This is a genomic window from Ancylobacter sp. VNQ12 (assembly GCF_049445835.1).
Taxonomy (GTDB): Bacteria; Pseudomonadota; Alphaproteobacteria; order Rhizobiales; family Xanthobacteraceae; genus Ancylobacter.
Genome location: NZ_JBMSDU010000016.1, coordinates 55046 through 109522, shown reverse-complemented (window position 1 = coordinate 109522; position 54477 = coordinate 55046). Strand labels below are relative to the sequence as shown.

The 54477-nt window shown below is 67.3% G+C and carries 57 protein-coding genes and 1 pseudogene (1 of these 58 running past the window's edge); 30 read left to right on the top strand and 28 right to left on the bottom strand.

All coding sequences use genetic code 11. The annotated features are described in order from the left end of the window. From ACO2RV_RS19000 to putA, 7 genes are all read right to left on the bottom strand, one after another. On the bottom strand, positions 1-758 hold the 5' portion of the coding sequence (locus ACO2RV_RS19000; RefSeq protein WP_423295804.1) for a sensor histidine kinase. Its footprint begins 598 nt before the window's first position; only the first 758 of its 1356 coding nucleotides appear in the window; the start codon lies at positions 756-758; its stop codon lies beyond the left edge, outside the window. Beyond that, on the bottom strand, positions 755-1429 hold the full coding sequence (locus tag ACO2RV_RS18995; protein WP_423295802.1) for a response regulator: 675 nt from the start codon (positions 1427-1429) through the stop codon (positions 755-757). The genes ACO2RV_RS19000 and ACO2RV_RS18995 overlap by 4 nt, the downstream gene beginning before the upstream one ends. Next, positions 1404-3041: an ArnT family glycosyltransferase gene (locus tag ACO2RV_RS18990; protein WP_423295800.1), complete on the bottom strand. Its 1638-nt coding sequence runs from the start codon at positions 3039-3041 to the stop codon at positions 1404-1406. Before ACO2RV_RS18990 ends, ACO2RV_RS18995 begins: the two co-directional genes overlap by 26 nt. Continuing rightward, a complete protein-coding gene (locus tag ACO2RV_RS18985) occupies positions 3038-3319 on the bottom strand; it encodes a lipid-A-disaccharide synthase N-terminal domain-containing protein (RefSeq protein WP_423295799.1) in 282 nt (93 codons plus the stop codon). Before ACO2RV_RS18985 ends, ACO2RV_RS18990 begins: the two co-directional genes overlap by 4 nt. Then, a complete protein-coding gene (locus ACO2RV_RS18980; RefSeq protein ID WP_423295798.1) occupies positions 3316-4089 on the bottom strand; it encodes a glycosyltransferase family 2 protein in 774 nt (257 codons plus the stop codon). The genes ACO2RV_RS18985 and ACO2RV_RS18980 overlap by 4 nt, the downstream gene beginning before the upstream one ends. Before the next feature lie 67 nt (positions 4090-4156). Further along, positions 4157-4630, bottom strand: a complete 474-nt coding sequence (locus tag ACO2RV_RS18975; RefSeq protein WP_423295796.1) for a MarR family winged helix-turn-helix transcriptional regulator — start codon at positions 4628-4630, stop codon at positions 4157-4159. 134 nt (positions 4631-4764) lie between these two features. Continuing rightward, complete coding sequence (gene putA, locus ACO2RV_RS18970; protein WP_423295794.1) at positions 4765-8598, bottom strand: trifunctional transcriptional regulator/proline dehydrogenase/L-glutamate gamma-semialdehyde dehydrogenase; 3834 nt, start codon at positions 8596-8598, stop codon at positions 4765-4767. A gap of 354 nt (positions 8599-8952) precedes the next feature. On the opposite strand from putA, the gene ACO2RV_RS18965 reads away from it, so the two are divergent. Continuing rightward, positions 8953-9981 (top strand): LLM class flavin-dependent oxidoreductase, encoded by a 1029-nt coding sequence (locus ACO2RV_RS18965; protein WP_423295825.1) that lies wholly within the window; start codon positions 8953-8955, stop codon positions 9979-9981. Here ACO2RV_RS18965 and ACO2RV_RS18960 read toward each other — a convergent pair. From ACO2RV_RS18960 to ACO2RV_RS18950, 3 genes are all read right to left on the bottom strand, one after another. Further along, positions 9978-10949, bottom strand: coding sequence for a DMT family transporter (locus ACO2RV_RS18960; RefSeq protein WP_423295792.1), 972 nt, complete (start codon positions 10947-10949; stop codon positions 9978-9980). The genes ACO2RV_RS18965 and ACO2RV_RS18960 overlap by 4 nt on opposite strands. A 159-nt stretch (positions 10950-11108) precedes the next feature. Further along, positions 11109-12302 carry an FAD-dependent monooxygenase gene (locus tag ACO2RV_RS18955; protein WP_423295791.1) on the bottom strand — a complete coding sequence of 398 codons (1194 nt, stop codon included), beginning with the start codon at positions 12300-12302 and terminating at the stop codon, positions 11109-11111. A gap of 22 nt (positions 12303-12324) precedes the next feature. Further along, positions 12325-12573, bottom strand: coding sequence for a zinc-finger domain-containing protein (locus ACO2RV_RS18950; RefSeq protein WP_423295790.1), 249 nt, complete (start codon positions 12571-12573; stop codon positions 12325-12327). A 154-nt stretch (positions 12574-12727) separates the two neighbouring features. Between ACO2RV_RS18950 and ACO2RV_RS18945 the strand changes: the two genes are divergently transcribed. From ACO2RV_RS18945 to ACO2RV_RS18915, 7 genes are all read left to right on the top strand, one after another. Further along, positions 12728-13234, top strand: a complete 507-nt coding sequence (locus tag ACO2RV_RS18945) for a hypothetical protein (protein ID WP_423295788.1) — start codon at positions 12728-12730, stop codon at positions 13232-13234. Positions 13235-13296: 62 nt separating this feature from the next. Next, complete coding sequence (locus ACO2RV_RS18940) at positions 13297-14271, top strand: hypothetical protein (protein WP_423295787.1); 975 nt, start codon at positions 13297-13299, stop codon at positions 14269-14271. 65 nt (positions 14272-14336) lie between these two features. Next, positions 14337-14711, top strand: a complete 375-nt coding sequence (locus ACO2RV_RS18935) for a DUF4087 domain-containing protein (RefSeq protein WP_423295786.1) — start codon at positions 14337-14339, stop codon at positions 14709-14711. An 85-nt stretch (positions 14712-14796) separates the two neighbouring features. Beyond that, entirely contained in the window at positions 14797-15549 is a 753-nt protein-coding gene (locus tag ACO2RV_RS18930) for an alpha/beta fold hydrolase (protein WP_423295785.1), read from the top strand. A 277-nt stretch (positions 15550-15826) separates the two neighbouring features. Further along, complete coding sequence (gene cysE, locus ACO2RV_RS18925) at positions 15827-16678, top strand: serine O-acetyltransferase (protein WP_423295784.1); 852 nt, start codon at positions 15827-15829, stop codon at positions 16676-16678. 116 nt (positions 16679-16794) lie between these two features. Continuing rightward, positions 16795-17007 carry a DUF3126 family protein gene (locus tag ACO2RV_RS18920; protein WP_423295782.1) on the top strand — a complete coding sequence of 71 codons (213 nt, stop codon included), beginning with the start codon at positions 16795-16797 and terminating at the stop codon, positions 17005-17007. Positions 17008-17011: 4 nt separating this feature from the next. Beyond that, a complete protein-coding gene (locus ACO2RV_RS18915; protein ID WP_423295780.1) occupies positions 17012-17542 on the top strand; it encodes a gamma carbonic anhydrase family protein in 531 nt (176 codons plus the stop codon). Between the two features lie 71 nt (positions 17543-17613). On the opposite strand, the gene ACO2RV_RS18910 is transcribed toward ACO2RV_RS18915, so the two are convergent. Beyond that, positions 17614-18267 carry a transglutaminase-like cysteine peptidase gene (locus ACO2RV_RS18910; protein WP_423295779.1) on the bottom strand — a complete coding sequence of 218 codons (654 nt, stop codon included), beginning with the start codon at positions 18265-18267 and terminating at the stop codon, positions 17614-17616. Positions 18268-18542: 275 nt separating this feature from the next. On the opposite strand from ACO2RV_RS18910, the gene ACO2RV_RS18905 reads away from it, so the two are divergent. Next, on the top strand, positions 18543-19316 hold the full coding sequence (locus ACO2RV_RS18905) for a rhomboid family intramembrane serine protease (RefSeq protein WP_423295778.1): 774 nt from the start codon (positions 18543-18545) through the stop codon (positions 19314-19316). 161 nt (positions 19317-19477) lie between these two features. Continuing rightward, positions 19478-19909: a CBS domain-containing protein gene (locus ACO2RV_RS18900; protein WP_423295777.1), complete on the top strand. Its 432-nt coding sequence runs from the start codon at positions 19478-19480 to the stop codon at positions 19907-19909. A gap of 16 nt (positions 19910-19925) precedes the next feature. On the opposite strand, the gene hisI is transcribed toward ACO2RV_RS18900, so the two are convergent. After that, complete coding sequence (gene hisI / locus ACO2RV_RS18895) at positions 19926-20411, bottom strand: phosphoribosyl-AMP cyclohydrolase (protein WP_423295776.1); 486 nt, start codon at positions 20409-20411, stop codon at positions 19926-19928. Positions 20412-20445: 34 nt separating this feature from the next. Continuing rightward, on the bottom strand, positions 20446-21090 hold the full coding sequence (folE, locus tag ACO2RV_RS18890) for a GTP cyclohydrolase I FolE (protein ID WP_423295774.1): 645 nt from the start codon (positions 21088-21090) through the stop codon (positions 20446-20448). A gap of 236 nt (positions 21091-21326) precedes the next feature. On the opposite strand from folE, the gene ACO2RV_RS18885 reads away from it, so the two are divergent. Further along, positions 21327-21794 (top strand): iron-sulfur cluster assembly scaffold protein, encoded by a 468-nt coding sequence (locus tag ACO2RV_RS18885; protein ID WP_423295773.1) that lies wholly within the window; start codon positions 21327-21329, stop codon positions 21792-21794. Positions 21795-21800: 6 nt separating this feature from the next. Here the strand turns inward: ACO2RV_RS18885 and ACO2RV_RS18880 are convergent, their stop codons facing one another. Beyond that, positions 21801-22238 (bottom strand): hypothetical protein, encoded by a 438-nt coding sequence (locus ACO2RV_RS18880; protein ID WP_423295772.1) that lies wholly within the window; start codon positions 22236-22238, stop codon positions 21801-21803. A 71-nt stretch (positions 22239-22309) separates the two neighbouring features. Here ACO2RV_RS18880 and yidD point away from each other — a divergent pair, with 71 nt between their 5' ends. Both yidD and thrS read left to right on the top strand, forming a co-directional pair. Next, positions 22310-22636, top strand: a complete 327-nt coding sequence (gene yidD, locus ACO2RV_RS18875; protein WP_423295770.1) for a membrane protein insertion efficiency factor YidD — start codon at positions 22310-22312, stop codon at positions 22634-22636. A gap of 54 nt (positions 22637-22690) precedes the next feature. After that, positions 22691-24652 carry a threonine--tRNA ligase gene (thrS, locus tag ACO2RV_RS18870; protein ID WP_423295769.1) on the top strand — a complete coding sequence of 654 codons (1962 nt, stop codon included), beginning with the start codon at positions 22691-22693 and terminating at the stop codon, positions 24650-24652. 30 nt (positions 24653-24682) lie between these two features. Here thrS and ACO2RV_RS18865 read toward each other — a convergent pair whose 3' ends face one another. Beyond that, a complete protein-coding gene (locus ACO2RV_RS18865) occupies positions 24683-25006 on the bottom strand; it encodes a hypothetical protein (RefSeq protein WP_423295768.1) in 324 nt (107 codons plus the stop codon). A 220-nt stretch (positions 25007-25226) separates the two neighbouring features. Here ACO2RV_RS18865 and ACO2RV_RS18860 point away from each other — a divergent pair, with 220 nt between their 5' ends. The 4 genes from ACO2RV_RS18860 (at position 25227) to ACO2RV_RS18845 (ending at position 30965) form a co-directional block, all read left to right on the top strand. Further along, on the top strand, positions 25227-26411 hold the full coding sequence (locus ACO2RV_RS18860; protein ID WP_423295767.1) for a PP2C family protein-serine/threonine phosphatase: 1185 nt from the start codon (positions 25227-25229) through the stop codon (positions 26409-26411). Between the two features lie 16 nt (positions 26412-26427). Continuing rightward, the gene (locus ACO2RV_RS18855) at positions 26428-28779 is read left to right on the top strand and encodes a response regulator (RefSeq protein ID WP_423295766.1); all 2352 of its coding nucleotides are present in this window, start codon (positions 26428-26430) and stop codon (positions 28777-28779) included. 10 nt (positions 28780-28789) lie between these two features. Further along, positions 28790-29161, top strand: a complete 372-nt coding sequence (locus tag ACO2RV_RS18850) for a response regulator (protein WP_423295765.1) — start codon at positions 28790-28792, stop codon at positions 29159-29161. 208 nt (positions 29162-29369) lie between these two features. Next, positions 29370-30965 (top strand): Na+/Picotransporter, encoded by a 1596-nt coding sequence (locus ACO2RV_RS18845; protein ID WP_423295764.1) that lies wholly within the window; start codon positions 29370-29372, stop codon positions 30963-30965. Between the two features lie 16 nt (positions 30966-30981). On the opposite strand, the gene ACO2RV_RS18840 is transcribed toward ACO2RV_RS18845, so the two are convergent. The 3 genes from ACO2RV_RS18840 to ACO2RV_RS18830 form a co-directional block, all read right to left on the bottom strand. Next, entirely contained in the window at positions 30982-31416 is a 435-nt protein-coding gene (locus ACO2RV_RS18840; RefSeq protein ID WP_423295763.1) for an ATP-binding protein, read from the bottom strand. A gap of 31 nt (positions 31417-31447) precedes the next feature. Continuing rightward, positions 31448-31849: an STAS domain-containing protein gene (locus tag ACO2RV_RS18835; protein WP_423295762.1), complete on the bottom strand. Its 402-nt coding sequence runs from the start codon at positions 31847-31849 to the stop codon at positions 31448-31450. 82 nt (positions 31850-31931) lie between these two features. Beyond that, a complete protein-coding gene (locus ACO2RV_RS18830) occupies positions 31932-33635 on the bottom strand; it encodes a uracil-xanthine permease family protein (protein ID WP_423295761.1) in 1704 nt (567 codons plus the stop codon). 376 nt (positions 33636-34011) lie between these two features. Between ACO2RV_RS18830 and ACO2RV_RS18825 the strand changes: the two genes are divergently transcribed. The 6 genes from ACO2RV_RS18825 (at position 34012) to ACO2RV_RS18800 (ending at position 40051) form a co-directional block, all read left to right on the top strand. Further along, a complete protein-coding gene (locus ACO2RV_RS18825; protein WP_423295760.1) occupies positions 34012-35064 on the top strand; it encodes a LysR family transcriptional regulator in 1053 nt (350 codons plus the stop codon). 98 nt (positions 35065-35162) lie between these two features. Continuing rightward, the gene (locus ACO2RV_RS18820) at positions 35163-36395 is read left to right on the top strand and encodes a CaiB/BaiF CoA transferase family protein (RefSeq protein ID WP_423295759.1); all 1233 of its coding nucleotides are present in this window, start codon (positions 35163-35165) and stop codon (positions 36393-36395) included. Continuing rightward, positions 36392-37339 (top strand): hydroxymethylglutaryl-CoA lyase, encoded by a 948-nt coding sequence (locus ACO2RV_RS18815; protein WP_423295758.1) that lies wholly within the window; start codon positions 36392-36394, stop codon positions 37337-37339. The genes ACO2RV_RS18820 and ACO2RV_RS18815 overlap by 4 nt, the downstream gene beginning before the upstream one ends. Positions 37340-37362: 23 nt before the next feature. Next, on the top strand, positions 37363-38214 hold the full coding sequence (locus tag ACO2RV_RS18810; protein WP_423295757.1) for an ABC transporter ATP-binding protein: 852 nt from the start codon (positions 37363-37365) through the stop codon (positions 38212-38214). A gap of 2 nt (positions 38215-38216) precedes the next feature. Next, positions 38217-39005, top strand: coding sequence for an ABC transporter permease (locus ACO2RV_RS18805; protein WP_423295824.1), 789 nt, complete (start codon positions 38217-38219; stop codon positions 39003-39005). 32 nt (positions 39006-39037) lie between these two features. After that, complete coding sequence (locus tag ACO2RV_RS18800) at positions 39038-40051, top strand: ABC transporter substrate-binding protein (RefSeq protein ID WP_423295756.1); 1014 nt, start codon at positions 39038-39040, stop codon at positions 40049-40051. Between the two features lie 105 nt (positions 40052-40156). Here ACO2RV_RS18800 and ACO2RV_RS18795 read toward each other — a convergent pair whose 3' ends face one another. From ACO2RV_RS18795 to ACO2RV_RS18755, 9 genes are all read right to left on the bottom strand, one after another. Continuing rightward, the gene (locus ACO2RV_RS18795; protein WP_423295755.1) at positions 40157-40444 is read right to left on the bottom strand and encodes a hypothetical protein; all 288 of its coding nucleotides are present in this window, start codon (positions 40442-40444) and stop codon (positions 40157-40159) included. A 131-nt stretch (positions 40445-40575) separates the two neighbouring features. After that, positions 40576-41601: a c-type cytochrome gene (locus ACO2RV_RS18790; protein WP_423295754.1), complete on the bottom strand. Its 1026-nt coding sequence runs from the start codon at positions 41599-41601 to the stop codon at positions 40576-40578. Positions 41602-41655: 54 nt separating this feature from the next. Continuing rightward, positions 41656-41925 (bottom strand): hypothetical protein, encoded by a 270-nt coding sequence (locus tag ACO2RV_RS18785; RefSeq protein WP_423295753.1) that lies wholly within the window; start codon positions 41923-41925, stop codon positions 41656-41658. A 104-nt stretch (positions 41926-42029) separates the two neighbouring features. After that, positions 42030-42272, bottom strand: coding sequence for a BrnA antitoxin family protein (locus ACO2RV_RS18780; RefSeq protein ID WP_423295752.1), 243 nt, complete (start codon positions 42270-42272; stop codon positions 42030-42032). Between the two features lie 425 nt (positions 42273-42697). Then, a complete protein-coding gene (alr, locus tag ACO2RV_RS18775) occupies positions 42698-43819 on the bottom strand; it encodes an alanine racemase (protein ID WP_423295751.1) in 1122 nt (373 codons plus the stop codon). 32 nt (positions 43820-43851) lie between these two features. Beyond that, entirely contained in the window at positions 43852-44658 is an 807-nt protein-coding gene (locus ACO2RV_RS18770; protein WP_423295750.1) for an amino acid ABC transporter ATP-binding protein, read from the bottom strand. Then, positions 44651-45286 (bottom strand): amino acid ABC transporter permease, encoded by a 636-nt coding sequence (locus ACO2RV_RS18765; protein WP_423295749.1) that lies wholly within the window; start codon positions 45284-45286, stop codon positions 44651-44653. The genes ACO2RV_RS18770 and ACO2RV_RS18765 overlap by 8 nt, the downstream gene beginning before the upstream one ends. 11 nt (positions 45287-45297) lie before the next feature. After that, positions 45298-45951 carry an amino acid ABC transporter permease gene (locus tag ACO2RV_RS18760; protein ID WP_423295748.1) on the bottom strand — a complete coding sequence of 218 codons (654 nt, stop codon included), beginning with the start codon at positions 45949-45951 and terminating at the stop codon, positions 45298-45300. Positions 45952-45972: 21 nt separating this feature from the next. Next, complete coding sequence (locus tag ACO2RV_RS18755) at positions 45973-46806, bottom strand: transporter substrate-binding domain-containing protein (RefSeq protein ID WP_423295747.1); 834 nt, start codon at positions 46804-46806, stop codon at positions 45973-45975. A gap of 126 nt (positions 46807-46932) precedes the next feature. Between ACO2RV_RS18755 and ACO2RV_RS18750 the strand changes: the two genes are divergently transcribed. Continuing rightward, positions 46933-47811 (top strand): LysR family transcriptional regulator, encoded by an 879-nt coding sequence (locus tag ACO2RV_RS18750; protein WP_423295746.1) that lies wholly within the window; start codon positions 46933-46935, stop codon positions 47809-47811. A 33-nt stretch (positions 47812-47844) separates the two neighbouring features. On the opposite strand, the pseudogene ACO2RV_RS18745 reads toward ACO2RV_RS18750, so the two are convergent. Continuing rightward, positions 47845-48726: pseudogene (locus ACO2RV_RS18745) on the bottom strand (LysR family transcriptional regulator); the annotation flags it as partial. Positions 48727-49017: 291 nt separating this feature from the next. Between ACO2RV_RS18745 and ACO2RV_RS18740 the strand changes: the two are divergent. From ACO2RV_RS18740 to ACO2RV_RS18715, 6 genes are all read left to right on the top strand, one after another. Then, positions 49018-49839, top strand: coding sequence for an ATP-binding cassette domain-containing protein (locus ACO2RV_RS18740; protein ID WP_423295745.1), 822 nt, complete (start codon positions 49018-49020; stop codon positions 49837-49839). 13 nt (positions 49840-49852) lie between these two features. Beyond that, positions 49853-50512 (top strand): ABC transporter permease, encoded by a 660-nt coding sequence (locus ACO2RV_RS18735; protein WP_423295744.1) that lies wholly within the window; start codon positions 49853-49855, stop codon positions 50510-50512. Between the two features lie 10 nt (positions 50513-50522). Further along, positions 50523-51248, top strand: coding sequence for an ABC transporter permease (locus ACO2RV_RS18730; protein WP_423295742.1), 726 nt, complete (start codon positions 50523-50525; stop codon positions 51246-51248). A gap of 91 nt (positions 51249-51339) precedes the next feature. Further along, on the top strand, positions 51340-52179 hold the full coding sequence (locus tag ACO2RV_RS18725) for a transporter substrate-binding domain-containing protein (protein ID WP_423295741.1): 840 nt from the start codon (positions 51340-51342) through the stop codon (positions 52177-52179). Between the two features lie 81 nt (positions 52180-52260). Further along, positions 52261-53508 (top strand): CapA family protein, encoded by a 1248-nt coding sequence (locus ACO2RV_RS18720; RefSeq protein ID WP_423295740.1) that lies wholly within the window; start codon positions 52261-52263, stop codon positions 53506-53508. A gap of 335 nt (positions 53509-53843) precedes the next feature. Then, the gene (locus tag ACO2RV_RS18715; protein ID WP_423295739.1) at positions 53844-54299 is read left to right on the top strand and encodes a carboxymuconolactone decarboxylase family protein; all 456 of its coding nucleotides are present in this window, start codon (positions 53844-53846) and stop codon (positions 54297-54299) included. Positions 54300-54477 lie beyond the last annotated feature (178 nt).

Below are 54477 nucleotides of genomic sequence, written 5' to 3'. Positions count from 1 at the left end.
TCGTGGGCGGCGTCCGTGGTGAAACGCCGTTCGACGTCATAGGCGCGGCTGAGCCGGGCAAGGGCGTCGTTCACCGCTTCGACCAGCGGGCGGATCTCATTGGGCAGGCCGCTGGAGGACAGGCGCGCATCGGCGCCGCCCGGCGTGATGGAGCGCGCATCGGCGGCGACGCGATCAATGTCCCGGAAGGCACGGCTGAGCGTCCATATCGCCACCAGCACGGTGACGGCGAGCAGCGGGAGGGCGGTGAGCAAGCTGAAGTTCAACAGATCGCGGATGACGCTGTCGGTCATCGCATCCTCGTGCAGGCTACCCTGGGCGACGGCGATGCGATACGGCCCGGCCTGCGAGGAGTAGGCGTACCAGGGCGAACCGCCATCCGGCCGCGGAACGAGGAAGAAGGTTCCGGCAGGTCCCTGCATGGCTTCCGCCGCGAGCGCCGCCGCCGCGGGCGAGGACGACGCTACGATCTTCTCGGCCGCATCCACGACGGCGTAGAGATAAGAGTTGCCGGATGTCTCATAGGCGGTGACCAGCCGCTCCGGCAGCCGCAGCACCGGCGGGGCAACGCTCAGATCGAGGTTGCGAACGATGTCGGCGGCCTGGTCCTGCAGCGCCCGGTCGTCCATCGAATCGATGGCCCACATGGCGGCGATGACCATGACGGTGGAGGGGCCGAGCACGCCGAGCGTGAGCACGACGAGCAGGCGGATGGCGAGGCGCCGCTTCAGCGACCAGGGTTCGACCGTGGTGCTCACGGCGCGTCGTCCATGAGATAGCCGATGCCACGCAGCGTGTGGATCGCCGGCGTCGCCCCGGCCCCGGCGAGCTTGCGGCGCAGCCGGTGCAAAAGCACCTCAACGGCGTTGGACTCCAGTTCCTCGTTGAAGCCATAGAGCGCCCGCTCGATGGTCTCCTTGGTCAGCACGCGCCCGGCACGGCGCATGAACAGCTCAAGCAGGCCGAGTTCCCGCCGCGACAGAGGCAGGGGCACGTCGTCCACCGTCACCACGAGGTTCATCGTGTTAAGCGCGAGATTGCCGATGACGACGTCGATGCCGAGTGCCTGGTTGGGCCGGCGCAGCAGGGCGCGCAGCCGTGCCACCACCTCGTCGATGTGGAACGGCTTCAGCACATAGTCGTCGCCGCCCTGCTCAAGCCCCTTCACCCGGTCGGACAGGCTGTCGCGCGCGGTGAGGATGAGCACGGGGATGGCGAGGCCGGCGGCGCGACGCCGGCGCAGCAGGTCGAGCCCGTCACCGTCGGGCAGGCGCAGGTCGAGCACGGCGATGTCGTAACTTTCCGCCGCGAGTGCCGCCTCGGCGTCCGCGATGCTCGCTACATGGTCGACCGTGAAGCCGGCGGCTTTCAGCCCGGCCTTGAGCAGGCCGGCCAGTTCGCGCTCATCTTCCACCAGCAGCAGGCGCATCGCCCTTGGTATCTCCCGTTGCCGCCAGAGGCGGCCATAAACCGATGCGGCGGTTACTATAGCGCTCCAACCATGGCCTCCCGTCGCCGAAATGAGGGATGTCGCCGCGGAATATGGCGACCAGCTGGCCCTCCGGGTGAGTCTTGCGCCAGGAGGCTCCTTCCTGCGGCGTGACGACATCGACCCGCCCGGCAAGGCGTGCAGCAAAACCGACCTCGCCCTGGTAACCGCCGACGAAGGCGAGCGGGCGTGCCGGATCGATCCGGCTGGCCAGCGGGCGCAGGTCGAAGCCGGCGAGCGCGCCCATGCCGGCCTCAAGCGAGAGGGCAACGGCGAGAACCGCCGCGAAGGCCGGCACCACCTGCCACGGCGCATGTCGCAGCCGCCACAGCGGCAGCGCTGCCGCGAGCAGGAGCAGGGCGGGGGCGACGTGGATAGGCGGCAGAGCGTCCGGCAGCCGCGGCGCCAGTCCGGCAACGACGAGCAGGGCCGCGCCGAACAGCACGGCCATCAGCGCGAAGGCGCGTTCCTCGCCCTGGCGCCCTTCGCCGGCGCGTTCGCCACGCGAGAGCATGCGGGCGACGAGGAGCGAGATGGCCGGCAGCATCGGCAGTAAATAATGGATCTGCTTGCCGGAGACGAGCGACAGCGTCAGGAAGCTGCCTGCCGCCATGATCGCCGGCAGGCGCCATGTCCTGTTCTGCCACAGGCCGCTTACGGCCTGCCGTGTCCACAGGCGGGTGGCGAACGCCCACGGGAACAGCAGCACCGGGAGCAGCAGGACATAGAACCAGAACGGTCGCCGATGGGCGAAGGCGTTCACCATGCGGCCCGAGGTCTGGCCCCATAGCAGTTCATTGGCGAAGTCGCTCCCGCCGGCCAGCGCCGAGGGGATCGCCCAGGCCAGCGCGATGGCTGCGCCGCCCGTCACGGCCGCCAGCAGCGAGATGTACCAGCGCCACCACACCTGCTGGCGTTCGATCCAGAGCGGGGCCAGCAACGCCGCCGGCAGGACATGCAGCAGCACCACCGGGCCCTTGGCGAGGATGCCGAAGCCGATCGACAGGGCGACGATCATCCAGCCGCTCAACGCCTGCCCTCGCGCGGCGCGCAGCAGCCCGATCAGCGCCATGACGACGGCGCTGGTCAGCATCGCGTCGAACATGGTCGAGGCGCCCATGAAGGCGAAGATCGAGGTGCTGGCGAGTACCAGCGCGCCGCGTCCGGCGATACGGCGATCGCCCAGTGAGAGGCCGAGCCGGAAGGTGAGGAACACGCTCAGCGGCAGGAACAGCGCCGGCACCAGCCGGGCCGACCATTCCTGCGGGCCGGTGACCAGCCAGGCCGCGTTGATCAGCCAGAACAGCATGGGCGGCTTGTGCGCGTAGGGCGCGCCGTTGAGGTGCAGTACCAGCGGATCGCCGGAGCGCCACATCTCCCAGGCCACGGTGAGGTAGCGCGTCTCGTCCACCGGAATGGGCGCGCGCAGGAACAGCGTGAGGCCGATGATGAGAAGGCAGAGGGCGAGGGCGAGGCTCAGCGGGGACAGGCTCGCGAGCGCCTCCCCGGCGGTCCAGCCACCGGCCGAGGCGCGGCGTTCGGCATGGCTCATGCCGAAGCTCCGCCGGAGGCCCGGCGCTCGTTGCGGATGAGCTTGAGGTTGCGGAGATAGATGAGCATGCCGGCCGACTGGCCGATGATGAACACGGGGTCGCGGACATAGAGCGCATAGGCCAGCAGGCTGCCCGAGCCGAGAATGCTCAGGTACCAGAACCCGTTCGGCACGACGCTGCGCCCCAACCTCTCGCTGGTCCACCACTGCAACAGGAAGCGGCCGGAAAAAAGGGCCTGGCCGATCAGGCCGACGGCCATCCAGATGGAAGCGGTCATTCGATGATTTCCGGACGATTGAAGCGGGTGCGCAGCCAGTAGACGCCGGCGAGATCGACGATGCCGACCCAGAGCCGGTTCCAGGTGCCGTATTTGGAGACGCCGGTCTGGCGCGGGCGGTGGTTCACCGGATGCGTCAGGACGCGGTAGCCCTCGCGCTGCATCAGTGCCGGCAGGAAACGGTGCATGTGGTCGAAATAGGGAAGGCGCATGAAGGCGTCGCGGTCGAACAGCTTCAGGCCGCAGCCAGTATCGGCGATGCCGTCGCCGAGCATGGCGCCGCGAACCCGGTTGGCGATGCGTGAGGAGAGTCGCTTGACGACGCTGTCGCGCCGGCGCGTGCGCTGGCCGGCTATCATCTGTACCGGGGAGTTCAGCGCGCTGGTCCGATAGGCGGTGAGCAGGCTCGGAATGTCGGCCGGATCGTTCTGGCCGTCGCCATCGAGGGTCACGATCAGTGTTCCGAGCGATGCCTGCACGCCGGTGCGGACCGCCGCGCTCTGCCCGCAGGAGCGGACATGGCTGAGCAAGGCCAGATGCCGGCGGGAGCGGGCAAGGGCGCGCACGATCTCGGCGGTAGAGTCGCTCGAGCCGTCATTGATGACGACGATCTCGAAACGCTCGCCGGCAAGGGCGGCTTCGATCTCCTCGATCAGTCCCGCAATGGCACCGGCCTCGTCCTTCGCCGCGATGACCACGGAGATGTCCGGCAGCGTATGGCGCGGGATTATAATGCCCACCGGCGAGGAATCGAACGTTTCGCGGCGCATGCGGGGCCTCCGGCGCGGCACTCGGGGGCCGCGCCGGGACAATTCCGCCCATCAGCTTACATCAACCTTACGGGGGTGACGGGTTGTGGGTGGACACAGTGGTGCTGGCGTCCAGCGTATCCCGCAACCCGTTGATTTCACGACGGAGCCGATGCAGTTCCTGCACGTCGCGGCCGGAGGCTTTTCCAAGGCGCAAGGGCATGGCCGAGGCCCTGCCGTGTAGGGCGCGGCCGCGCTCCGTGAGGTGCAACCGCACCTGGCGCTCATCCGCCTTGTCGCGGGTGCGCGTGAGCAGCCCGGAGGCTTCGAGGCGCTTCAGCAGCGGCGTCAGCGTGCTCGATTCCAGACGTAGCCGCGCGCCGAGTTCGCCCACGGTGCACCCATCCTGCTCCCATAGCAGCACCATGACGAGATATTGCGGGTAGGTGAGGCCGAGTTCGTCGAGTACCGGCTTGTACACCCGGTTGACCGCGTGCGAGGCCGAATAGATCGCGAAGCAGATGAAATCGTCGAGCTTCAGGCTGTCCGCATCACTGTCCATCGCACCCTCCCGGCGCGGCCTCCCCCAAGACCCCGCCTCCAATTTGATCGCAAACGATATAATCGCCATGTGCTCCCCGGCAAGGCCGTGAGAGATAAATTAATCGCGTGCGATGCGATCGGTTCCCGGCGGCCTCAGCCGATGCTCATCAGGCTGGCATTGCCACCGGCGGCGGCGGTGTTGGTGCTGGTCGAGCGCTCCAGCATCAGCAGGTCGAGCGGGTACAACTCGCCGCGCGCCAGATCGTCCGGCGAGAGGCCGTGCACCAGCACGATCGGCCCTTCGCGGCCGGCGATCTCGCCATTGAGCCGACGCAGCGTGTCGCTGTCGCCCTCGAACAGCACGGCGTCGAAAGTGGCACCGTCCAGACTGTCGGTGAGTGACACCATTTCCTCCAGTCCGGCGGGAAGGGCCGGCAGGGTAGCACCTTGCAGCAACACCCGGTTCCCGGTTGCCAGGGCGGCGGCGATCTGGACGGCGAGGCCGCGTTCCGTGGTGGCGAGGCACAGGACGGTGCCGCGCGGGGAGAGGGCGTAGAGGTTGCGCTCGCCGACCGGACCGGCGAGTTCCGCCTGATGACCATAGGGTGCGGCCCCGACCGCACGGCCGCACAGGTCGCGCGTCTCGGCATCGGACTGGAAGTCGACCCATAGCCGCGCCGCATCGGTGGCGCCGGTCCCCGGCAGGCTGGTCGCCGGCCGCTTGGAGAGCAAGCGGCCCAGATAGAGCGGCCCGCCCGCCTTCGGCCCGGTGCCAGACAGGCCGTGCCCGCCGAAGGGCTGCACCCCGACCACGGCGCCGATGATGTTGCGATTCACATAGACATTGCCGACCTCGATGCGCGCGCCGACATGGGCGATGGTCTCGTCGATGCGGGTGTGCAGGCCGAAGGTGAGGCCGTAGCCGGTGGCGTTGATGGCGTCGATCAGCGCGTCCAGCGCCTCGCGCCGGTAGCGCACGACGTGCAGCACCGGGCCAAACACCTCGCGCGTCAGGTCGGCGATGTCGTCGATCTCGATCAGCGTCGGCGGCACGAAGGTGCCGTGCCGCGCCTCGTCGTCGAGACCGACCTGCTCGATGCGGCGGCCTGCCTTGCGCAGGCGCTCGACATGCGCCTCGATCATGGACTTCGCTTCGGCGGTGATGACGGGGCCGATATCGGTCGACAGCTGCACCGGGTTGCCGACGACGAGCTCCTTCAGGGCGCCGCGCAGCATTTCCAGAATGCGGTCGGCGACATCCTCCTGCAGGCAGAGGATGCGAAGCGCCGAGCAGCGCTGGCCGGCGGAATCGAAGGCGGAGGCGAGCACGTCCGCCACCACCTGCTCGGCCAGCGCCGAGGAATCCACGATCATCGCGTTCTGCCCGCCGGTTTCGGCGATCAGCGGGATCACGCTGCCGTCGGGGTTGAGCCTGGTGGCGAGCTGGCGCTGGATGATGCGGGCGACCTCGGTGGAGCCGGTGAACATGACTCCGCGCGTGCGGGCGTCACCCACCAGAGCCGCGCCGACATCGCCGGCGCCGGGCAGGAGTTGCACCGCGCCGGGCGGCACGCCGGCCTCGTGCAGCAGGCTCACCGCCGCAAAGGCAATGAGCGGGGTTTCCTCGGCCGGCTTGGCCAGCACGGCATTGCCGGCCGCCAGCGCGGCGGCGACCTGGCCGGTGAAGATGGCGAGCGGGAAGTTCCACGGGCTGATGCACACCACTGGCCCGAGCGGGCGATGGGTGTCGATGGAGAAGCCATCACGCGCCTGCGCCGCGTAGTAGCGCAGGAAATCGACCGCCTCGCGCACCTCGCCAATGGCGTTGGCGAAGGATTTTCCGGCCTCGCGCACGATGATGCCGAGAAGCTGCGGCAGGCGTTCCTCCATCAGGTCCGCCGCGCGCAGCAGGCAGGCGGCGCGTTCCTCGGGCGGGGTCGACTGCCAGATCGGCGCCGCATTGTGCGCGATCTCCAGCGCGCGGGCGACGATCTCGGGCGTGGCTTCATCCACCGTGCCGACCTGGTCGCGACGGTCCGCCGGGTTGAGCACCGGGCGGGCGATGCCGGCAACGGGGCCATCGCCGAGCAGCGGCCTGGCCGCGAGCGGGGTGGCGCTGCCGGCGAGCAGGGCGGCGGCGAGCGAACCGAGGCGCTGTTCGTTGGAGAGGTCGAGGCCGGCGGAATTCTTCCGCGCCTCGCCGAACAGGTCGGCCGGGGCGGCGATGCGCGGATGCGGCGCGCCCACCGGCTCGATGCGCGAGGCGACCTCGACCGGGCTCTCGATCAACTCGTCGACCGGCACCGCGGCATCGGCGATGCGGTTGACGAAGGAGGAGTTGGCGCCGTTCTCCAGCAGGCGGCGGACGAGATAGGCGAGCAGCGTCTCATGCGTGCCGACGGGAGCGTAGACGCGGCAGGGCCGGCCCATCTTCTCACGGCCCACAACCTCCTCGTAAAGAGGTTCGCCCATGCCATGAAGACACTGAAATTCATACTGTCCAGCATAGTAGTTGGCGCCAGCAGCTTCGATAATGGTTGAGAGGGTTTGCGCGTTGTGAGTGGCGAATTGCGGGAAGATCGCATCCGGCGCGGCGAGCAGCTTGCGGGCGCAGGCGAGATAGGAAACGTCGGTGTGGACCTTGCGCGTGTAGACCGGAAAGCCTTCCAGTCCGTCGATCTGCGCGCGCTTGATCTCGCTGTCCCAATAGGCGCCCTTCACCAGCCGGATCATCAGGCGATGGTTCGAGCGGCGCGCGAGGTCGATAAGGTAATCGATCACATAAGGGCAGCGCTTCTGATAGGCCTGAATGACGAAACCGATTCCGTTCCAGCCACTTAGGCCTTCATCGAAACAAAGTGATTCCAGCAGATCGAGTGAAATCTCAAGACGGTCGGCTTCCTCGGCGTCGATGTTGAGGCCGATGTCATAGTGCCGAGCGAGCTTCGCAAGCGCTGTAACTCGCGGCATTAATTCATTGATAATACGAGAATATTGTGCGCGGCTGTAGCGTGGGTGCAGCGCCGACAGCTTGATCGAGATGCCAGGCCCCTCATAGATGCCGCGTCCGGCCGAAGCCTTGCCGATGGCGTGGATGGCCTGCTCGTAATCGGCGTAGTAGCGCTGCGCATCGGCCTCGGTGGTGGCGGCCTCGCCGAGCATGTCGAAGGAGTAGCGGAAGCCCTTCGCCTCCATTTTGCGGGAGTTCGCCAGTGCCTCGGAGATGGTCTGGCCGGTGACGAACTGCTCGCCCATCATCCGCATGGCGACGTCGACGCCCTTGCGGATCACCGGTTCGCCGCCGCGACCGATGAGCCGGGTGAGCGCGCCGGTGAGGCCGGCTTCGCTGGAGGTGGTGGTGAGCTTGCCGGTGAGCACGAGGCCCCAGGTCGCGGCGTTGACGAACAGCGAGGGGCTGTGGCCGACATGGGCCTGCCAGTCGCCATGGCCGATCTTGTCGCGGATCAGCGCGTCGCGGGTGGCGCGGTCCGGGATGCGCAGCAGCGCTTCGGCGAGGCACATGAGGGCGACGCCCTCCTGGCTGGAGAGCGAATATTCATGGATGAGCCGCTCGACCGGACCCTTCTGGCCCTTGGCGCGTAACGTCTCCACCAGATGGCGGGCACGCTCGCGCGTCGCCTCGGCCTTGGCCGGCGGCAGCGTCGCGGGGCCGAGCAGCATGGACACGGCTTCGGTTTCCGGCATGCGATAGGCCGAGGTGATGCGCGCGCGCAGCACGCTTTGCGGGCGAACGCTGCGGGCGAAGGGCAGGAACGGACCCTCGCTCGGGAGGCTGCCGCCATCGGTAGCAAAGGGCGCTGCGATATCGGCGGCAACCGCCGGCATGCCGTGCTCGCTGCGCTCGAGTGCGGCGATGAGCGCCTGCTTGACCAGCGCATGCGGGGAGCGACCCTCGCGCTCGGCGGCGACCTTGAGGCGCGCGCGGATTTCCTCGTCGATCTTCACGCCCATGGTGCTGCTCGACATGCCGTTCCCCATCTTCCGGAAATGCGCCTGCGGGCGCGATGAATTTCGGTGTTGGTGTAACTGTTGTCGATTATCGGTGCAACCACATCGAATAGGGTTGCACCAAAGTGTCCGAGAGGCGCCTGTGCGACTCCGTCGACCGGACTTTGTAGTGCTACTCCGGGGGGGCGTGATGAGGGGCGATGGCCGGCCTTTTCATGGGAACGTCCTTGGGGACGTCCGTGGGAGCATTTGGTGACAATGAAGGGGCATGGCGGGGTATGGGCGCGCGGGGCCGTGGCATGGCGGTGACAGGGACGCGACATGAGCCAGGCGCGCCTTGCGGCGGCGCGCCACCCCTCCCACCTAGGGCCAATGACCCGTCTCGCGAACACCCCCCTTTCCGTCCTCGACCTGTCCTTCGTCGTGTCCGGCGGCTCCGGCCCGCAGGCGCTGCGCGAGACCATCGAGCTGGCCCGGCATGTCGACGCGCTCGGCTATGAGCGCTTCTGGGTTGCCGAACATCATAACCTGCCCTCGGTCGCTTCCGGCGCGCCGGACGTCATGTCCGGGCAGATCCTTGCCGCCACGCAGCGCATCCGCGTCGGCTCGGGCGGGGTCATGCTGCCCAACCACGCGCCGCTGATGGTGGCGGAGCGCTTCAAGGTGCTTGAGGCGCTCTATCCCGGCCGGGTCGATCTCGGCCTCGGTCGCGCGCCGGGCACGGACGGGCTGACCTCGCACGCGCTGCGGCGCCGGCAGGATGTCGATCCGGGCGACGATTTCCTCGACCGGCTGAAGGAACTGATGCTGTGGGATACTGGCCGCTGGCCGGCGGATCATCCCTATCGCAACATCAAGGTCATGCCGGTCGACGTGAAGCTGCCGCCGCTCTGGCTGCTCGGCTCGTCGGGCTACAGCGCGCGGCTCTCCGCGCAGCTCGGCGTCGGCTTCGCCTTCGCGCATCATTTCGCCCAGCACGACGTGCTCGACGCCATGCTGAGCTACCGGCAGGGCTTCCAGCCCTCCGAACGGATGGAGGCGCCGCACGCCATTCTTGCGCTGGCCGTGGTCTGCGCGCCGAGCGACGAGGAGGCGGAATGGCTGGCCGGCAGCGTCGACCTTTCCCGGCTGAAGCGCGACCGAGGCGACTATGGCCCGATCCCCTCGCCGGAGGAGGCGGCCGCCTATCCCTATAGCGAGGCCGACCGGGCGCATATCCGCCGCGGCCGCGAGAAGGTGCTGGTCGGCGGGCCGGAGAAGGTCGCGGCCGGGCTGGAGCGCTTCCTCGACGCGACGCTGGCGGACGAGCTGATGATCACCACGCCGCTTTACGATTTCGCGGCGAAGCGGCGCAGCTTCGAGCTGCTGAAGGCGTTGCAGGCGGCGCCGGTGGACGCCTAGGCCGCCCGCTTCGGCCGCGTCACCAGCCAGATGCCGAGCGCGATCGGCACGATGCCGACGATGTCGAGCGGCGGCACCGCCTCGCCCAGCAGCAGCCAGCCGAAGAACAGGCCGAGCGGCGGCATGAGGAAGTGCAGGCTGGAGGCCGCCGTCGCCGAGGAGCGGGTGAGCAGATAGAACCACAGCCCGTAGCCGCCGATCGACACCGCCACCACGAGATAGGCGAGGCCGGCGATCAGCTCGGGGGTGATCTGCACCTGCCCGACATCCTCGCGCATCAGCACCACCGGAATAAGCGCGATGCCGCCGGCGAGGCACTGGACGGCCGTGCCGCTCCACACCCCGCCGCGCGGCGCGAAATATTTGAAGCCCAGCGTGCCGGCCGCCAGCGCCAGCGTGCCGCCGGCGACGAGCAGCGTGCCCTCCACGCTCTCATGCGCGCCGGCAAGGCGCGAGCGCAGCACGATCACCACGCCGACGAGGCCGAGCCCGATCCCTGCCCATTTCACCAGCGACAGCCGCTCGCCCAGCAGCGGGCCGGCGAACAGCGCCACCACCAGCGGCAGGCAACTGGTGAGCACAGCCGTATAGGCCGAGGAGGTGAAGGTGAGCGCCGTCCAGTTGAAGCCGAGATAGACGGCATTGTTGAGGATGCCGATGAAGATGAGAGCGGCGACGTCGCGCCGGCGCATGCGCGGGCGTCCGTCCACCACCCAGGCCAGCGCCAGCATGATGGTCCCGGCGATCAGCAGGCGCAGCGTCAGCAGCGTCAGCGGCGGGCAGGCGGTGAGCGCCAACTTCGCCCCGGCAAAGGCGGACGACCACAGCACGCAGAACAGCGCGACCAGCAGCGGCAGCGGCAGGAAGGTGCGGGGCGCCGCCAGTGGCGCGGAGAGGGTCGGCGGGCTCGCGGGCGCGCAATGTCGGGTGCTCGCGGATGTCGCGCTCACGGGCGATGCGGTCGGCATCGGTCGTCTCCGGGTCGGTTGATGGCGCGAAAGCTAGCCGAATTGCGACACATCGGAAAACGAGATGTTTTTATAGGGGGCATGAGGAAAGATGATGGCTGATGCGGCTCCAGGGATGAACGCAAGGACGCGCCGGCCCTCAGCCGGGAAACGCGCTTCTCACGCCCGCCAGCCATAGATCCAGCGATAGCGTTCCAGCATCGCGTCACCGGAGCGTGTGCGCATGACGAGGTCGCGGGCGAGGCGCGCGGGGCCGGAGAGGTGGTAGAGGCGGTCCATGCCGCGCGCGGCCGTCTGCACGCGGGCGGTACGCGGCTGGCGCAGCGCCTCGTAGCGACGGAGCGCGGCGGGAATGTCGGTCGCGCCCTTCAGGCAATCCGCCAGCACCACGGCATCCTCGATGGCCTGCGCCGCACCCTGCGCCAGGAAGGGTGGCATGGCGTGGGCGGCATCGCCGAGCAGCGTCACCGGGCCGGCGCCCCAGGCGGGCAGCGGATCGAGATCGAACAGCGCCCAGCGCAGCCAGCTATCGGGCGCGTGCAGCAAGGCGCGCGCGTCGTCGCTCCAGCCGGCGTAATGCGCCAGCAATTCCTCCGGCGCGGCGGCCAGCCCCCAGCCATGCAACTGCCGCTCGTCCGGCGTGACCGCGACGAGGTTGATCGCCGTGCCGGCCTTGACCGGATAGGAAACGAGGTGCGCGCCGGGCCCCAGCCACAACCGGGTGACGGGATCGGCAAGGCGGGCGGGCAGGGCGGCGATGGGGATGGTGGCGCGCCAGGCGGCGCGATGGCGGAAGGACGGCCTGACGGCGGGATGCAGCACGCCGCGCACGGCGGAACGCAACCCGTCGGCGCCAACCAGCGCGAGCGCGTGGATGGATTCGCTGTCCTCGCCTGACGCCGCGTCGTGCCTCTCGGCCTGCACGGCGATGCCGCTCGACAGCGCCGTGAAGCCGTCCACCGTCCGCCCGAGCCTGATGTCGATGGCGGGGATCTCGCGCGCGGCAGTGGCCAGTGCGGATTGCAGATCGGCGCGGTGGATGACGAGGAAGGGGGCGCCGAAGCGCGTCTCGGCTGCGGCGCCCATGGGGGCGCTGGTGATGACCGTGCCGCGCCGACCGTCCATCACCGCGAAGCCGGCGGGGACGACGGCATTGGCGCGCACGCGCTCATAGACGTCGAGCGCCTGGAGGCAGCGTGTCGCATTGGCGGCGAGCTGGACGCCGGCGCCGACCTCCTCGATCGCCCCGGCGCGTTCCAGCACGGTGACACGGAAGCCCGCCTTTGCGAGGGCGAGTGCCGCTGTCAGACCACCTATGCCGGCGCCGGCGACGACGATGTTCTGCTGTGCCACGACATGCGCCAATCTGGCCGCGTCAGGCGGCGGCCGGAATCTCGTAGATCGCGCCCGGCGGCACCGATTCGGTGCCGTGCAGCTTTGCGTCGAACTTGTAGTGGGTCGAGCAATAGGGGCAGATGATCTCGTCTTCCGCGCCCATGTCGAGGAAGACATGCGGGTGGTCGTAGGGCGGCGTGGCGCCGACGCACATGAATTCCTTGGCGGCGATGGAGATGCTCGGCACCCCCGCCGAATTCTGGAAATGGGGAACGACGTGGCCCGCCATGATGTCCGCCTGTCCGCGCTTGAGTTATAGTCGCGCGGAACATAGCCGCTGCGGCGGCGGGGGAAAAGGCGGTTAAGCACGGATGAGCGGTCGCGGCGGTGGACAGCGATGGTAGGATGCTCGTCGGTTCGTCACAGCAGTACGGGGGCTGGCAATGGATGGATGGATTAAGAGCGAACTTCCCGCTGATGTAGTGTCCTCGGCGGTGACTTCTGAGGATGACGTCGGCGTATTTCTCCGCTCCCACCATTTGGTGGAGCAGGCGGCTGAAAAGGCGGCGGAGAAATTGTATGAACAGTATAGCGCTCTTGGTCATGACACCCTTAGCAAGCACCTAAATGCACTCTTCGCCCGTGGCGCCGCCGGCGAAGTTTTCCAGGCTGCGAAAGTTGTCGCGAAGCATCGTCGTGATTTTGCCCACACAAGAATTTTCGAAATAACGGAGAATCATGTTGCCGCGGTAGGGAATCTAATCAGGCTCCCAACCCAAATTGGTCTGCCAATTGCTGACAAGACCGTTCCTTATGACGAGTTGAGACCCGCTCGCCGCTATCTTGTTCTATGTATTTTGATCGCAGGAAGCATCGAGCGACTTGGGAACGGGTTTCACAAGGCGGTGCGATCGGCTGAAAAGGTACATGTCGAAACAGGCGCCGGCTGAACCTTCGCCACAATGGCCGGGCATGACCATGCGGCACTGCCGCCGGGTCGCCACATCCCATCATGCGTCGCTTTCTCGCTGCCGTTTCCTTCCTGCTCGCCTTTGCCGGCGCGGCGCACTGGGTGCTCCCGGTGGGCCGGCATGCGCTCGACCTGGTGATGGCGCGCGACGATGCGGCGCGCCTCGCCGATCTCCAGCTCGACCGGACGCTGAACGAGGCGCGGGTGGCGCAGGAGCTCGACGCGGCGCTCGCCTCTGAGGATGGCGAGATGGCGGCGAGCTTCATCGAACTGGCCGATGCGCGGAGCATCGCGGTGGCGCCCGGTCGGAGGGCACAAGCGATGGTGCTGAACGCGCCCGGCGCGAGGATGGCCCGCGGGGCGGGGCGCTTCGGCAAGGGCTTCCTCACCGGCGAAAGCGAGGATCTTGCGGGTCTCGCCGGCGCCACTGCCAGCGACCTCACCGTGTGGGGCGATGTGCGCGATCTCGGGCGCGAGGCGGTGCACTGGGCACGCGGCGAGCCGGTCGACACGCTGATGGTCGATCTCGCCGGCCTCGGCATCGTTGCCACGGGGGCGACCTATGCCGCCTTTGGCGCGCCGCTGACGCTGCGGGCGGGATTGAGCGTGCTCAAGGGCGCAAGGCGGGCTGGCGTGCTCGGCGGGCGCTTCGCCGGCAATCTGACCGCCGCGCTCAGGGGCGGACGGCAGGCGCAGGCGGCCGGCGTGCTGGCCGATCTCGGTGCCGCCGGTGCGAAGGCAGGAACGCGGGCGGCCTTTGCCGGCATGCGCCATGTCGACGACGCGGCCGGCGCAGCGCGGCTGGCCCGGCTGTCACAGGCCAAGGGCGGGCAGACGCTGGCGGTGATCAAGACGCTGGGTCGCGGCGCGCTGTTCGTGACCGAGGCGATGGCCAAGCTCGGCTTCTGGCTCATCGCCGCCGCGCTCAACCTGTTCGGCCTCGTCTCCTCGTTCAACGCCATGGCGGTGGCGATGCTGCGGCCCCTGTGGAGGACGCCGCGCGTCCGGCTTGCGTAGGGCGTTGTCCCGATAGGACGATGCGGCCGAGCCTGTAGGATCATCGTGCAGGTGACGGCGGGGGAATGAACATGCGCGCGGCGGCTCTGGCACTGACGGTTGTGATGGGGAGCCTCGCTTGCGGCGCGGCCGAGGCGGCGGAGACTCGCTGCGGCTGGTATGTGAACCCCACGCCGCGCAATTTCTATCTCAGCGACCGCGACGGCGACTGGTGGATGCGCTCGCAAGGCGGCATGACCGCCGAAGGCTTCGACGACCACGCGCCCGATTTCGACCCCAAGCAATATGTGGAGCTGCAGCCGAACGGCTACGGCTATGGCTGCGCCTGCTTCAGCGTCGACACCGACAAGGCGGAGAAGAACATCACCCGGATCTATTCCGGCAAGATCCTGCCGCTGGCGCGCTGCCGCAACGACAAGACGCTGACGAAGCCTGACTAGGGCGGGCGTCCGGCCCGTCGCACCGGCTTGGCAGCGGCGGGCCGGCTCATTAGGTTGCGCGCTCCCGATTTCGGAGCCCGCACGCATGCCGACCTTCACTCATGACGGCCTCGACTTCGCCTATCTCGACGAGGGCGAGGGCGAGCCGATCCTGCTGATCCACGGCTTCGCCTCGACCAAGGAGATCAACTGGGTCGGGCCGGGTTGGGTGTCGACGCTGACGGGGGCGGGGCGGCGGGTGATCGCGCTCGACAATCGCGGGCATGGGGCGTCCTCCAAGCTCTACGACGCGGCGGCGTATGATCCCGACATCATGGCGGGCGACGCGCTGGCGCTGCTCGACCATCTCGAGCTCCGGCGCGTCGACGTGATGGGTTATTCGATGGGCGGGCGGATCGCCTCCTGTCTCGCCTTGAGGGCACCGGAGCGGGTGCGCTCGCTCATCCTCGGTGGCATCGGCATCCATCTGGTGGAAGGGGCGGGCCTCCCGGTGACTGTGGCGGAGGCGCTGCTGGCGCCCAGCCTGGAAGAGGTGACCGATCCGATGGGGCGCACCTTCCGCGCCTTCGCCGAGCAGACCGGCAGCGACCGGCGCGCACTCGCCGCCTGCATCTACGGCTCGCGCCGCACGCTGAGCCGGGAGGAGGTGGGCCGCATCCGCGTGCCGACGCTGATCGCCGTGGGCACGCGCGACGACGTGGCCGGCTCGCCGCATCCGCTGGTCGCTCTCGTTCCGGGCGCGCGGGCGCTCGATATTCCCGGCCGCGACCACATGCGCGCCGTGGGCGACAAGGTGTTCAAGGAGGCGGTTCTCGCCTTCCTCGCCGAGCCGCATTAGGCCGGCAACCGGGTAGGACGAGCTACGGGGCGAGCTTGCATTTTGATGCAGCAAAGCCCGAAAGCCCCGTCAACGGAATCGGTTGCCGGGCATTGTCGACGAAAGGGTTCGGCCGCGGCCGGCCTTCTGCATGAACGTTCCGGTGCGCGAGGCGAGGGGTACGGATTCGTGCATCCGTGCAATGGCGGCGGCGTAGGCCGGCGCGGACGCCTATGCTAGCCTTGCTTCAACTCGGGACATCTGGCCGGCGCCCAAGGGCGAACGGCGAGGGTAAAAAATGGCTACGAACACTCTCCATCGCGTCGAGATCGCGCGCGCGCTCGACAAGGTCGACCCCGTCTGGTCGCGCATCCGCAACGAGGCCGAGGCCATCGTCACGCGCGAACCGGCGCTTGCCAGCTTCATTTTCTCGACAGTGCTCTACCATCCTTCGCTGGAGGAGGCCGTCGGCCACCGCATCGCCCAGCGGCTCGACCATGTCGACATGCCCAGCCACCTGATCCGCCAGGCGTTTCGCGAGGCCGCGCAGGAGGAGCCGGAACTCGGCCTCGCCATCCGCGCCGACATCCTCGCGGTATGCGACCGCGATCCCGCAACCGAGCGGGCGATCGATCCGCTGCTCTATTTCAAGGGCTTCCATGCCATCCAGACCCACCGTCTGGCGCATTGGCTGTGGAAGAACCGGCGCCGGGATTTCGCGCTCTATCTGCAGAGCCGCGCCTCGGTGGTGTTCCAGGTCGACATCAACCCCGCCGCCCCGTTCGGCCGCGGCATCTTCTTCGACCACGCCACCGGCATCGTGGTCGGCGAGACGGCGGTGATCGAGGACAATGTCTCGATCCTGCAAGGCGTCACGCTCGGCGGCACCGGCAAGGAGCATGGCGACCGCCACCCGAAGATTCGCAGCGGCGTGCTGATCGGCGCCGGTGCCAAGGTACTCGGCAATATCGAGGTCGGCCGCTGCGCCCGCGTGGCCGCCGGCTCGGTGGTGCTGAAGCCCGTGCCCGCCGGCACCACCGTGGCCGGTGTTCCGGCCAAGGTGATCGGGGAGGCCGGCTGTTCGGAACCCTCGCGCAGCATGGACCAGATGTTCGACACGCCGCTGACCTTCCTCGGCGAGGCGATCTGACGTCCGACGTCCACCGAGCCGGCAGACAGGGGGACGGCGCATCCTGCCGGGTTGCGCGGGCGCGCCCGGCGTGGCAAGCCTGCCGCCCAACATCATGCACCTCGGGAGCACGGACTTTGGAAAAGAAGGATTTCGAGCGCGTCCAGACCTATATGCGCCGTCTGTTCAACAACACGCAGATCCGCGTCGTCGGGCGTCCGAAGAAGAAGGACTCGGCCGAGGTCTATATCGGTGACGAGTTCATCGGCGTCCTGTTCGAGGACAAGGAGGACGGCGACCTGTCCTTCAACTTCCAGATGGCGATCCTCGACACCGACCTCGAGGACTGATCGCATGCCGGTCTACGCGCTCGACGGCGTCGCCCCCGACCTGCCGGCGCCCGGCCGCTTCTGGATCGCCCCGAATGCCGAGGTGATCGGCAATGTCGGGCTCGGCGACGAGGCGAGCGTGTGGTTCGGTTCGGTGATCCGCGGCGACAACGAGCGCATCACGCTCGGGTCGCGGGTCAATATCCAGGAATTGTGCGTGCTGCACACCGATCCCGGCTTCCCCATGACCATCGGGGAAGACTGCACGATCGGCCATCGCGCCATCCTGCACGGCTGCACCATCGGCCCGAACAGCCTGATCGGCATGGGGGCGACGATCCTCAACGGGGCGAAGATCGGCCGCAACTGCCTCGTCGGCGCCGGCGCGCTGGTGACCGAGGGCAAGGAATTTCCCGACAATTGCCTGATCGTGGGGGCGCCGGCGCGGGTCATCCGCGAGCATGGCGCGGAAATGGAAAAGCGCATCCACGGCACCGCCGCGCATTATGTGCGCAACTGGCGGCGCTTCGCGGCCGGGCTGACCCGCGTCGACTGACGGGGCGGGGCGGCCCCCGTCCGGGATAACGAGAATTGGCGAGGAGCGCTGCCGCCCCTCGCCGGATGGTATCAGTTCTGGCCGACGGTGAGCGGGGCCAGCACGTCGCCGAGCGAGACCCACTGGTCGGGGTTGCCCTGCGTCTGGCGCTTGACGAAGCGGTAGCCGGTCTCGTGCCAGGAGACGATCACGTTCTCCTGATTGTCGAGCACCAGGTCGCCGCGATCGGTGATGACGGTGAGCACCGAATGGCCGTCGCCCTGACGGTCGCGCACCACGGTGATGAGCAGCGTCTCCGCCGGCCAGCCCAGTTCGATCAGCGTGCGGCGCTTCAGCAGGACATAGTCCTCGCAGTCGCCATAGCCGTCGTCCGGATAGGACCAGCGCTCGACCTCGCCGTAATGTTCGAGGTCGGTCAACGGCTTGATGCGCTGGTTGATCTCGTCGTTCACCGTGCGCAGCTGGGTGAGATTGGCCTCGGTCAGCGCCACCTTGCCGCCGCGCCCGTTGCCGCCGCCGCACTCATTGGGGTTTTCCGCGCAGAACTGCGCGTAGCCGATCGGCGTGGAGGTCTTGTTGCCCGCCACCATGTTGGCGGCGAAATTCGACCGCATCGCCAGCCTGTCATTCGCGTCGGCCGCCGGCGCGCCGACAAGCGCGCCGAACAACGCGCCTGCCGTCACCGCCAACACCGCGAGACGGGCTCGTTCGAGCCTCATTTTCATCGCGTACCTCATTCCTGTCTATGGATGAGATCATCGCATGGAGATTTTTATTCTGGTCTAAGCGATGCCGAGAATTCGTAAGTACGTCAGATAGACACCGTTAACACCTTTTTCTCTTGCCGTTAACCAATGGATTCAGTGTTAACCATAGGCATGTGCATTGCGTTCATAACGTTGACGCGGCGCGGTTAGGGGTTGGTCGTGGCGCCCGGGGCACGCCCGAACGGCGCGCCGGTGCCCTTGCCCTGAGGCGTGGCGCGGCCTATGTGATCGGCGTGCTCGATCCCTCCCAAGTCTCCGCCCAGCGTCGCCAGCCGATCCTGAACGTGCCGCCGGTGATCACCGGACTGGCGGCGGTGATGCTTGCTATCCAGCTCGTGCGCGACTGGGTCGATCCGGATACGGCGGTGGAGATCCTCGCGCTGTTCGCCTTTATTCCCGCGCGCTATGACCCGTCGATCCTGACGCCGGGCGTGCTGCCGGGCGGCACGGCGGCGGATATCTGGACCTTCGTCACCTATGCCTTCCTGCATGGCAGCTGGACCCATGTCGGCCTGAACCTGCTGTGGATGCTGGCCTTCGGCAGCCCGGTGGCGCGCCGCTTCGGCGTGCTGCGCTTCCTGTTGTTCTTCACCGCCACGGCGGCGGCAGGGGCGGGACTGCACCTGCTGACGCATGAGGGCGAGATCGTGCCGATGATCGGCGCCTCGGCCGCGGTTTCCGGCTGCATGGCGGCGGCGCTGCGCTTCATGTTCGCCTCCGAGGCCTATGTCGCCTGGCGGCCGGAGATGTTCGGCACGGCGGTCGATTATCCCGCGCCGCCGCTTTCCGTGGTGATGCGCGACCGGCGGGTGATCGCCTTCGTGGCGGTGTGGTTCGTCATCAACCTCGCCTTCGGCGTCTCGGCGCCGCTCGGCATCGCCGATGGCAGCGTGGCCTGGCAGGCGCATATCGGCGGCTTCATCGTCGGGCTGCTGCTGTTCCCGCTGTTCGACCCGGTGCGCCGCACCCCCGACGACACGACTTTCATGCGCCAGCGCAACGGCTGAATGCTTCCGCTGGGGAATCCCTGCTGGGATTCCTATTGCCTCCTGCGGCATTAAGACCCATCATTTCCCCATAACCGACCGCGCCGCATCGACGGCGACGGCGAAAACGAGCGCCCAACGCATCGAGCGACCGGGCGCCAATGCTGGGAAGGAGCTGTGCCATGACTGTGCGTTCGATCCTGAACGAGAAGGGCCACGACGTTCAGACGATTCCGCCCGACGCGACGCTGCGCCAGGCGGTGGAACTGCTCGCGGAGAAGCGCATCGGCGCCATCGTGGTGACCGATGCCGAGCGTCGCGTGGTGGGGATCATCTCCGAGCGCGACTGCGTGCGGGTGATCGGCCTCGACGGTCCGACCCGACTCGACGACACGGTGAGCCAGGTGATGACCTCGAAGGTCGTCACCGCGGACGGCAACGAATCCGTGCATCAGATCATGGAGCAGATGACGGCCGGCCGTTTCCGCCATCTTCCCGTGGTGCAGGGCGGCAAGCTGATCGGCCTCGTCTCGATCGGCGACGTGGTGAAGCATCGCCTCGCCGAGATGGAGCGCGAGAGCACCGCGATGCGCGAATACATCATGTCGACGTGAGAGAGCCTCGCCGCCCTCAGAAGCGCGGCGTGTCGGTCTTCTTGGGCGCGCCGTAGACCTTTGACGGATCGAAGCGCTTGCCGGCCTCGTTGAGCGTGAGCTTCAGTTCCGGCGTCGGTGCCGCGCCGAGCGGCACCGTGCGGAAGAAGCAGGAGCGGTGGCCGGTGTGGCAGGCCGCGCCCGGCCCCTCCATGCGCACGCGCAGCACCACGGCGTCCTGGTCGCAGTCGACGCGCAGCTCGACGAGCTTCTGGACGTGGCCACTCTCCTCGCCCTTCTTCCAGAGCTTCCGGCGTGAACGGCTGAAATAATGCGCCTCGCGGGTCTCGATGGTGAGGGCGAGGGCCTGCGCATCCATATGGGCGAGCATCAGCACCGCGCCGTCATCCGCATCGACGGCAACGGCGGTGATGAGGCCGTCGGCGTCGAATTTGGGGGCGAGGCGGTCGCCTTCCTCGATCTCGGCGATGGAGCCGCGCGGGGAGAACAGGGGGGCGGTCACGGCATCACGGTGCGCGTCGTCATCGGCGTGGACTTCACGGACGCATGCCGCGCAGCAGGCTCATGAAGCGAACCTGCTCCTGCGGATCGTCGCGGAAGACGCCGGTGAACTGCGAGGTGACGGTCGAGGCGCCCTGCTTGCGCACGCCACGCATGGCCATGCACATGTGCTCGGCCTCGATCAGCACCGCGACGCCGCGAGGCTTGAGGATCTCGTCCATCGCCGTGGTGATTTGCGAGGTCAGGTGCTCCTGCGTCTGCAGGCGGCGGGCGAAGATGTCGACGATGCGGGCGATCTTCGACAGGCCGACGACGCGCTCGACCGGGAAATAGGCGACATGCGCCTTGCCGACGAACGGCACCATGTGGTGCTCGCAATGCGAATAGAACTCGATGTCGCGCACCAGCACCATGTCGTCGAAATTGCCGATCTCGCCGAAGGTGCGGTCGAGAATGGTCCCGGCATCGGCGCGGTAGCCGCTGTAGAGCTCCTCATAGGCGCGGACCACGCGCTTGGGCGTGTCGAGCAGGCCCTCGCGCTGCGGGTCATCGCCGGCCCAGGCGATGAGCGTACGCACGGCGGCCTCTGCCTCCTCGCGGGAGGGGCGCTGCTCGGCCGTGGCCGCGGCTTCCATCTCGTTCCGGGCACTACGCATCAGCGACTTAAGCACGGCATCCATGACGAGCTCCGTTCGACGGCTCCGGGCACCGGAAGCCGAAGTGTCATCAGTATCACTCGCCATACGTGCCTTTACCCGCCACGGATCAGCGTCGCGCCGAAATCATAGCCGCCGTACGAAAACCCCGGAAGCGATATCCGGTTGCTTTCGCCGGCCGACCACCGCTCCTATATAGGCGGGACAGGGTGGGCCGCAATGCAGGCCGAGGCGCCTGCGGTTCGACGGACGGACAAGGCATGCTGAACGAGGTTTATAATCGCCGCATTCTCGAGTTGGCCGCCGATATACCACGTCTGGGCAGGCTTGCCTCGCCGGATGCGACGGCAACCGCGCATTCCAGACTTTGCGGCTCGACGGTGACGGTCGATCTGGCAATGCAGGACGGGGTGGTGACCGATTTCGCCCATGAAGTGCGCGCCTGCGCGCTCGGACAGGCCTCATCCTCGGTCATGGGCGAACTGGTCGTCGGCTCGACCGCGGCAGAGCTGCGCGAGGTGCGCGAGGCGATGCGCCGCATGCTGAAGGAGAACGGCCCGCCGCCCGCTGGCCGCTGGGCTGAACTCGCGGTGATGGAGCCGGTGCGCGACTACAAGGCGCGCCACGCCTCGACGATGCTGACCTTCGACGCCGTGGTCGACGCGGTCGGCCAGATCGAGGCGCGCCAGGAAGGCGCGCCTGCGGACACCACGCAGGCGGCGGAGTGAGAAGCCTCACCGCTCGGTGAAGAAGGTGAACAGCACCTCGCCCTTCTCGCCGGTGAGGCAGAGGAAGCGGTTCGCCGAATCGGATTTGTCACGTTGGATATAGGCCTCCCCCATGATCACGCCCTTCACCGCCGTGTCGCCGAGCTTGGCGTCGGCGGTGGCGACGGTGAGGCCGTCCACATCGATATAGATGTCCTCCACCGAGGGGGAGCGCTGCTTCAGCCGGGCGAGCGCTTGCGCCTTGCAGGCGGCGATGCGCTGCATGTCCGGATCGACATCCGGCGCGGCGGCTGCCCCGGCCTCGGGCTGGGTCCCGCCGGCGGGGCCGGGCGGGGCGGCCGGTGGGGAATCGTTGGGGGATGGCTGCGCCACGGCGGGAAGCGGGAGCACGGCAAGGCCGAGAGCCGCGAGGAGAAGGGCCGGCAGCACGTAGTTCTTCGTCATGCGGGTGTCCTCGGCGTTGCGTCCTGCGCCAACGCGCGGGAATCCCGGCGGTTCCCGGTTAGGGGCGGGCGATGACCGTGCGGAGCGTCATCGGTCTGTTCGCACTGGCACCGCGTTATGCGCTGCGGGCGCCGATCCTGATCTATCGCTACAGCCTGTCCGCCTTCATCGGCCGGCAGTGCCGCTATCTCCCGACCTGTTCGGAATTCGCCGATCAGGCCATCACCCGCCACGGCGCCTGGGCCGGGGGCTGGATGGCGGCGGGGCGGATCTGCCGCTGCCACCCGTGGGGCGGCTCGGGCTATGAGGCGGTGCCGGTCGAATTGCCGCCAAAAGCCGCGTGGTATATGCCGTGGCGCTACGCGCGGGCTCCGAAACAGGAGACCGGCGAGAACTGAGTGACCAACAAGCCTACCTGCGTGGTTCGCAGGAGTGGGCAGGAGAAAAGCGAAATGTCGAACGTCAATCTCACCTTCCCCGATGGCGCCGTCCGAGCCTATGCCTCCGGCACCACCGGCACCGAGGTCGCCGCCTCCATCGCCAAATCCCTGGCGAAAAAATCGCTCGCCATGAAGCTCGACGGCGTGCTGAGCGACCTTTCCGATCCCATCACGCAGGACGCCAGGTTCGAGCTCGTCACCCGCGAGAGCCCGGAAGCGCTGGAGCTCATCCGCCACGACGCCGCCCATGTGCTGGCGGAAGCCGTGCAGGCGCTGTGGCCGGGCACCCAGGTGACCATCGGCCCGGTGATCGAGAACGGCTTCTATTACGACTTCTTCCGCAACGAGCCGTTCAATCAGGACGATTTCGTCGCCATCGAGAAGAAGATGCGCGAGATCATCGCCCGCGATGCGCCCTTCACCAAGGAAGTGTGGGAGCGTGACGAGGCGCGTCGCGTGTTCGCCGAGAAGGGTGAGGCGTTCAAGGTCGAGCTGGTCGACGCGATCCCCGAGGACCAGTCGCTCAAGATCTACAAGCAGGGCGAGTGGTTCGACCTGTGCCGCGGCCCGCATATGCCGAGTGTCGGCAAGGTGGGCGACGCCTTCAAGCTGATGAAGGTGGCCGGCGCCTATTGGCGCGGCGACAGCAACAACCAGATGCTGACCCGCATCTACGGCACGGCCTGGCGCACCCGCGAGGAACTGGACGCCTATATCCTCCAGCTGGAGGAAGCCGAGAAGCGCGACCACCGCCGGCTCGGCCGGGAGATGGACCTGTTCCACTTCCAGGAGGAGGGGCCGGGCGTCGTGTTCTGGCACCCGAAGGGCTGGAGCCTGTTCCAGAACCTTGTCGCCTATATGCGCCGCCGCCTCGCTGCGGACTATGCGGAAGTCAACGCGCCGCAGGTGCTCGACAAGTCGCTGTGGGAGACCTCCGGCCATTGGGGCTGGTACAAGGACAACATGTTCAAGGTGCAGCCGGCCGGCGACACCGAGGACAATGACCGCGTCTATGCCCTGAAGCCGATGAACTGCCCCGGCCATGTGCAGATCTTCAAGCACGGGCTCAAGTCCTATCGCGACCTGCCCATGCGCCTCGCCGAATTCGGTGCGGTGCATCGCTACGAGCCCTCGGGCGCGCTGCACGGGCTGATGCGCGTGCGCGGCTTCACCCAGGACGACGCCCACATCTTCTGCACCGAGGAGCAGATGGCGGCGGAGTGCCTGAAGATCAACGAGCTGATCCTCTCCACCTATGCCGATTTCGGCTTCGAGGAGGTCGTGGTGAAGCTGTCCACCCGGCCGGACAAACGCGTCGGCTCGGATGCGGTGTGGGACCATGCCGAAGACGTCATGACCCGCGTGCTCGACACCATCGAGAAGCAGTCCGGCGGGCGCATCAAGACCGGCATCCTGCCGGGCGAGGGCGCGTTCTACGGGCCGAAGTTCGAGTACACGCTGCGCGACGCCATCGGCCGCGAATGGCAGTGCGGCACCACGCAGGTCGACTTCAATCTGCCGGAGCGCTTCGGCGCCTTCTACGTCGATGCCGACGGCACCAAGAAGACGCCGGTGATGATCCACCGCGCCATTTGCGGCTCGATGGAGCGCTTCACCGGCATATTGATCGAGCACCATGCCGGGCATTTCCCGCTCTGGCTGGCGCCCGTGCAGGCGGTGGTGGCGACCATCACCTCGGAAGGCGACGAATACGCGCAGGAGATCGTTGCGGCGGCGAAGAAGCGCGGCCTTCGGGTCGAGCTCGACCTGCGCAACGAGAAGATCAACTACAAGGTGCGCGAGCACTCTCTGGCCAAGGTGCCGGCGCTGATCGTGGTCGGGCGCAAGGAGGCGGCGGAGCGGACGGTGTCGATCCGCCGGCTGGGTTCGCCGAACCAGACGACGCTGACGCTGGACGAGGCGCTGGCCTCGCTGGTGGCGGAAGCCAGCCCGCCGGATCGGCTGCGCGACTGAGCGCTGCGGCTTTGCCCGCCGTCCGGTTCCTTACAGGACCGGCGGCTTGGGTGGGGTCTCGGCCGGCACGGGCGTTTCGGCGGGCCGGGGCGGTGCCTTGGGGGGAGACGGCGGCTGCGCGGTGTAGGGCTGGGTCTGCCGCCGCAGGCTGGGATTGGCATCGGCGCCGGGCACGTTCAGCCGGCGCTGCTGCTGGGTCCAGTAATTGGGCCCCTGCATCAGGTTCTGGCTGTTCGGTTGCACCGAGTTCGGGCGCTGCGGCGTGTAGGGATTCGACAATTGGGAACTCTGCGCGCTGGCGCCGCCCGTCATGGCCAGCAGTGCGGCCGTGGCGGCACCGTACAATCTGTGCATCGATCTTCCTCGTGCGTGGCCTCTTATCTAGGGTAAGGCGCGGCGCAATGCCATGGCGCCGCGGCACCCGGATGCGCGCCTGCCGGCGCCGGCCCTCTCGTCTGACGCAAGGGCATGGAGGGGCAGGCGTTGCTAAGCCGGTGCTTTGCGTGGATATTCCGCGCTGAAGCGGCGGGCGACTCTCCCTGCCGGAATTTCCCGACGGTAACGGAAGCAGGCGATGGCAGGGCAGAGCGCGTCGATCCTGGTGGTGGACGACGTTCCCGAGAACCGCGACCTGCTGATCCGCCGCCTGAGCCGGCTCGGCTACAGCCAATTCGACCAGGCGGCCGACGGCAACGAGGCGCTCGCCGCCATTGCCCGCACGCGCTACGACCTCGTTCTGCTCGACATCATGATGCCGGAGCTCGACGGCTTCGGCGTGCTGGAGGCCTTGAGGGCGGACGGGCGCATCAATGAACTGCCGGTGATCGTCATCTCGGCGCTGAACGAGATCGAGCCGGTGGTGCGCTGCATCGAGCTGGGCGCCGACGATTTCCTGTTCAAGCCGTTCAACCCGATCCTGCTGCGCGCCCGCGTCACCGCGACGCTGGAGAAGAAGGCGCTGCGCGACCAGACACGCGACGAGCTGCTCCGCAAGCAGGTCGAGCTGAACGAGGCGCGCACGCTGCAGCTGGCGCTGGTGCCGCCGCCCTTCCGCGGCGCGGTGGCCGGGCGGCCGCTCGCCGTCGACGTGCTGCTGCTGCCGGCCAAGGAGGTTGGGGGCGATCTGGTCGATTATTTCCCGGTCGGCGACGAACTGATGGTGCTTGCGATCGGCGACGTCTCCGACAAGGGAGCGGCGGCGGCGCTGATGATGGCGCGAACCCATTCGATCTTCCGCTCGCTGTCGGCGCGGCCGGACGCCATGGAGCTTTTCACCGATCCGGCACGGGCGGTGGCGCTGGCCAATGATGCGCTGGCGCGGGGCAATGACGGCTGCATGTTTGTCACTTTCCTGCTGGCGGTGCTGCATGTCCCGTCCGGCACGCTGTCCTATGTGCGCGCCGGCCATGTGCCGCCCTTCCTGCGGGGGGCCGGCGAACTGACGCGCCTGACCGGCATGGGCGGGCCGGCGCTCGGCATCGTCGAGGAATTTCCCTATCGCGCGGCGACGCACCAGCTGGCGCCGGGCGACCGGCTGCTGGTGGTGACGGACGGCTTCACCGAGGCGCAGGACCGCGCCGGCGCGCTTTATGGCGAGGAGCGGCTCGGCGCGCTGTTCGCCGGTACGGACGACATTCAATCGGGGACGGCGCTGGCGCGGATGGCGGGCGATGTGCGGGCCTTCGAGGCCGGTCTTCCCGCCTTCGACGACATGGCGGGGATATTGCTCACCCTGCCGCCGCACCATGGCGAACACTGAAGGCGAGGGGGAAGGCATGGCAACGGACAGCGCTCACGGGCGCACCTCTCATGAGCATGCCTGCGACGACAGCCGCGAGGCGACGCTGCTGCGCGCGACGCTGGAGAACATGGCGCAGGGCGTCGCCATGTACGACGCCAAGCATCGGCTGGTGACGTGGAACCAGCTGTTCCGCGACTATCTCGACATGCCGGAGGAATTCCTCGGCACCGAGCACACCTTCTCCGACTATATCCGCTATCTCGGCGCGCGCGGCGAGTTCGGCGACGTCGACATCGAGGTCGCGCTGGCCAAGCGCCTCGCCCAGCTGGAGAAGCCGCACCGCTTCGAGCGCACCCGCCCGGACGGCACCATCCTCGAAGTGCGCCGCGATCCGGTGCCCGGCGGCGGCTTCATCGCCATCTACACCGACATCACCGAGCGCAAGCTCGCCGAGATGAAGCTGCGCGAGGACGAGGAGCAGCTGCGCGCCATCGATGCCGCCGCGCCGGTCGGCCTCGTCATCATGGATGTGCAGGACCGGACGATCCGCCATCTCAATGGCTGCTTCGGCCGCCTGCTGGGACGCAATCCCGCCGAGCTGATCGACAAGCCGTTCTCCGCCATGTTCGCCGCGCCGGAGAAGGCGCAGGAGCTGATGGACATCCTGCTCGCCCCGGCGCAGGAGCGCGAGTTCCAGCTGCCGCGCGCGGACGGCACCTCGATCTCCACCCAGGTCTCGCATGACGAGCTGGATTTCCGCGGCTCGCGCGCGGTGATCGCCACCTTCGTCGACATCTCCGACCGCGTGCGCATGGAACAGCAATTGCGCGAGGCGAAGGAGGCGGCGGAATCGGCGAGCCGGGTGAAGTCGGCCTTCCTTGCTAATATGAGCCACGAGCTGCGCACGCCGCTGAACGCCATCATCGGCTATAGCGAGATCCTCGCCGAGGACGCGGCGGATGACGGCAACACGGCGATGGTCGCCGACCTCGACAAGATCCAGTCGGCCGGCAAGCACCTGCTGGGCCTCATCAACGACATTCTCGACCTGTCGAAGATCGAGGCCGGGCGGATGGACGTCTATCTCGAGCAGGTGTTCCTCGCCCGCATGGTGGACGAGGTGAAGACCATCGTCAGCCCGATGATGACGAAGAACGACAATGTCCTCGTCATCGACTGCCCGATCGACATCGGCTCGCTGCGCACCGACCTCACCAAGCTGAAGCAGAGCCTGCTCAACCTCCTGAGCAACGCCGCCAAGTTCACCAAGAACGGGCAGGTGACGCTGCGCCTCTCCCGCGACACGCAGGCGGATGGTGGCGGCATGGTGCGCTTCGAGGTGTCGGACAACGGCATCGGCATGACCGAAGAACAGATGGGGCGGCTGTTCCAGGCGTTCACCCAGGCGGATTCCTCGACCACGCGCAATTTCGGCGGCACCGGGCTCGGGCTCACCATCACCAAGCATTTCGCCGCCATGCTGGGCGGCTCGATCTCGGTGAGGAGTGCACCGGGCGAGGGCTCGACCTTCACCATCGAGCTGCCGGTCGAGGCGAAGGCGGCCCCCGCCGAGCTGCCGCAGGCGGAGGTGATCGATCCCGGCGCGCCGGCCGAGCCTGGCGCCATCACCGTGCTGGTGGTCGATGACGATCCGGCCGTGCACGAGGTGCTGGCCGCGACGCTGGGCAAGGAAGGCTATGTGCTGCGTCATGCCCGCGACGGCATCGAGGCGCTCAACATCATGCGCAAGGACCCGCCCGACATCGTCACGCTCGACGTGATGATGCCGAAGATCGACGGCTGGTCGGTGCTCGGCATCATGAAGTCCGAGCCGGCGCTGGAGCATATTCCCGTCATCATGCTGACCATCGTCGACGACCGGAATCTCGGCTATTCGCTCGGCGCGTCGGAATACATGACCAAGCCGGTCGACCGGCGGCGGCTGATCGCGCTGGTGCACAAATTCGCCCCCGGTGCGGAGGAGGGTGTCGTGCTGGTGGTGGATGACGATCCCGAGGTGCGCACGCTGGTGCGTGCGACCATCGAGGATGTCGGGCTGCACGCAGCCGAGGCGGGCAATGGCCGCGAGGCGCTGGACTGGCTCGGCGCGCATCCCCGCCCGGCGCTGGTGCTGCTTGACCTGATGATGCCCGTCATGGACGGGCTGGAGTTCCTCGAACGGGTGCGTGCCATCCCCGATTTCGCCGAACTGCCCATCGTCGTGCTGACGGCGAAGGAGCTGACCGACAGCGAGCGCAATTTCCTGGCCCGCAACACGTTGCTGATCCTCAACAAGAGCGCGCAGCCCATCGGCACGCTCGGCTCGGCGCTGGCGGCCATTGCCAGCAAGGGGACGGGCGGCGAGTCAGCGGGAAAGACGGCGTGAGGCGACGGACATGACGAAGATCCTGCTGGTCGAGGACAATGAGATGAACCGCGACATGCTCTCGCGGCGGCTGACGCGAAACGGCTTCGAGGTCGTGGTGGCGGTGAACGGGCAGGAGGGGGTGGACCTTGCGAGCGCCGAGCGACCCGACCTGATCCTGATGGATATGAGCCTGCCGGTCCTCGACGGCTGGGAGGCGACCCGCCGCGTGAAGGCCGACCCGGCGACGGCGAAGATCCCCGTCATCGCGCTCACCGCGCATGCCATGGCGCAGGACCGCGATGAGGCGATGGCGGCCGGCTGCGATGATTTCGACACCAAGCCGGTGGAACTGCCGCGGCTGCTGGAGAAGATCAACGCGCTGCTCGGGAGTGGTGGATGAAAGGGCGTTGCGGCGCGATTTGTCGTCCAACTGTCACAATGACGACGGACAACGGCACGAAGTTTGCCGGGTAAGCGTTGGTGCCGTGTTTCACCGTCAGTGCCCGGCAGGGCGCGGTGTTCGCCGGTGCTATGAGCCATTGCCGCGTCGCGGTCCGGATTGAAGAGGGTGGCCTGCTGGCCTGCTGCATCATGGGTATTCCAGCCTAATGCCGACGATTGCGCTGCTGTTCAGCGGGCTTGGGCTCTTCTTCATCGGCGTGCGCAGCCTCTCGGCCAATCTCGTGCCGCTGGTGGGGCGGCGGGCGCGCGCGGCCTTCGCGCACGCCTTGCACGGGCGGGTGAGCTGCGCGATCAGCGGCACCATCGCCGGCATCGTGACGCAGAGCTCCACCGCCGTTTCCTGGATCATCGTCTCCTTCGTGCGCGGCGGCGTTCTGCCCGACGGACCGGCGCTGATGGCGCCGACTTGGGCCAATATCGGCACCGCGCTGCTGCCGCTTATCGTCGCCATCGACACGGCGACGCCGGCCGGGGTGGTGATCGGCGTGGTCGGCTTCGCCACCTATTTCCGGCTGGCGCGCGGCGAGCGGCTGCGCAATGCGCTGGAGGCGGCGCTCGGCGGCGCGCTGCTGCTTTTCGGCATGTATCTTGTCTCCATCGCAGTCGGCCCGGTGCGCGACCAGCTGATGCACCACGACATGTGGCAGATCGCGCTGGGCAATGCCTGGCTGCTGGCGTTGATCGGCGGCGCCTTCGCCCTGGCCGCGCAGTCCTCGTCGGTGGCGGCGGCGATCGCGGTGGCGGCGGTCAGCGGCGATCTGCTGCATGTCGGGGCCGCACTGCCGCTGGTCGCCGGTGCCAATCTGGCGGGCAGCCTCAACAATGCGGTGCTGATCCCCGGCGAGACCACCAGCGGGCGCGTGGTCTTCGCGCTGCAGGTGGTGCAGAAGCTCGCGGGATCGCTGCTGCTGGCGCTGCTCGCCTGCGCGGCGCACGCCTTCCCGGAAGAAGTCGGCGCGGTGCTGGCGCATGCCGGCCCCGAAGCCGGCGGGCAGATCGCGGTGGTGTTCCTGCTGGCACAGGTCGGCGGGGCGCTGGCGACTAGCCTGCTGGAGCGGCCGACGCGGGACGTGCTGGCGCGGCTGATGCCGGCCAGCCCGGCCGAGACGCTGGCACAGCCGGCCTTCCTGCTGCGCGAGGCGATGAACGACGCGGATGCGACACTCGACCTCGCCTTGCGCGAACTTGCCCGGCTCACCGGACGGCTGCCGCTGCTGCTCGACGGCGTGCGCGAGGATGGCGATCCGGCAAGTCCGCCGGTCGCGGCGCTGAAGACCGCTGGCGACAGCCTCGCGGGCACGGTGAAGGACTATCTCGCCGCGCTGCTCGACGGCAAGCTGACCCGCCAGCAGGTGTCGATGGCGCTGCTGCTCGACGAGGCGGCGACCAATGCCGGAGCGCTGCACGACGCGCTGGCCGAATTCGCCGGCGAGGCGAGCCATGCGCGCGGCGTGCCGACGGCGCGCCGGCTGGTCGAGGCGCTGCACGCCATTCTCGGCGCGGTGGCCGAGCATGCCGACAGCCTCGGCGCGGACGATCCCACGCTCGTGCTCGGCCTGCTGGGCCATCGCGACCAGCTGATGGAAAGCCTGCGGCTGCGGCTGTCCTCGCAGGAGGATATCGCCCCGGCGGCGCAGAACGCGCTGTTCCGCATGACGGTACTGTTCGAGCGCATCGTCTGGCAGGCGCGCGGGCTGGTGAACGACTTCACCCAGGTGCACCGCTCGCTCGACGCCGACTAGCCCGTGGGCGTGTCTTTCAGCGTGCGGTGCTATCCTGCAACGCGAAGGTCAGCGTCACCACATTGCGCCCGTGCTCGAAGCGGTAGACGCAGGAACGAGCGAAGTTGCGCACCAGATGGATGCCGAGGCCGCCGATGCGCCGCTCCTCGATCGAGCCGGTGAGGTCCGGCGGCGGCGCCGTGAACGGGTCGAACGGATCGCCGTCATCGGACAGCACCAGCTCGACGTGATCGCCGGCATAAGCGAGATGCACGCCGATCTCGCCCCGGCGCCCGTCGGGGTAGCCGTGCTCGACCGCATTGGCGAGGAATTCGTCGACCGCCAGCAGAAGCTGGCCGGCCGCGCGCGCGGGAACGTCGTTGGCCTCGACGAATTCGTCGAGCGCAGCCATCAGCGGCTCGATCTGCGAGAGCTCGTTCGGCAGGCGCAGATCGATCTCGCGGATGCTCATGGGCCTTTCCGGCGCCGCGCGGGAAGGACGGTCAGGGCAGCGAGGCGAGGGCGCTTTCCCGGCTCGCATGGATCGGGATCAGGGTGGTGAAGCCGCTGACGTCGAAGATCTCGTGCACCTGCGGGACCAGGCCGCAAATGACCAGCGGCACGCCGGCGCCGCGCGCGAGCTTGGTCGCCTTCAGCACGACGCGAAGGCCGGCGGAGCTGATATAGGTGAGTTCGGCGAAGTCCAGCACCAGGGCGCTGCTGCCCTCGGGAACGGCGGCGAGGAACTCGTCGAGCTTGTGCGAGCTGCTGCTGTCGAGACGCCCCTTCACCGCCGTGATGACGATGTCTCTCTCGACGAAACGGTCAATCTGCATTGCAACAACAATCCCGCTGAAGTCACGCTGGGTAAAGCGAATATCGGCCTGCTGCGGTGCGGCGGACATGGTCGGCCCGCCGCGCGACCGCACGCTCCAGAACTAGCCACAAAGCCGGATGGGCGCAAGCGGGCGACCCCGCATGCGGCGTTCAGTGCTCGAAGCGCAGCGACAGCGTCTGGCGGTCGCCGCGCCGGCCGAGCACCAGCTTGTCGGCGCGCTTGCTGAGCATGTAGCCCACGAAGCGTGCCACAGTCTGGGCGTCGCCCAGCAGGTCCTCCGGAGAGGGCCGAAGGGTGGGGATTTCCAGTGCCGCGCCCTTGTAGACCAGCACGACGTCGAAATTGTTCTCGTCGAAGCGCGCGACCATTTCCACGCCGTCTTCCGCGACGCCGGTGTCGACCAGCATCTCCGCCGCCTCGGCGACCACGGGGATGGCGGCGGCCACCACATCGCGCCGCGCGCCCCATATGTCGCCCTGCGTCTCGAGGAACTGGGTGGTCAGCGTGAAGGGGTTGTCGTCGGCGGTGACGGGGACGGACGCTTCCTGCCGGATGCCGATGCGGAAGAACAGATTGAGCGCCACCGCGACGGCGGTGGAGACCGAGAGCGGCGATTCCAGGATCGGCTGCATCCAGGCCGGCGTCGCGCGCACCAGCTCGGGCAGCAGCGCCACCGCGAGGCCGGCCAGTACCGACAGGCCGACGGTGAAGATGCGCCGGTCGCTGAGACGGCGGGAGAGGATGAGGTCCATGCCGGCGACGATGAGGAAGGCCGAGGCATAGACCAGGATGGCGCCGATCACCGGCGGCGGGATGATGATGAGCGCGCCGACGAGGCGCGGCGAGAAGGCGGCGAGCAGGATCACCACGCCGGCGGCGATGCCGATGCGCCAGGCGGTGGCGCCGGTGGCGAAGGCCACGCCGATGGCGGCGGAGGAGGAGGCGCTGGCGAATCCCCCGGTCAGCGCCGCGCCCATGTCGGCTACCGTGTTGGCGCGGATGGCGCGCCCGGCCTGCTCCATGTCCGCGCGCCGCCAGTCGGCATCGTCCATGCGCTGCATGGAGACGACGGTGCTGATCATGTCGACGGCGGAGATGATACCGGTGAGGATGGCTGCCGGCAGCAGCGCCCAGGACCAGGCCAGGCCAGGAAAGCCAATGCGCGGCAGGTCGATATAGGCGAGCTGGCCGAAAGTGTCGGCCGGCGCCGGCGCGATGCCGACGACGGCTGCCAGCACCCAGCCGGCGGCGGCGCCGATGGCGACGGCGAACAGCCGCAGCAGCCCGCGCGAGAAGATGGCGAGGGTGATGATGATGAAAACGGTGACGAAGCTCACCAAGGGATAGTTGGGGTCGAGCGCGGCGCCGCCCTCATGCGCCAGCCCGAAGACGCGCCGCAGCGCGGCGGGCGCCAGCGCAACGCCGAGCATGGTGACGGCGACGCCGCAGATCTCCGGCGGAAACACCGCGCGCAGCGCCTTCATGAAGCGGGTCAGCGACAGCTGGGTGAGCGCAGCGACGAGGCTCATGGCGGCATAGAGCGCCGGCCCGCCGGCCGTCAGCGACTGCACGGCGAGCGGCAAATGCGGCGTATTGGGCATCTGGATCAGCAGCATGCCCGCGCCGGGCCGCGGCCGGCATTCGACGATGGTGGCGATGCCCATGAAGATGATGCAGCTGGTGAGCAGGACCTGCGTGTCGTCGAAGCTCAGTCCTGCTTCCTCGGCCGCGACCAGCGGATAGACCAGGAACAGCAGTGCCAGCGTCGCGTGTTGCAGCCCGAGGGCGATGACCGTGCCGATCGGGGGCTTCTCATCGGCGGAATAAACGATGTTGGAAGGCTTGCGCGGCATCGTGGGTGCGAACTCTCGGTCGGCTCTGTCGGGAGGCGGAAGCGGGTCGGGCGGCAGGGATGGAGGCGGCAGGAACGGCGTCTGGGAAAGAACTTTCCGCTGGTACTCGTCCAGCGTCGCGCACCGTGCACGCCGCCAAGGCCAGATCCCCGGGAATCCCCGCGGGCGACTATGGTATTTCGCCGCGCGCGGAGCAAGGCGACGCGGAGCCCGAGCCGCCGTCGCGCGCCGATGAGGCACACGCGGCAGCCTGTACCGGCGGCGCTTCGCGTTCCTGTCTGGTGGAAAGTGCCTGCCGCTCTCGCCGCGCGGAGGCGCGGGTGATAGGCTTGCTGCGTTTCCAACCCGCGAATGGCGAGCGACGAGCCTTCCCCACATGGCCCCTCTACAGGCGCGCCGTCCCCTTCCGCCGGACGATCGGGACCCGGCCCTGCGACCGTCCGCGCTGGCGGCGGGGTCGGCCGCCGCGACGGGTGGCGCCTCGACCCCGGCCATGCAGCAATTCCTGCGGCGGGTCGATCTCACCTCGCTGCGTCTGTTCATCGCCATCGGCGAAGAGGGGGCGCTGACCCGCGCGGCAAACCGCGAGGGCATCGCCACCTCGGCCGTGTCGAAGCGCCTGTCGGATCTCGAGGACATTCTCGGCGTTCCGCTGTTCGACCGGCTGGCGCGCGGCATGGCGCTGACGCCGGCCGGCGAGACCTTGCTGCACCATGCCCGCGTGACCTTGCTGACGATCGAGAAGATGGGAGTCGAGCTCGGCGAATATTCGCTGGGGGTGCGCGGTCATGTGCGCATGCTGGCCAATCTCTCGGCGATCGTGCAGTTCCTTCCCGAAGACCTGCCGTCCTTTCTGGAGAAACACAGCCTGCTGCGTTTCGATTTGCAGGAGCGGCCGAGTTCGGAGGTGGTGCGCGGCATCGAGGAGGGCGCCGCCGATCTCGGCATCTGCGCCGGCGACGCCGAGAGTCGTACGCTCGAAGCCTTCCGCTACCGGCGCGACCGGCTGGTGATCGTTGCTCGCCGCGACCACCCCCTTGCACGGTTCGAGCGGGTCTATTTCGAGGAGACGCTCGATTTCGACCATATCGGGCTGCACGCTGCGAGCTCCATCTATCTGCGTTCGCAATATGCCGCCAGCCTGGCCGGGCGGCGCATCAAGCTGCGCGTGCATGTGCCTGGCTTCGATGCGGTCTGCCGCATGGTGCAGGCCAATATGGGCGTCGGGATCATTCCCGATCGGGCCTTCGATATTCTCGGCAAGAGCATGAAGCTGAAGGCGATTCCGCTGCGCGACAGCTGGGCCCAGCGTCACCTGAAGCTGATCGTGCGCGACGTCCGCGCCCTGCCGCCGCCGGCCCGGCTGCTGCTCGACCATCTCAGCGCCCGCGGGACCTCCGGGGCGCGGCCGCGCCGGCCGGCCGCATGAGCGTTCGCGTTTGGCGAACGGTCTTTGTCCAAAGACTATTGGACCTCGCCTCGCTTTGGACCGATAGAACGCAAAAAAGTGTGTGAGGAACGTCGCCTATGGAAGCTGCCAGCACGGGTCCCGTGGAGGGCCCGCTGTCCGGAATCCGTGTCATCGAGCTCGGCAACCTGATCGCCGCGCCGTTCGCTGCGCGGCTGATGGCGGAATTCGGCGCCGAGGTGATCAAGGTCGAGGCGCCGGGCGAGGGCGACCCGCTGCGCAAGTGGCGCAAGCTGCACAAGGGCACCTCGCTCTGGTGGTATCTCCAGTCGCGCAACAAGAAATCCGTTGCGGTGAACCTGCGCCTGCCCGAGGGGCAGGAGGTGGTGCGCCGCCTTGTGCGCGACGCGGACGTGCTGATCGAGAATTTCCGCCCCGGCACGCTGGAGCGCTGGGGTCTCGGCTGGGACGCACTGAAGGCGATCAATCCCAAGCTGGTCATGGTGCGCATCTCCGGCTTCGGCCAGGATGGCCCTTATCGCGAGCGGCCCGGCTTCGGCGCGGTGGGCGAGGCGATGGGGGGCATGCGCTTCACCACCGGCGATCCCGACCGGCCGCCGGCGCGCACCGGCATTTCCATCGGTGATTCACTGGCGGCGCTGCATGCGGTGATGGGCGCGCTGATGGCGCTGCTCGCCATCAAGTCCGGCCGCGGCACGGGCCAGGTGGTGGACGTCTCGCTCTATGAGAGCGTGTTCAACATGATGGAGAGCCTGGTTCCCGAATATGACGTGTTCGATTTCGTGCGTGCCCGCTCCGGCGGCTCGCTGCCGGGCATCGCACCGTCCAATTCCTACCCGACCGCTGAGGGCACCTATGTCATCGTCGCCGGCAATGGTGACGGCATCTTCAAGCGGCTGATGGGCGCGATCGGCCGCGACGACCTCGCCAATGATCCGCGCCTCGCCTCCAATGACGGCCGGGTGGCGCATGTCGAGGAGATCGACGGCGTCATCACCGAATGGACCCGCCGGCATTCGCTCGACGAGGTGACGGCCGCGCTCGATGCCGCCGAGGTGCCGAACGGGCGCATCTATTCGGTCGCCGATATCGTCGCCGACCCGCAATATCTGGCCCGCGACATGATCCTGCCCTCGACCCTGCCGGACGGCACGCCGGTGAAGCTGCCGGGCATCGTGCCCAAGCTCTCCGACACACCCGGCGCGGTGAACTGGCTGGGACCCAGGCTCGGCGAGCACACGGCCTCCGTCCTCGCCGATCTCGGCTATGGGCGCGAGGAGATCGACGCGCTGGTGGCGAGCGGCGCGATTGCGCGGGGAGACGCGGCATGAGTTCCGGGAGCTTTCCCGCCCGCGTGTTCATCCAGGAAGTGGTGACGCGCGATGGCTTGCAGATCGAGCCGCGCTTCCTGCCGACCGCCGACAAGATCGCGCTGATCGATGCGCTGTCCGACACCGGCGTCGCCAAGATCGAGGTAACGTCCTTCGTCTCGCCGAAAGCCGTACCGAACCTCGCCGATGCGGCCGAGGTGGCGCGCGCGATCACGCGGCGGCCGGGCGTGACCTATGTCGCACTGGTGCCGAATCTGCGCGGCGCCGAGGCAGCTCTGGACGCGAAGATGGACGAGCTCAACCTCGTCATGTCGGTCAGCGAGACGCACAATCTCGCCAATATGCGCATGACGCCGGCGCAGTCGCTGGAAGGCTTCCGCGCCATCGTCGCCGCGGCGACGGGGTCGGGCGCCCGCCTCAACGGCTCCATCGCCACCGCCTTCGGCTGCCCGTTCGAAGGCGCGCAGCCCGCCGGCAAGGTGCTGGCGCTGGCGGAGGCCTATCTCGAGGCGGGAATGAACTCCGTCACGCTGGCCGATACGACCGGCATGGCGAACCCCCGGCAGGTGGCGGAGCTGGTCGCGGCATTCCGAAAGCGCTTCGGCGGCGTGGAACTGACGCTGCATTTCCACAATACGCGCGGCATGGGCCTCGCCAATGTGCTGGCGGCGCTTGGGGAGGGGGCGGAGCGCTTCGACGCCTCGCTGGGCGGCATTGGCGGCTGCCCCTTCGCTCCCGGCGCCACCGGCAACATCTCCACCGAGGATCTCGTCCACATGCTGGAGGAGATGGGCGTGCCGACCGGTGTCGACCTTGCGCGCCTGCTGGAACTGGCGCGGGCGCTGCCGGCTCTGCTAGGCCATGACATACCGGGGCAAGTGGCCAAGGCCGGCCGGAGTGGGGACCTGCATCCCGCGCCGACGGGCCTCAAGGCCGCGTCCTGAAACGATAAGATGGGAGAAGACACATGGAAACCGCCCTGCGGCGACCGAGCGATGCGGCGGCCGTTTCCGGTGCCGTGCCGCTGGCCGTCGCGCTCGACGATGTGAGCATCAGCTTCGCCATCAAGGGCCGGCCGGTGTTCAAGGCGGTGGCGCCGACCTCGCTGCATGTGCGCGAAGGCGAGTTCGTCGCCATTGTCGGCCCGACCGGCTGCGGCAAGTCCACCCTGCTCAATGCCACGGCCGGGCTGCTCCAGCCGGCAGGCGGCACCGTCTCGATCTTCGGCGAGAGGCTGGAGGGGCTGAACGCCAAGGCGGGCTACCTGTTCCAGCAGGACGCGCTGATGCCGTGGAAGAGCGCGCTCGACAATGTGGCGATCGCGCTGGAGATCGGCGGCACCCGCCGCACTGAGGCGCTGGCGCAGGCGCAGGACTGGCTGAAAAAGGTCGGCCTCGCCCGCTTCGGCGACCGCTACCCGCACCAGCTCTCCGGCGGCCAGCGCAAGCGTGTGGGCCTGGCGCAGGTGCTGGTGCGGCATCCGAAGATCTTGCTGATGGACGAGCCCTTCGGGCCGCTCGATGCTCAGACGCGGCAGATCATGGGCACGCTGCTGCTGAACCTGTGGGCGCAGGACCGCAAGGCGGTGATGTTCGTCACCCATGACCTGGAAGAGGCCATCGCGCTGTCCGACCGCGTCGTCATCATGGCGGCGGGGCCGGAATCGCGCATCATCGGCGATTTCCCGATCAACCTCGACCGCCCGCGCGACACCGCCGACATCCGGCTCGACCCGCGCTTCCACCAGCTGCACCGCGACATCTGGAGCCAGCTCAAGGCCGAAGTGGTCAAGACCTATGGGGAGGACATGACGTCGTGAAGATTCACCCCGCCAAACTCCTGCTGTTGCAGATCCTCGTCGCCGTCGCCGTGCTCGCCATCTGGCAGGTCGGCGCGACGGTGCCCATAGGCGGCGACTACCTGCTGCCCGAATTCTTCTTCTCCAAGCCGTGGGACGTGCTCTCACGCGTCGTCGCGCTGTTCGTCACCGGCACGATCTGGAAGCATCTCTGGATCACGCTGACCGAGACCGTGCTGGCCTTCGTCATCGGCTCGGTGGGCGGCGTCGTCATCGGTTTCTGGTTCGCCCGCAAGCCTGTCGTGGCGGCGGTGTTCGACCCCTATGTGAAGATGGCCAATGCCCTGCCGCGCGTGGTGCTGGCGCCGATCTTCATGCTGTGGCTCGGCCTCGGCATCTGGTCGAAAGTGGCGCTGGGAGTGACGCTGGTGTTCTTCATCGTGTTCTTCAACGTCTATCAGGGCGTGAAGGAGGTGAGCCCCGTCGTACTCGCCAATGCCCGCATGATGGGGATGAACGAGCGCCAGCTGTTCCGCAACGTCTACTGGCCCTCCGCCATGTCGTGGATGTTCTCCTCGCTGCACACCGCCGTCGGCTTCGCGCTGGTGGGTGCGGTGGTCGGCGAATATCTCGGCTCGTCGGCCGGGCTGGGCTACCTCATCCATCAGGCCGAAGGCGTGTTCGATGTGACCGGCGTGTTCGCCGGCATGTTCATCCTCGCCGCCTTCGTGCTTGTCATCGACTGGTTCGTCACGCGGATCGAACAGCGCCTTCTCGTCTGGCGCCCACAGTCCGCCAGCGAGCAGAACTGAGACCTATCCAAAAAAGAAATGGGAGGAATGACATGAAGATGCGTACCTTGTTGCTGGCCGCGAGCCTGCTGTTTCCCGCGCTTGGCGCGGCGCAGGCGGCCGATGTCGAAAAGCCGAACCTGACCATCGGCGTCGGCGGCAAGCCGCTGCTGTACTATCTCCCGCTCACTCTGGCGGAGCGGCTCGGCTACTTCAAGGACGAGGGGCTCAACGTCGAGATCAACGATTTCGGTGGCGGCGCCAAGTCGTTGCAGGCGCTGATCGGCGGCTCGGTGGACGGCGTGACCGGCGCCTATGAGCACACGATCCGGATGCAGCAGAAGAAGCAGGATATTCGCGCCGTGATCGACCTCGGCCGCTATCCCGGTATCGTGCTGGCGGTGCGCAAGTCCGAGGCCGACAAGGTCAAGACGGTCGCCGACCTCAAGGGCAAGAATATCGGCGTGACGGCGCCGGGTTCCTCCACCCACATCCTGGTGCAGTACGCCTTCGCCAAGGCCGGGCTGAAGCAGGACGACGCCTCCTTCATCGGCGTGGGCAGCGGCGCTTCGGCCGTGGCAGCGATGCAGAAGGGCGAGATCGACGCCATCTCGCATCTCGACCCGGTCATCTCCAAGCTGGAAGACCTCGGCCTGATCAACGTGCTGATCGACACCCGCACGACGGAAGGCACCGAGAAGCTGTTCGGCGGCATGAACCCGGCGGCTGTGCTCTACCTCAAGGAGAGCTTCATCAAGGAGAATCCGAAGACGGTGCAGGCGCTGACCAATGCCTTCTACCGCACGCTGAAATGGCTGGAGACGGCGACGCCCGAACAGGTGGCGGCGACGGTGCCGGAAGAGTACTGGCTGGGCGACAAGGCGCTCTACATCCAGGCGTTCAACGCCTCGCGCCAGTCCTACTCGACCGATGGCAACATTGACGCGTCGAGCATGAAAAGCGCGCTCAACCTGCTGACCACCACGGATCCGAGCTTCGATGGCGGCGCCATCGACCTCTCCAAGACCTTCGACGGCTCTTTCCTCGCCAAGGCTAAGGCGAAGTGAGCCTGCCGGTCTGAGGGCGAGAAAATCGACAAAGGGCAGCGCTCACGGCGCCGCCCTTTTGCGTCGGAGCCTGGGAAACGAACCCGCCCCGCTCCGCAGGAACGGTCAACGGTTCCGGAACATGCGGTCGCGGCAGCGATAGCCGACGAAGCACTCGTTCTGGTCGGACGTCTGCACCCAGGCTGGAACAGTCGTCTGGTCCACTTCGCAATAGCGCTGGTTGGCGACATAGCGATCATACAGATTGGGGCCGGTGGCGATCACCACCCCACCTTGCTGGCGAACGAGAGCGGTGGCGGCAGCGCAGGTCATGTTGAGCGAGTTCGGTAGCGACTGCGCGAGTGCCGGCGTGGCCAGAAAGACGAGAGCGAGCGGCAGGAGGACGGTACGCATGGGAAAGCCTCGCGCGGGGTTCACAACGGTATTGTAGACGCACTGGCGCCAGCGCCCAGTCAACAGCACGTGCGCGTCCCGCCCGTACGCCGCGATGCTTCGATCGCGCAGGCTGCGGGCGGCCCGCCGCATCATTTGGCGTTCGGGTTCGGCACCTCGCCGCGTTCGGCCTTCAGCCGGGCGATCTCGGCACGGATGGGCGCGAACGGGCCATAGCGATGCTGCGCCAGCGGGAAATCGTCGGCATAGGGCCCATAGGGTGCATCCACCGGCTTCAGCAGCAGATCGGGAAAGTCGCCATCGAGGCCGGCCAGTCGGGGGCGCGGCTGCGAAACGACATGGGCCGCCACATCCCACGCGTCTTCGGGCGCCAGCGTCGGGGCGACCCAGGACGTTCCGTTCGGCATGTTGTCGTGGACGAAGTTCGCCAGCGTGATCAGCCGCGCCGCGCCGGCACCGTCGTTGAAGCTGTCCGGCCCCCACAGAGGCGGTACGGCATAGCCCATTTCCGGCCGCGCCTCGTTGCGCCGCACGCCCAGCCCGTCGCGGCGATGGCAGTCGGCGCAGAGGCGGGCATAGACCTGCGCGCCGCGCGACGGATCGGCCGCACGCGCCAGCTCGGGCATCGTCCCGGCCGCGCCGCCGACGATGGCGGCATCCGAGGGAATGTTGGTGGAAAGCACCTTGAGATAGGCAAGGATCGCCTGCATCGGGCGCGCCTGCGCCGGCATGGGCCGACCGTTCAGGCTGCGCCTCATGCACTGGTTCACCCGGTCGAAGATCGAGCTGACCTCGCCGGCCCGCGTGCTGTAGGCGGGATAGTCGGCGGAGGCGGCCACCAGCGGCAGGCCGAACTTCTTCAGGCCATCCTGGAGGTGGCAGTTGGCGCAGGCGAGATTATTGCCGGCGAAGCGGGCGGCGGGATCGGCGACGGCCGGGCCGATATGGGCGTAGGTCGCCTCGACCATGGAACGCCCATAGCGCGCGAGCCGGCCGAATTCGTCGTCCGGCAACTGGTCGAGGGCTGGCACGTCCCACAGCACGATCTTCGCGGGTTCGGTCGGGGCGGGCTGTGCGAGGGCAAGTGCCGAGGGAAGGACCAAGGCTGCGGCGAAGGCCGCGACCGGACCGCCGCGCCTGAAGCCGAACCATGCCATGCGACCGCTCCCCTTCACGCCCTGCCCGGCACTGCTGTTATCGCAGGCGCACGCTCAATGCTTCATCGCGGTCGGCAGATCCAGCCGGAAGCTGGCAATGCCGGCGCTTTCCACCACGGCGCGGAACTCGGCATAGGCGTCGCCATCGCTCACGAACAGGTCTTCCCAGACGGTCGCGCCGCCGTCGCTGTCCACGACCTCAAGCGCCCACCCCGCCGTGCTGCCGGGCGCGCGGAAGATATGGACCTCCACCGTCTCGCCATCCTGCGTGACTTGGCCGCTGAGCGGCGAGTATTCGATGGCGGGGTCGTCGTCCCTGGTCATGCGCTCTCTCCGACAGAAATCAGCGACCGGAGGCCGATCCGCTGCTGTTTCCCGATGCATAGCACGTCGCGGCCCCTTCTTCGCGGGCGGCCCGATGAGGCGACCTAAAGCCCCGCGGCTTTGCGCAGCGCCGCGTTGATCCGCTCCTGCCAGCCGGGACCCTCTTCCTGGAAGTGTTCCAGCACATCTCGGTCGAGGCGCAGGGAGACCTGCTCCTTCGCATTCGGCACCGGAGGAGCCTTCGGCGCCGGCGGTTCGACCACCGGTTTGGTGGTGGCGCTCTTGAACGCGGCTTCGGCCGCATCGCGGGCGGAGCCGAGAGGGCGGCGCGTTGTCGGGCTGCGCATGGGCATGCGTTCCTGCTGTGTCGGGGGGGCGCCAGGGCCTCCGGCCGATCCGGACTCGCTCTTGGCTAGCGGGCGCGGAGGGGAGGGGTCAAGAGGCGCCGTGGTGCGCCGGGTCCGAACAACTCGCCCATAAACAAAAAGGCCGGGCTGAACCCGGCCTTTCCCTACCGCTTCGACGATCCTGCCGGTACATCCGCGGTCAGGCTCGGTAGCGATGATCATTGAATAGCGGCGACCTGTGACGGTGTCGTGACCGGCATCCGGTCTTCATCCCGGCGATGCAATCGGCTTCACTCATTGAAGCAGTGCGCGCGATGCCAGCGCAGGAAGTGCGGATGCGGGCGCTCGAATGCGGTCAGGGCAATAGCGCACCCCCTCCGGTCCGGACGCCATCGACACAGGCGGAGAGATCTAAGAGGTCGAGTCTAGTCGATGTAACGACGCGGGAGGGTCTTTCCGATGGTGGGAAACAGCTCGTGCGTCGACATCCTCCATTGTTCTGCCAGTTCCTCAAGCTGGATGGCGACGTCGCCGGAACGGCCGAGGAGGACCACCTCGTCGCCGACCTGCGCGTCCGGCACATCCGTCAGGTCCACGCGCAGCAGTTCGGAGTGCGACGGGCCGAGCAGCGGAACCCGCCTTCCGCGGATCAGCACTGTTGCGTTCTGTGGCATGGACTTCGGATAGCCATCGCTCCAGCCGAAGGGAATGAGCCCCAAGCGCATGTTCGGGCGGAGCCTCAAAAAGGGTGCACGGACGAGATCATCCTTCGGCGCGAGTGCCCGCACCATGACGAGCCGGCTTTTCAATCCCACCAGCGCGGGCTTCCAGCTCGCGTGCCGCTCGGCCACCGACTGGAACGACATGCCGACCACAAGCCGCCCCGGATCCACCGCGTTCAGATCCGCGTTCGGATGGCCCAGGACGATCGCCGAGCTGGAGGCCATGCGGATTGGCACCTCGATGCCTTCCGCCTCGATGGCGGCAAGCGCGCGCTGGATGGCGTTGAGCTGGGCGATGGTATAGGGCTCGTCATCGAAGCCGTAACTCGTCATCGGATGGCCGTAGACGCCGGCCAGGCGAAGATGACGGCTGTCCGTGATCGCGCGCGCAATCGCCGCCGCCTCGTGCGGGAAGGCGCCGGCCCGCAAGCCCCCGCCGTCGATCTTCAGGAAAACCGGCAGGCGGTGGCGAGCCGCGCGATCCCAGAGCGCAACGTCCTCCAGTGTGGAGAGCGTGGGCATCAGGTCGGCCTGTTCCAGCAGGGGAGCGCTGTCGGGCAGGCAGGTGGGATAGAGCAGGATCGGGCGTTTGATGCCTGCGGCGCGGCAGGCGAGGGCGCTGTCTATGTTGCCGAAAGCGAAGCCGTCGACGCCTTCCGCCTCGGCGCGCCGCGCCACCTCCGCCGCGCCGCAGCCGCTCGCATCGCCTTTGAGGCACATATAGATCGCGACGGCCGGCCCGATGAGATGGCGCAGCTGGCGCACATTGTGGGAGACGGCGCCGAGATCGATTTCGCACCAGGTCGGGCGCAGGGGGGCGGACATTGACGTGAAATCCCGGGCGGATGAGGGCGCGCTCACAGCCGGTTCCCCGCGCGGTAGCGCTGCATGAAGCTGCGCAGGCGTTCGTGATCCGGCGCTTCGAAAATGGCCTCGGGCGCGCCGCTTTCGATCAGCCGGCCATCCGCCATGAAGGCGACCGAGGTCGACACCTCGCGTGCGAACGCCATTTCATGGGTCACGATCATCATCGTGATGCCGTCGGCGGCCAGCGAGGTGATGACATCGAGCACCTCGCCCACCAGCTCCGGGTCGAGGGCGGAGGTCACTTCATCGAGCAGAAGCAGGCGGGGCTGCATGGTCAGCGCCCGGGCGATCGCTACCCGCTGCTGCTGGCCGCCTGAAAGCTCGGCAGGATAGCGGTGGCGCTTGTCGGCAAGGCCCACCCGCTCGAGAAGGGCGAGCGCGCGCTCGCGCACCGGACCCGGGGCCTCACCATGAACGCGGCGCGGCGCCACGGTGAGATTCTCCAGCACGTCGAGATGCGGGAACAGGTTGTAGTGCTGGAACACCATGCCGACCTGAGCCCGAAGTGCCGCGATCTGTCGGTCCGACTTGCGGCGGCGTCGACCATCGGGCATCGACTCGATGCCGACGCTTTCGCCGGCGATGGAGATCAGGCCCTGCTCATAGGTTTCGAGGTAGTTCACGCAGCGCAGAAGCGTGGTCTTGCCCGACCCGCTGGGGCCGATGAGGGAGAGCACGTCCCCTGCGGCGACGGTGAGGCTGACCTCCTTGAGGACTTCGACCGGGCCAAACGACTTACCCACGCGGTCGATGACGACCAGCGGCGCGGGGGTAGCGGGGGGGATGAGGTCAGACATAGCGCATCTTCTTTTCGACATGGCGTCCGATCTGCGAGATTGAGAAGCAGATCACGAAATAGAACGCGGCGACGGCTAGGTAGGCGGGAAGTATTTCCATGGTCCGCTCGCCGATCTCGCGTCCGGCCGCGACCAGTTCCCAGCCGCCGATGGCGGAAACCAGCGACGTGTTCTTCACCGCGACCAGAGCCACGTTCAGGAAGGGCGGGAGGCTGAGGCGCCGCGCCTGCGGCAGGATCACGATGGTGAACAGCTGAAAGCGCCGCATGCCCAAAGCCCGGCCGGCATCCCACTGCATGCGCGGGACCGCGGCCAGCGCCGCCCGGAACACCTCCGCCGCATAGGCGGCGAAGTACAGACCGCCGATCAGCACCACGACCAGCCAGAGCGGCAGGTCGAGGCCCAGATAGGGCAGGCTGAAATAGCTGCCGATCAGCAGCACCAGCAGCGGCACGCCGCGTGCCACCAGCCCATAGGCTGCCGCCAGAAGACCCAGAGGCCTCCAGCCATAGAGATGGAGCAGGGCCAGCAGCATGCCGGCGACGGTGGCGACGGCGATCATCCCGAATGACAGGCCGATCGTTACCAGCGCGCCCTGCGCGAGATACAGCGCGGAGGAGGTCAGCATGGTCGGCGTCATTACGAGACCCTCGCCGGATAGCGCCATTCGGCGAGCTTCAGCACGCCAGCGACGCCTGCGCTGATGGCGAGGTAGATCAGGGCGACCGTCGCGAAGGTCTCGTAGGGCGCGGCGCTGCGGTCCAGCAGCAGCTTGCTGGCCTGGGTCAGTTCGGCGACCGCGATGGTCGAGGCGACCGAGGTGTCCTTGATGATGATGATGAACTGGTTGCCGAGCGGCGGCAGGACGCGGCGAAGCGCCTGCGGCAGCAGGATGACCCTCAGCGCCATGCCGGGCATCATGCCCAGCGCCAGCGCCGCCTCCCGCTGGCGCGGATGGATCGAGTCCAGCCCCGCGCGGTAGATTTCGCCGATATAGGCGCTGTTTTGCAGTGACATCGCCAGCACGGCGGAGGTGAATGCCGACATCTGCACGCCCAGCGTCGGCAGGCCAAAATACAGCACGAAGATCTGCACAAGGATGGGCGTGTTGCGCATGATCTCGACAAAGCCGGTGCCGACATAGCGGAGCGGCGCATAGCGGCTCATGCGCAGGAAGGCCGCCACACCGCCACCGAGCGTGGCGCCGAGCAGGGCGCCGATGGCGAGGGCGACGGTCATCGCCGCCCCCTCCATCAGCAGAGGTGCATTGTTGAGGATAAAGGCGAAATCCATGGACGGACGCTCTTCCGGCCGTCAGTTCTGGTTGAACGGCCGCTGAGGCGGCGGCTCCTTGCCGAACCACGTCTTGTACAGCGCCGCATATTCGCCGTAGCGCGAGCCGTTGACGTATTCGCGCACGATGGTGTCGAGCGCCAGCCAGAGCGGGAAGTCGCCAGGCTTCATGAAGATGGCGTTGTTGTTGATGGTGCCGAGCGAGCCGTCGAGCACCACGAACTCATCGCCATTGTGCCCGACGAAGAAGTTCGCCGCCGCCGAATCCGCCTGCCAGGCGGTCGAGCGGCCGCTCTTCAGTGCCAGCGCAGCGGCGCTGTCGGTGTCGAAGAAGATGGCCTTTGCCTTCGGCGCGTATTTCTTGGCGCGGTCGACCATGGCCGCGCTGTTGGTCGAGCCCAGCACCACGTTCTCATTGTCAAGATCCGCCAGTGTCTTGATCGGCGAGCCCTTCGGCACCACGACGAGCGTGCTCGAATCGATATAGGGCCGGGTGAAGGCGAGGCGTACCGCGCGGTCGGGATAGATCGTGGCGGTGGAGATGCCGAAATCCGCCTTGCCGGACAGCACGGCGGGGAAGCGGCCATCGACGGTGGTGGTCATCAGCTCGATCTTGTCGGGATCGCCGACCAGCGCCTTGGCCATCAGCCGGGCGAACTCGACCTCGAAGCCGGTGTGCCTGCCGTTCTCGTCGACGAAGCCGTTGGGGCGGGCCGTGGACGAAACAGCGACGATCACCTTATCGCGCTTGACGATGGTATCAAGGCGGGATTCCTGCGCGGCAGCGACGTTCAGGCTCAGGCCGATGGCGAGCGCGACCAGTCCGCCGGCGAGGCGTGACGTACGATGGAACATGGTTTTTCCTCTGGTTATGCGGAGGAGAAGACCATGTTGCAGTGCGATCGGAAAACGAATAATCCCGTAGCTAAGCATCGCTAATTTCGATGCTCGGCTTGGTCTTGCGTGAGGTGATCGCCGGAGATGCTGCGCGAAATCGAAACCTTCCTGGCGGCCGTTCGCTACGGCACCTTCACCGAGGCCGGCGAGCGCATCGGGCTGACGCAATCGGCGGTCAGCGAGCAGATCCGACGGCTAGAGGACTTTGTCGGCTACCGCCTGTTCTTCCGAACGGGCCGCTCCGCAACGCTGAACGCCGATGGGCAGGATCTGGTGCCGCTGGCCGATCAGGTCATGTCGCTGGTCGCGGAGATGCGCCGACGCCATGCGGTTTCCGAAATCCGCACCACCTTGCGTGTAGGTACGGTCGCCTCGCTGCATAGTGGGCTCGTCGCCCGCAGCATGCTGGCGTTCCATCGGGTGTTTCCCAAGGTGACCCTGCGCTCCATGCGCGGCGAGGACGACCTGCTCGGGCAGGTCGAGCGCGAGGAACTTGATCTTGCGGTGATGATCCAGCCTTCCGGTGAGTTGCCCGGCAACGTCGTGTGGCACCATTTGCTCACGAAACCCTTCGTGCTCATCGCGCCAGCGGCGGTGAACGCGGCTGACTGGCGCGAGGCGATGGTCGGGCAGCCGCTGCTGCGCTACGATCGCTCGACCATCAGCGGTCGCAGGATCGACGCCTTTCTGGAGCGGACGGGTACGGCGGTCGCCGACAATATCTGGATCAACTATCTTGATACGATGATCGCGCTTGTCAGCGAGGGCATGGGGGTCGCGCTAATCCCCCATTCCGATCTCGGCGCGGCGTCAGAGCGCGTCCGGGTCTTCTCCCTTGGGGAGGACGCGTTCCACCGGCACATCGGCGCCTTCACCCGGCGCAGCGGCGCCTCGCGGGAGGCCGAGGCCTTCCTCTCCCTGTTGCGGGAGGAGGCGGGGCGGGAGGTTGGTGCGTTGCGTTGACCCCGCTCGCGGAGCGGCGAAGCTGCGCGCGAGTTCGTCTGCGAGGAATTGCTGGCGCTCGTTCAGCTTGTAACCGCGCCGCCAGAACACGACGTAATGATAGACCGCGCTCGGCTCGAACGGGCGCGTGATCAGGCCGAAGCGGCAATATTCGCGCGCGATGACTTCATTGGTGACGGACACCCCGATGCCGGCGGCCACGAAGCCCGCATCGTGGCCGGTCGCATCGAACTCCACGGCGATGTTCGGCTCGACGCCCATGTAGCGCAGCGAATTGACGTTCATCTGATGGGCCGAGAACTGCGGATCGATGTCGACGAGCGCCTCGGAGACCAGATCCTCCGCGACCACCAGGTCCTTCTGCTCGAAGCGATGTCCGGGATAGATCAGGCAGACGTTGCGGGCGGTCGCGACCGGGCGCCACTCGAACACATTGCCGTCGAGCGGCAGGCGGGAGAGGCCGAGATCGGCTCGCCCGTTGAGCACGTGCTCAGCAGTCTGCGGGTAGCTGCCGGAATGCAGGTGCACCGAACAGCCGGGATAGTGCGCGCGCAGGGCGCTAAGTGCGCGTGGGAGTAGTTCAAAGCAAAAGATGCCCGGCGCCGCGAGCCCCACCGCCGTGGGCTCCTGGCCCTTCAGCGCCGCAATCGACTTGCCGACCTTGTCCAGGCTGGCAAAGGCGACCTCGATGTCGCGGAGCAGCTCCCATGCCTGATGGGTCGGCACCAGCCGGTTCTTTTCGCGCAGGAAGAGCGGAAAGCCCAGCGTCGCTTCCAGCTGCTTGATGTGCTGGCTGACGGCCGGCTGGCTGACCTTCAACAGCCGCGCGGCATAGCGGGCCGAACCGGTCCGCAGAACCTCCCGGAGGATTTGCAACTGCCGCAGTTTGACGTCGGCACTGGGCTGGTCAGGCACGTCGGTGGCTTTCGTGAGGAAGGATGGAAGGCATAATCTTGACTTAAGCCAAAAGCGCAAGAAGGCGGCGGGCTGCCCGAGGGTGATTTAGGTCGATCCAGCATTTCGAAGCCCCGCGCGCTGTGAACTGAGAGGCGGATGATAAGTAACGCTTATCGAAATTATTCTCAGCTTATAAATTGACGCCGATATAGGCAGGGTTGTTTTCTGACCACGCCGGCCGCTCGCGGGCCTCGGGCCGGCCGTCTCGCCCCCGAGGCGCGCGAACGCGATGCCCAGGCCGGACGCACGATGCAGACAGCAATCGACATTCATTCGGAAGACCCCCTTCGCGGGCACGCGGCGGTGACCGCCTCATTGCGCGCCGAGAATGTGCACAAGACGCTGGGCACGCATCCGGTTCTGCGTGGGGTCAGTCTCGCGGCCTATCCCCATGAGGTCATCTCGGTGATGGGGGCCAGCGGCTCGGGCAAGAGCACCTTGCTGCGCTGTCTCAACCTGCTCGAAGTGCCTGACAGCGGCGAGATCTGGTTCCGCGACGAGAAGCTCGATATCCGGCCGCCTTCCGGTCGCAACAGCGCGCGCATCGGAGATGCGCGCCAGGCGCGTCGCGTGCGGGCCTCGCTGGGCATGGTGTTCCAGAGCTTCAATCTCTGGCCGCACAAGACCGCGCTGGAGAATGTTGCGGAAGGGCCGCTCCATGTGCGCGGGCTGGCGCGCCGGGCGGCCGTTGAAAGCGCCGAGCACTATCTGCGCAAGGTGGGGTTGATCGAGCGACGCGACCATTACCCCCACCACCTGTCCGGCGGCCAACAGCAACGGGTCGCCATCGCACGCGCGCTCGCCATGGAGCCGGAGGTACTGCTGTTCGACGAGCCAACCTCGTCGCTCGATCCGGAACTGACTGGCGAGGTGCTGCGCACGATCCAGGGCCTCGCGGAGGAGGGGCGCACCATGATCCTCGTGACCCACGAGCTTTCCTTCGCCCGCGAGGTGTCCAGCCGCGTCGCCTTCATGCAGGGCGGGCGGATCGAGGAAGAAGGCCCTCCCGATGAGGTGTTGTCCCGTCCGGCCTCGGCGGGGCTGCGCCGTTTTCTCGATCCGGTTTGTTGAGGAGGTGTTGGCGATGGGAGGTTTTGAGGAACAGTTCCTGCGCGGTCTGGAGACGACGGTGCTGGTGGCCGCCATCAGCGGCGCCTTCGGCATGCTGGTGGGGCTTGCCGGCGCGGCGGCAAAGCTGTCGCGCTTCCGCGCGCTGCGAATGGTCGCCGATGCCTACACCACCATCGTGCGTGGCGTGCCGGAGCTGCTGGTCATTCTCCTCGTCTATTTCGGTGGCAGCGCCGCGCTCACCGCGCTGGTCGGCTCCTATGTCGAGGTCAGCGCGCTGTGGGCGGGGGTCTTCAGCCTGACCGTGGTGTTCGGCGCGTATGCCACTGAGATTTTCCGAGGGGCAATCCAGGCCATTCCGCGCGGGCAAACTGACGCCGCGCTGTCGATCGGATTGGCGCCCTGGCAGACGTGGCTGCTGGTTATCCTGCCCCAGATGGCACGGATCGCGCTTCCCGCTCTGTGCAATCTCTGGATTTCGCTGCTCAAGGACACGTCGCTCATCTCGATCGTCGGTCTCTCCGACATCATGCGCGTCGCCGTGGTCGGTGCCGGTTCGATGCGCGATCCGCTGACCTTCTATCTCGCGGCGTCGGCGCTCTACCTGATGCTTACCAGCGTTTCCCTGCTGACATTCCGTCTTGTCGAGCGCCGCGTGCTCGCCCCGGTACATTGAGGGTTACGCTATGGATATCGCCCTCATCGCCGAGAGCATCGAGACCCTGCTGGGCGGCGTCGTGCTGACGCTGGAGGTCACCATTCTGTCGCTCCTCATCGGCTTCGTCCTGTCCGTGCCGCTGGCCTTCATGCGGGCCTCCCGCTCGCAATGGCTGTCGTTGCCGGTGCTCTGCTACACGTATGTCTTCCGCGGAACGCCGCTGCTCGTGCAGCTGTTCCTGATCTATTACGGGCTCGGCCAGCTCGCCTTCGTGCGCGAAAGCTTCCTGTGGCTGCTGTTCCGCGATCCGTTCTATTGCGCGCTGCTGGCCTTCTCGCTGAACAGCGCGGCGTACAGCATCGAAGTGTTCCGGGGCGGCATTCAGTCCGTGCCGCCGGGGCTCGTCGAAGCGGCACAGGCGATCGGCCTGGCGCCCACCAAGATCCGCCTGCGGATCGTGTTCCCGCTGGCCTTCCGCACAGTGCTGCCATCCTATGCCAACGAAGTGGTCGGCATGATCAAGGCGAGTTCCCTCGCCAGCACGGTCACACTGCTGGAGATCACCGGACTGGCGCGAAAGCTGGTGTCGGAGACGTTCGCTCCCTACGAGGTCTTCATCGCCGCCGGCGCGATCTATCTCGGCCTGACGTTCCTGGCCTCGCGGCTGTTCAATCTCATCGAACTCCATCTCTCCGGGGCGCCCCCGGACAAGGCGCGCCTCCCGTGGTTGCTGAAGCTGCGGCAGGCGCTCTGACCGGCCACGCCGCCGTCGCCTCCATTCCACCGACACCAACCGCCGCTTGCCCGGCGGCACGCCCCCGCATGCCTTTCCAGAGGAGACACATATGAAAAACCTCATGCTTGCCCTTGCCCTCGCCACCACGATGGGACTGGCGCCCGCCCTCGCGCAGGAACCGATGAAGGTCACCATCGCGACGGAGGGCTCTTCGCCGCCCTGGAACTCCACCGACTCCACCGGCAAGCTGATCGGTTTCGACGTCGATCTTGGCTATGAGCTGTGCCGCCGCATGGGCGCGACCTGCACTTTCGTCGCGCAGGACTGGGACGGCATCATTCCCGCCCTCACGGTCGGCAAGTACGACGCCATCATGGGCGGCATGTCGATCACCGAGAAACGGAAGAAGACGATCGATTTCTCGTCCCCCTATGCGGTGGGCTTCAACCAGATCGTCATGCGCAAGGGCCTCGGCCTGCCGCCGACCGATGCCAAGGCGAAGCTGAACCTTACCCAGATGGACGCGTCCAAGCAGGCGACCATCGACACGCTGCGCACCGCGCTGAGCGGGCGGACGCTGGGCGTGCTGCGCTCGTCCAACTCCGAGGTCGTGGTGAACGAGCTGTTCGGCAAGGTCGCGACCATCCGCAGCTACGATACCAACGAGAACATGACCATGGACGTCGCCGCCGGCCGGGTCGACGGCACGCTGGCGGACTACTTCGTCCTCAAGACCTTCCTTGAGAGCAAGGATGGCGACGTGGCCGAATTCTACGGTCCCATGCTCAATGGCGGCCCGTGGGGCCCCGGCGCGGGGATCGGCATCCGCAAGAGCGACCCGCAGTTGAAGGTCGCCTTCGACAAGGCGATCGCGAGTGCCAATGAGGACGGAGCCATCAAGGCTCTGACCGAGAAGTGGTTCGGCATGGACATGTCACCTCCGAAGTAGCCCTCCGGATCGCCGCGGCGATGCGTCTGCCGGCGTCGCCGCCTTCCTCCCTGCCGTCCTCCTGTGAAAGAACACCGTGTCATGTCCAAGCCGTTCACCCTCGCCGTGACGGGGCAATCCCTCATCCATCATGATGTGCGGGAGGCTACCGAGCCCGGTTTCGTCCACGTGGTCGAAACCCTGCGGCGCGCCGATGTCGCCTTCACCAATTTCGAGGGCTGCATCTATGGCCGGCACGAAGGCTGGCCGCTCAAGGGGTTCTACTTCGGCTCGTCCGGCCCCGAGGTGCTCGATGCGTTGAAGGCCATCGGCTTCAACGTGCTGTCGTTGTCGAACAATCACGCCTTCGATCTCGGCCCTTCCGGCATCCTGTCGACGCTGGAAGAGGTCGGCTCGCGCGGCTTCCTGCACGCGGGGATCGGCATCGACCGGGCCGACGCCGAGAGCGCCGGCATCGCGCAACTAGGCGGACGCGAGGTCGCGCTGGTGGCGATGGATGCGGGCCCCGGTCCGGACAACATGTATGCCGACGACGCGGGCAGGGATCGCCCGGCGCGCCCCGGCGTGAACCGGCTGCGCGTGAAGCGGATTTTCGAGCTGGACCCCGCCCGGATCGAACCCCTGCGGGAGATCCAGCACCTGTTTGAGAGTTCACCGCTGGAACGGGCGAATTACGCGCAGCCCAATGACCGTCCCTCGGTCGCGGCGGATGAGATCGACTTCTGGGGCACGATCTTCCGCGAGGCCGCCGCGCCCTGCCGCCGCATCGTCGTGGACGAGGACAGTGCCTGCCTTCAGCTCGACGCGATACGCCGCGCTGCGACCGGCGGCGCCTTCGTGATCGCCTATCTGCACCAGCATCACTGGGAGCCGAGCTGGCAGAACGTGCCGGCGTGGGTCGTCGATTTCGCGCATCGCTGCGTCGACGCTGGAGCTGGCGCCTTCGTCGGCCATGGAGCTCCCGTGCTGCAGGCGATCGAGATCTACAAGGGGGCGCCGCTGTTCTACGGCCTCGGCAATTTACTCTTTCACCTGAAGGAGGGGCAGAAGGAGTGGAGCCCGCCTGAGGTCTGGAAGAGTGTGGTCGCCACCTGCCATTTCGATAAGGACGACAGGGTGGCGGCCATCGATCTGCTCCCCGTGGTCCTCGGCGGGGAGCAGCGGCTCGGTGCAGACGACTATCACAGCCGATTGCTGCCGATCCCGGCGCAAGGAGATTTAGCGCAATCGATCTTGAGTGATCTTCAGCGGCGGTCGGCCCCTTACGGAACCGAGGTCGATGCAAAACGCGGGTGGATCACGGCAGCGTCTGCTCTGTCGGCAATATGACCGATATGGCCGTCACCGGTCCGCTGTCGCGAAACAAGGGGCGTCGACCTGGCGCCAGAAAGCGACCTTGCCAAGCACGCGTCTGAACGCCCGGTACGGGGCCGTGAGCGGACGGGCCGGTATTGGCTGCCGCTGTGCAGATTGCCGACATTCGGCATCCGCCCCATGTCGGTCCTCAATTCAGCCGTCGAGCCTGTCCGCACGCGGACGTCGAGCGCTCGGCTGGAATATGAGTTGCTTCGAGTAGAGTGCTGCGTGGCATGTCACATCCGGGGCGCTCGGCTCGTCTTGGCGTCGAACGTCGATTTTCGGCGCTCCGAGCACGAGGACGAGACATGAGCGAGAACAAGCGGCTGGTCTGGAACGAGGTGGCTCCGCAGGGGGCCAAAGCGCTCTACGGCATCCACCACTACATCACCACGGATACCGACCTTCCCCGGGAGCTGATCCACCTCGTCTTCCTGCGGGTGTCGCAGATCAACGGCTGCGCGCACTGTATCGACCTGCATACGCGCGACCTGCTCAAGACGATGCCTTTCGAAAAGGTCGTGCTGGTTCCGGTCTGGGCCGAAGTGCCCCATCTGTTCTCTGAACAGTACCGCGCCGCTCTCGCCTGGGCGGAGGAGGTCACTCTGGTCAGCGAGACCCACGCCTCCGATAGGGCCTACGCGGCAGCCAGCGCCGCCTTCGCCCCGAAGGACCTTGTGGATCTCACGATCACCATCGCGGCGATGAACGCCTTCAATCGGCTTGGGGCGCCGTTTCGACTCCCGGTCCAGGCGAAGGCCTAGCCGTTTCGGTCGCACCGTCAGGGGGCGGCGCCATCGCCGTCCCGCCTCCACCGATGTCGACCGATCCCTGGCCGCGTCCCCGCGTCTCGCGTCGCTGATTTTCTCCGGGGCATGTCACATCCGGCCCAGCACGCCTCGTCCTTGTCTTCAACGGAGCCTGAAAGCGGCAAGTGCCGCC

What these genes read in the sequence shown, in the direction of transcription:
- ACO2RV_RS18995 (WP_423295802.1), bottom strand. Translation starts at nt 1,429, where the DNA reads ATGCGCCTGCTGCTGGTGGAAGATGAGCGCGAACTGGCCGGCCTGCTC.
- ACO2RV_RS18990 (WP_423295800.1), bottom strand. Translation starts at nt 3,041, where the DNA reads ATGAGCCATGCCGAACGCCGCGCCTCGGCCGGTGGCTGGACCGCCGGG.
- ACO2RV_RS18985 (WP_423295799.1), bottom strand. Translation starts at nt 3,319, where the DNA reads ATGACCGCTTCCATCTGGATGGCCGTCGGCCTGATCGGCCAGGCCCTT.
- ACO2RV_RS18980 (WP_423295798.1), bottom strand. Translation starts at nt 4,089, where the DNA reads ATGCGCCGCGAAACGTTCGATTCCTCGCCGGTGGGCATTATAATCCCG.
- ACO2RV_RS18975 (WP_423295796.1), bottom strand. Translation starts at nt 4,630, where the DNA reads ATGGACAGTGATGCGGACAGCCTGAAGCTCGACGATTTCATCTGCTTC.
- putA (WP_423295794.1), bottom strand. Translation starts at nt 8,598, where the DNA reads ATGTCGAGCAGCACCATGGGCGTGAAGATCGACGAGGAAATCCGCGCG.
- ACO2RV_RS18965 (WP_423295825.1), top strand. Translation starts at nt 8,953, where the DNA reads ATGACCCGTCTCGCGAACACCCCCCTTTCCGTCCTCGACCTGTCCTTC.
- ACO2RV_RS18960 (WP_423295792.1), bottom strand. Translation starts at nt 10,949, where the DNA reads ATGCCGACCGCATCGCCCGTGAGCGCGACATCCGCGAGCACCCGACAT.
- ACO2RV_RS18950 (WP_423295790.1), bottom strand. Translation starts at nt 12,573, where the DNA reads ATGGCGGGCCACGTCGTTCCCCATTTCCAGAATTCGGCGGGGGTGCCG.
- ACO2RV_RS18945 (WP_423295788.1), top strand. Translation starts at nt 12,728, where the DNA reads ATGGATGGATGGATTAAGAGCGAACTTCCCGCTGATGTAGTGTCCTCG.
- ACO2RV_RS18940 (WP_423295787.1), top strand. Translation starts at nt 13,297, where the DNA reads ATGCGTCGCTTTCTCGCTGCCGTTTCCTTCCTGCTCGCCTTTGCCGGC.
- ACO2RV_RS18935 (WP_423295786.1), top strand. Translation starts at nt 14,337, where the DNA reads ATGAACATGCGCGCGGCGGCTCTGGCACTGACGGTTGTGATGGGGAGC.
- ACO2RV_RS18930 (WP_423295785.1), top strand. Translation starts at nt 14,797, where the DNA reads ATGCCGACCTTCACTCATGACGGCCTCGACTTCGCCTATCTCGACGAG.
- cysE (WP_423295784.1), top strand. Translation starts at nt 15,827, where the DNA reads ATGGCTACGAACACTCTCCATCGCGTCGAGATCGCGCGCGCGCTCGAC.
- ACO2RV_RS18915 (WP_423295780.1), top strand. Translation starts at nt 17,012, where the DNA reads ATGCCGGTCTACGCGCTCGACGGCGTCGCCCCCGACCTGCCGGCGCCC.
- ACO2RV_RS18910 (WP_423295779.1), bottom strand. Translation starts at nt 18,267, where the DNA reads ATGAAAATGAGGCTCGAACGAGCCCGTCTCGCGGTGTTGGCGGTGACG.
- ACO2RV_RS18900 (WP_423295777.1), top strand. Translation starts at nt 19,478, where the DNA reads ATGACTGTGCGTTCGATCCTGAACGAGAAGGGCCACGACGTTCAGACG.
- folE (WP_423295774.1), bottom strand. Translation starts at nt 21,090, where the DNA reads ATGGATGCCGTGCTTAAGTCGCTGATGCGTAGTGCCCGGAACGAGATG.
- ACO2RV_RS18885 (WP_423295773.1), top strand. Translation starts at nt 21,327, where the DNA reads ATGCTGAACGAGGTTTATAATCGCCGCATTCTCGAGTTGGCCGCCGAT.
- ACO2RV_RS18880 (WP_423295772.1), bottom strand. Translation starts at nt 22,238, where the DNA reads ATGACGAAGAACTACGTGCTGCCGGCCCTTCTCCTCGCGGCTCTCGGC.
- yidD (WP_423295770.1), top strand. Translation starts at nt 22,310, where the DNA reads ATGACCGTGCGGAGCGTCATCGGTCTGTTCGCACTGGCACCGCGTTAT.
- thrS (WP_423295769.1), top strand. Translation starts at nt 22,691, where the DNA reads ATGTCGAACGTCAATCTCACCTTCCCCGATGGCGCCGTCCGAGCCTAT.
- ACO2RV_RS18865 (WP_423295768.1), bottom strand. Translation starts at nt 25,006, where the DNA reads ATGCACAGATTGTACGGTGCCGCCACGGCCGCACTGCTGGCCATGACG.
- ACO2RV_RS18860 (WP_423295767.1), top strand. Translation starts at nt 25,227, where the DNA reads ATGGCAGGGCAGAGCGCGTCGATCCTGGTGGTGGACGACGTTCCCGAG.
- ACO2RV_RS18855 (WP_423295766.1), top strand. Translation starts at nt 26,428, where the DNA reads ATGGCAACGGACAGCGCTCACGGGCGCACCTCTCATGAGCATGCCTGC.
- ACO2RV_RS18850 (WP_423295765.1), top strand. Translation starts at nt 28,790, where the DNA reads ATGACGAAGATCCTGCTGGTCGAGGACAATGAGATGAACCGCGACATG.
- ACO2RV_RS18845 (WP_423295764.1), top strand. Translation starts at nt 29,370, where the DNA reads ATGCCGACGATTGCGCTGCTGTTCAGCGGGCTTGGGCTCTTCTTCATC.
- ACO2RV_RS18840 (WP_423295763.1), bottom strand. Translation starts at nt 31,416, where the DNA reads ATGAGCATCCGCGAGATCGATCTGCGCCTGCCGAACGAGCTCTCGCAG.
- ACO2RV_RS18835 (WP_423295762.1), bottom strand. Translation starts at nt 31,849, where the DNA reads ATGTCCGCCGCACCGCAGCAGGCCGATATTCGCTTTACCCAGCGTGAC.
- ACO2RV_RS18830 (WP_423295761.1), bottom strand. Translation starts at nt 33,635, where the DNA reads ATGCCGCGCAAGCCTTCCAACATCGTTTATTCCGCCGATGAGAAGCCC.
- ACO2RV_RS18825 (WP_423295760.1), top strand. Translation starts at nt 34,012, where the DNA reads ATGGCCCCTCTACAGGCGCGCCGTCCCCTTCCGCCGGACGATCGGGAC.
- ACO2RV_RS18820 (WP_423295759.1), top strand. Translation starts at nt 35,163, where the DNA reads ATGGAAGCTGCCAGCACGGGTCCCGTGGAGGGCCCGCTGTCCGGAATC.
- ACO2RV_RS18815 (WP_423295758.1), top strand. Translation starts at nt 36,392, where the DNA reads ATGAGTTCCGGGAGCTTTCCCGCCCGCGTGTTCATCCAGGAAGTGGTG.
- ACO2RV_RS18810 (WP_423295757.1), top strand. Translation starts at nt 37,363, where the DNA reads ATGGAAACCGCCCTGCGGCGACCGAGCGATGCGGCGGCCGTTTCCGGT.
- ACO2RV_RS18800 (WP_423295756.1), top strand. Translation starts at nt 39,038, where the DNA reads ATGAAGATGCGTACCTTGTTGCTGGCCGCGAGCCTGCTGTTTCCCGCG.
- ACO2RV_RS18795 (WP_423295755.1), bottom strand. Translation starts at nt 40,444, where the DNA reads ATGCGTACCGTCCTCCTGCCGCTCGCTCTCGTCTTTCTGGCCACGCCG.
- ACO2RV_RS18790 (WP_423295754.1), bottom strand. Translation starts at nt 41,601, where the DNA reads ATGGCATGGTTCGGCTTCAGGCGCGGCGGTCCGGTCGCGGCCTTCGCC.
- ACO2RV_RS18785 (WP_423295753.1), bottom strand. Translation starts at nt 41,925, where the DNA reads ATGACCAGGGACGACGACCCCGCCATCGAATACTCGCCGCTCAGCGGC.
- ACO2RV_RS18780 (WP_423295752.1), bottom strand. Translation starts at nt 42,272, where the DNA reads ATGCGCAGCCCGACAACGCGCCGCCCTCTCGGCTCCGCCCGCGATGCG.
- alr (WP_423295751.1), bottom strand. Translation starts at nt 43,819, where the DNA reads ATGTCCGCCCCCCTGCGCCCGACCTGGTGCGAAATCGATCTCGGCGCC.
- ACO2RV_RS18770 (WP_423295750.1), bottom strand. Translation starts at nt 44,658, where the DNA reads ATGTCTGACCTCATCCCCCCCGCTACCCCCGCGCCGCTGGTCGTCATC.
- ACO2RV_RS18765 (WP_423295749.1), bottom strand. Translation starts at nt 45,286, where the DNA reads ATGCTGACCTCCTCCGCGCTGTATCTCGCGCAGGGCGCGCTGGTAACG.
- ACO2RV_RS18760 (WP_423295748.1), bottom strand. Translation starts at nt 45,951, where the DNA reads ATGGATTTCGCCTTTATCCTCAACAATGCACCTCTGCTGATGGAGGGG.
- ACO2RV_RS18755 (WP_423295747.1), bottom strand. Translation starts at nt 46,806, where the DNA reads ATGTTCCATCGTACGTCACGCCTCGCCGGCGGACTGGTCGCGCTCGCC.
- ACO2RV_RS18750 (WP_423295746.1), top strand. Translation starts at nt 46,933, where the DNA reads ATGCTGCGCGAAATCGAAACCTTCCTGGCGGCCGTTCGCTACGGCACC.
- ACO2RV_RS18740 (WP_423295745.1), top strand. Translation starts at nt 49,018, where the DNA reads ATGCAGACAGCAATCGACATTCATTCGGAAGACCCCCTTCGCGGGCAC.
- ACO2RV_RS18735 (WP_423295744.1), top strand. Translation starts at nt 49,853, where the DNA reads ATGGGAGGTTTTGAGGAACAGTTCCTGCGCGGTCTGGAGACGACGGTG.
- ACO2RV_RS18730 (WP_423295742.1), top strand. Translation starts at nt 50,523, where the DNA reads ATGGATATCGCCCTCATCGCCGAGAGCATCGAGACCCTGCTGGGCGGC.
- ACO2RV_RS18725 (WP_423295741.1), top strand. Translation starts at nt 51,340, where the DNA reads ATGAAAAACCTCATGCTTGCCCTTGCCCTCGCCACCACGATGGGACTG.
- ACO2RV_RS18720 (WP_423295740.1), top strand. Translation starts at nt 52,261, where the DNA reads ATGTCCAAGCCGTTCACCCTCGCCGTGACGGGGCAATCCCTCATCCAT.
- ACO2RV_RS18715 (WP_423295739.1), top strand. Translation starts at nt 53,844, where the DNA reads ATGAGCGAGAACAAGCGGCTGGTCTGGAACGAGGTGGCTCCGCAGGGG.